The organism is Dorea sp. OM07-5 (assembly GCF_003481355.1).
GTDB lineage: Bacteria > Bacillota > Clostridia > Lachnospirales > Lachnospiraceae > Dorea_D > Dorea_D hominis.
Genome location: NZ_QUKZ01000011.1, coordinates 1 through 57,252 on the forward strand (window position 1 = coordinate 1; position 57,252 = coordinate 57,252).

Consider the following 57,252-nt stretch of genomic DNA (forward strand, 5'->3'; position numbering starts at 1 on the left):
CCTGCCATATCTCCGATGATGCATACCGGGATAAGACACCGGAAGAGGTGAACCGGATTGTCCGGAGCTTTTCGGATTTCATCGTTGGAAAATTAAAAGACTTAAAAGAGAAAACCGCTTAGGCGGTTACAAGGCAGGACAAGCCTTAAACAAGGTGATACAAGGTAAAACAAGCTTTTAAACAAGATCTACACAAGATCGGAAAGGGGATAGAGCATGAGGAAGAAGAGAAAAATGAGCGAAGCAACACAGAGCGCACTGCTGATCTGTCTGTCCTGTTACGCGGCGGCAGTTTTGATGTTTCTCCACTGGCTCTTTATTGGGTACTGATGAAAACAATGAGAGAGCAGGGAATTAAAAGATACAAAAGAAGAAAGCAGATGGCGTACAAAGTATTCTGCTGGATTCTCGGAATCCTGGTGGCGCTGATCGGCGTGTCAGTAGTTGGATTCTGGGTGGCGATTTTTATGACATTTTGCTAGAAAGGGGTGAAAAAGTGCAGAACATGAAAGAAAAATGGCTTGGATTTGCTACAGATGAAAATGTAGTCCGGGCGCTGAAAGATATCCGGAGAGTGGCTGCAAAGCATGGCATCCGGCATGTGTCGGTGCAGATTCTGGACGGTGATGTGTATGGATATACCAATGATGCAGCAGCCGGTCCGTACAATCTGGAGATCGGAACTTCCGGATTAAGAGTCGAAGCCGGACAGGCACAGTATTTTAAAAGCATATAAAAAGAGTGCCAGAAAGGGAAGAACCCGAATCCGGCACAAAAGAAATTAGTCAATTGTATTTTAAACGAAGAAAGGAAATTAGTCAAATGGAGAATATTCCAGGATATGATTCGTGGAAGACAACACCGCCAGATGATCCTGATCCGGTTGCATTTTGCGATAATTGTGACGCGCCTTTGTATAAAGGAGATTCAATTTATATGCATATCAATGAAGAAAATCTGTGTGAAGTGTGTATGAATGATATGTACAGGAGGATATTGTAATGTGGAATATAGAAGTTGTAAGGACGTATAAGACTGTTGGTGTGTATGAGTGTGAAGATAAAGTGATCTTCGAAGTGAACAGTTTAGATGAAGCAAGTGAGATTGTTTCTATGTTTGATAAATATAGTATTGGAGAATACAGATATTCGATTAATCGGAAAAAAGAAAGTGAGGAAGAATAGATGGCACTTAAAAGCTATGAAGAGCTGATAAAGATTGATGTAAGCCAATACTGCGAAGATAGAGATGGATTTACATATCTAAACTGGGCAAAATGCATTGAGTTATTGAGGAAGAATGGTGCAACTGAAGTGTACTGGGAACCTATTCCTGATCCACAGACTGGGAGTAGCTTAAGAAAGACCGATATTGAGTTTAAAGATAAAAATGGAAATACAAACCGTTGTTATGAAACCAGAATCAAAGTTGTAATCGATGATAAAGAATACGAGATGCAGACACCGGTAATGAATGGTGCGAATCCAGTAAAAGATAATTCGATGAGTCAGCAGAGAGTATGGAATAGCATGTGCAGAGCATTTGTGAAGTGTGTGGCTATTCATACCGGCCTTGGATTTAATTTGTGGCTGAAAGAAGAATACAACAAACTGGAAGCAAAAATTCCGGGAACGGGGGAAAATCTTGCATCAGAAGCTAAAAAGAAAACACTGAAAACACAGTGCACGGCACACGGTATTGATCTGGCAGCCTGGGTGTGTAGAAACGAAAAGACAATGGACACGCTTACGGAGACAGAGTGTGCAAAGATGCTGAATGCGATTAAGAAAAAGTATGGTGATGATTAATGAACTTTACAGGAAAGCTCGAAGGTTTAAAGATGGACTATGTTACAAGAAAACAGAGTCTTTCATTGGAAGTAAATGAGGATGCAAGAGATGCATTCCAAGAGCTGAAAGATTGTGAGAAACTTGTTATTCAAATCAAGAAATATCGTAAAAAAAGAAGCCTGGATGCGAATGCATATTATTGGGTGCTGATTACAAAACTTGCCAGAAGATTGGAATTGAGCAATCCGGAAATGCACAATATGTGTCTGGAAAGATATGGACAGTTGGAAATAATGGAGAATAAAGCTGTATTCGTTACAATTCCAGATACAGAAGAGGCAGAAAATAAAGTGCGGAATGCTCTGGATTATCACCTGCAGTCAACATCGCAGGTACGGCAAGGAGTAGATGGGCTTCTGTATCGGACTTATCGACTGCTTCGAGGTAGTCACACATATAATTCAGAAGAAATGGCGCGACTGATATCAGGTCTGATCATTATGTGTAAGGATGCACAGATTCCGGATAGCGAAATTGCAACACCGGAAGAAAAGAGACTTCTGAAAGAAAGGTATGGTGTGGATGTCTAAAAAACTTTGGAGCGTGTTCACGGACGATATGGATCACTGCTATTTTACTGGTACACCGTACGTGCACAGACATCATATTTTTTATGGCTCCAGAAGAGAATTATCGGAGAAATATGGGTACGTCATTCCGATAGCAAGTTATTTACATGAATTTGGAATTAACTCCGTTCATGATAATCCGAATCGCGGAATGGATTTGCAATTAAAACAGATGGCACAAGAACATTTTGAAAGCCATCATGGGACAAGAGAAGACTTCATAAAGATTTTTGGAAGAAGTTGGATGTAACAAGTTAACTATAGATTCACCTGGCATTGTAACTAAGAAATGTAACGTATAAGACATGAAGTTCTTGCGCAATATGTTGTATCACAGCCAGAGAGCCAGGCTCTGGCAGAAAGGAGAAGTATGACGACTCGAGAAAAAGCAGAAAGCTATTTTAATAGAATTGCGGATGGTCATAAGCATGCAATTGCCAGACCTTATGATAGAAATGTTGATAGGTCTTTAAGATCCATGATCAACAAAGCAAACAACAATGGAGATTGTATTATTAATGTAGGTGAAGGGATTTTCAGACCGATTCCCGGTGATCCGGTGGATGAAGCTGCATTTCATAAATATACAGCTCAGGATTTACATAGAGCCAGAGAAATACAATTAAAAAGACTCTGTATGATACAGACGTTTGAAGGGTGGAGAAAGTGTGCAGCATCTGTTGACCATTAATGGAAGATTAGACAACATGAATGATTATACAAGGGCGTGCCGGACGAATCAGTATAAAGGTGCCAAGATGAAACAAAAGAACGAGGCGGTTGTGATCCGGGCTATTTTAGAACAGTTAGGAAGATTGCGGATTACAAAACCAGTCGTAATCAGATATCGATGGTATGAGCCAAATAAGAGAAGAGATTTGGACAATATCAGTTCTTTTGGCAGAAAGGTGATTCAGGATGCACTTGTGCAGACAAAAGTACTTCGGGACGATGGATGGAGCTATATCACAGGGTTTCAGGATGCGTTCTTTGTGGACAAAGAGCGCCCGCGTATAGAAGTAGAAATAGAAGAGGTGTAAACGTGCCAAACAGAATATTAAAAGAGTCGATCAGGACGAGCGACAGCATTAATGAGCTCAGTTGGTTCGAAGAAGTTCTGTTTTACCGGTTAATAGTAAGCTGTGATGATTATGGAAGATTTGATGGAAGGGTAGCGATTATAAAAGGGACCTGTTTTCCGCTCAAGAATGTAACGAATAAGAATATAGAAGATGCTCTCAATAAGTTGGTGTCGGTTGGCTTGGCGCGACACTACGAGGTAGAAGAAAAACCGTACCTTCAGTTACCAGCTTGGCAGTCGCATCAGAACATTCGTGCAAAGAAGAGTAGATATCCAAGTCCGGAAGAAGGGAACGATATTACATCTGACAACAGTTGCAAACATATGTATGCAGATGTAAACACAAGTAATCAAATGCAAGCAAATGTTCCCGTAATCCAATCCAATCCGAATACGAATCCGAATACAGAATCCGAATCATATACGGGCGACTCGCGCCTTGATGTGGCTTTCGAGGAGTATATCCGTTTTCGGAAGCAGATCAAGAAGCCGATGACTGACCGTGCAATACAGCTTGCAGTAGGGAAATTACAGAAAATGTCCGATGATGTGGAGGAACAGATAGCGATTATCAACCAGTCGATTATGAATGGCTGGAGTGGTCTGTTTCCGCTAAATCAGGACAAGGGTAACAAGAAAACAGGAAAGAAGAGTACCAGATTCAGCAATGCACATGAACGTAGTTATGACATGGATCAGCTGGAAAAGGATTTACTGGGAGTTTAGGAGGATGATAAGGTGTTCGAACAAAGCAAATATTCCAACACATCCGGAAATCAGAGAGTCCGGATTCAACAGAAGAAACCAGGCAACATGTATGCATTTACGCTTGGTGGGAGTAAGAAAAGACATAGAGTGATCAAAAGAGGCAAGTAAATGAATTATATAGAGTTTTTAAAAACAAAAATCGAACTGGCAGTAGATAGCGGGTTCGAGGTCGATAAGTCAAAAATCAACAAAGCATTAAAACCGCATCAGGCGGATTCTGTTGCGTGGGCGTTAAAAGGTGGCAGGCGAGCACTATTCGAGTCCTTCGGACTGGGAAAGACGGTCCAGGAGTTAGAATTTTGCCATCTGGCAGCAGAGCACGAGAATGGTAAAGCATTAATTGTATTGCCATTAGGGGTAAAGCAGGAGTTTACGCAGGATGCGGCCAACGTATTAGGGTATGGAAGACCGCGATACGTCCGGACAATGGCAGAAGTGAAAGAATCAAAAGAGCAGATCTTATTGACCAATTATGAAAGAGTCAGGGACGGAGATATAGAGCCGTCATATTTCGCAGCAACTTCACTGGATGAGGCGAGTGTATTAAGGTCATTCGGATCAAAAACATATCAGACGTTCTTGGATAAGTTTAAGAACGTGAAGTACAAGTTGGTGGCGACAGCCACACCAAGTCCGAACCGGTACAAAGAATTGATTCACTATGCCGGATATCTGGAAGTGATGGATACGGGACAGGCATTAACCAGATTCTTCCAGAGAGACTCCACGAAAGCAAATAACCTGACACTTTATCCAAACATGGAAGATGAGTTCTGGTTGTGGGTGAGTTCCTGGGCGTTATTTGTCACAAAACCATCGGATATAAATCTGACATACTCAGATGAAGGCTACGAACTGCCACCGCTAAAGGTAAACTGGCACGAGATTCCGATCAAATACGGAGATGCCGTTGACAAGAACGGACAGATGTCATTGTTTAACGAGGCGGCAGCAGGACTTAAAGAGGCGGCGCAGGTCAAGCGAGAATCGATTGACCAGAGAGTAAAGGCGATGAAAGAAATCGTAGATGCATCACCGGAAGATCATTTTGTATTATGGCACGATTTAGAATCCGAGCGCCATGCGATCAAGAAAGCACTTCCGGAAACAGTAGACATCTATGGTTCTATGGATTACGACACCAGAGAACAGAGGGTGATTGATTTCTCACAAGGGCGAACAAAACTATTTGCTACGAAGAAATCACTATCTGGATCCGGCTGTAACTTTCAGAGATATTGCCACAGAGAGATTTTTCTGGGTATCGATTATGAATTTAACGATTTTATCCAGGCAATTCACAGGTGCTATAGATTTTTACAGACAGAACCGGTAGTAATCGACATCATTTACATGGAAAATGAGCGAGAGATCAAGGATGTGCTGATAGAGAAGTGGAAAAACCACAACCACATGGTAGAAAAGATGATAGAGATTGTAAAAAAATACGGGCTATCTTCTGCAACTATGGAGAAGAGATTAGAGCGAAAGATGGGAGTAAAGACAGTAAGAGTAGAAGGTAAGAACTTTATAGCGGTACATGATGATTGTGTAGAAGAGACAAGAAGAATGGAATCAAATAGCGTGGATTTGATTCATACATCAATTCCGTTCGGGAATCATTATGAATATTCCGCAAATTATAACGATTTTGGACATAACCAGAATACCGAACGCTTTTTCGAACAGATGGATTTCTTAACACCGGAGCTTTTGAGAGTCTTAAGACCGGGAAGAGTGGCAGCGATCCACGTCAAAGACCGTGTGCTGTTTGGAAATGTTACAGGCACCGGAATGCCAACGATAGAGCCATTTCACGCACTGTGCATCGAACACTACATGAAACACGGCTTTCAGTATTTTGGAATGATCACAGTCGTTACGGATGTGGTAAGAGAAAATAACCAGACCTATCGCCTGGGATGGTCTGAACAGTGCAAAGACGGCTCCAAGATGGGAGTTGGATGCCCGGAATATATATTGCTTTTCCGAAAACTTCCGACAGACCGGTCAAATGCTTATGCAGATGAACCGGTAAAGAAAAGCAAAGAAGAATATACGAGAGCCCAGTGGCAGATAGACGCACACGCCTACTGGAGATCATCCGGGGACCGGCTGATCAGCAAGGAAGAATTGAAAGAACTTCCGGTAGAAAGTTTACAGCAGGTATACCGTCAGTACAGCAGAGAAACGGTATATAGCTATGCGGATCATGTAAAACTTGCAGAAGATCTAGATAAAAATGATAAGCTTCCAGCTATTTTCATGGTAGTAGCTCCGGGAGCATGGAACCAGATGGAAGTCTGGGACGATATCAACCGTATGCGGACATTAAACACAAATCAAAGCCGAAGAAGAGCACAGATGCATGTGTGTCCGTTGCAGTTAGACATTGTAGAAAGAATCATAAACCGCTACAGCAATGAAGGTGACCTAGTCTATGATCCGTTTGGTGGGCTTATGACGGTGCCGATGACAGCGGTCAAGATGCACCGGAAAGGCTATGGCTGTGAATTAAATCCGGATTATTTCCGTGATGGAGTGGGATATTTGCAAGAGGCGGAGAATGAAGTAGACACACCGACATTATTTGATTTTATGGGAGAGGAAACAAATGGCAGTAATACGTAATGTCCGAGGTGGTACTGCCGGACTGAATGAAGAAGACAGACTGGCGCTTGCCGGATTATTAATAAAAGCCGGGTATGCAGTAAGAATTGGACATCGGGAGATCCCCGGAAATGCAAAAGGCAAGAAAGAATATATAGTTGAATACTGGGAGGAGAAAGAAAAGAAGATAGAAATGTAGAATAGTGTTGAACCTTGACAATTGAATATTGATGGTTGGAATGGTATAATTCCCGTATCAAATGTACGGGAGGAAATGCCAATGAGCAAAAAGGAAAAGTACAGATTTTGTATTGGAGACAAGAATAAACATTCAAGTTTAACGACAATTATACCAGAAAAGAATGATGTTTATATTGTTTCAAAATCAAATGAAAATCAAACAAAATTATCAATTCATGAATCTGGAAAGTGCCAATACTCTTTTACATCGGAATATGTTAAGAAGAATAGAATTGTAGAAAGAAATCGAGACAGACATTTAATGGAATTTGAACTATTACCTTTATCTGATAGATATGAAATAGTTATGAGTTATATATACCTGTTTGATGAAATTTGTCTTGATGATGAGATATTAAAGCAAGATGTAACATGGATTCCAGCGCCAAAGAAAAACTGGTGTGTGGAAGTTGTTTTCTGTAAAGGGGCAACTTTTAATCCTGCTGCTATAAGCGATGAGTATAAGTATATACGAACAATTGTATTGGATAATAGAGCAGTTTTTATTGCACTATATCGTTATATTCCTATTAATGATGAATTAAGAGAGAATGTTGTGGATACAAGAAAAATCGTAAAGGAAGATAAGACGAAAAAGAATTGTGAAGAAAAAATATGTGCAAGTTTTGGATATATAGGAAAAAACGAACATAGATACAACGTAGAAATATATGTGTAGTAAATTTCATCTACCAACCATCGGTATTTGGTGGTTGGTATTTTTTTACCCATTTTTATGAAGAAAGGGCATGAGTAAAATGAGATCAAACTTTGATATTAAAGAAAGCGGTAGAATATGGGATTTTGAAAGTATTGGTCCGTTAAATGGTGCTTTAATCAAACTTCCGGATTGCGGGACGTGTTCTGTCGTGTGGTGTGAGAATGAAAATGGTTATGAGCATGTAAGTGTGTCACCGAAACACAAATTCAGAATTCCATCATGGGAAGATATGTGCACACTGAAAGAGATCTTCTTTGAAGATGAAGAGGAAGTATATCAGATTCATCCGAAGAAATCAGAATATGTGAATTTATCAAAAAATTGTCTGCATTTATGGAAACCGATAGGGCATGAACTTGGCGAGCTGGTAGATAACTCAGGGATGTATGAGGACTGTGAGGATGTTTCCGACACAAATGTCGGGAACAAATGGATACCGGTAGAATGGCGTGAACTTACAGAAGAGGAAAAGAAACAGTATCGCAACACAGATGCAGTAGAATATATGCTTGATTGCAAATTGCCGGAAGATAGCGAAGAGATCATAGTGACAGATGGAAAAAGGACATGGACAGACATTAATGGCATTGATGAGTTCTATTATCTGGAAAGCGGAAATGATTGGAAGGATATGAAAGCCTGGATGCCATTGCCGGAACCATACAAACAAAACGACGAAGGAGCTGAGAAATGATTGAACAGAGGAAGTACAAAGAAACAAAGACTAGAAGGTCAACAACATTATGATGAGCTGGAATCGGATATTGATAAAAAGGCAAGCGAGAGATTCCATACACCACCAGCTTATCGGAACTATACGGTGGATGATTATCTAAAGAAGATGGGAGTAGACGTAACGAAGGGAGTAGATGCCGATGGACAAGAACATTCTGATTGAGTATGCGGATGTGAAAGAAGAGATAAAGGATCTGCGGCGAAGAATTGAGCAGAATAAAAAGGAATTATCCAGATTGAATGGACAAATCGTTATGGATTCGGTATCATGCGGGAAGAAGGGAAAGAAACCACTGGGAACGGTTAAGATCGCCGGCAGACCGGTCACGGCTATTTCCCGGAAAGAATCATTGCTGGATAAACGGATCCGAAGACTGGAGGAGCTGGAAGAGGAACTCCTGGAGCTGACGATACAGGTGGACGAATACATAGAGGCGATAGAAAAGAGTGAGCTGCGGATTATCTTTCGGTTGTATTATATCGATGATCTGACATGGTATCAGGTTGCATTACGCATGAATCAGAATTTTCCAAAGAGAAAAGTTAAGTATACGGAAGATAATTGCCGGATGCGGCATAATAGATTTTTAGAAAAATTAGAATAATGTTCGGCAATGTTCGCTTAAAAAGTGATAGAGTATAAACTGGAATTGATGAACAGATATTAAATCATTCGATTAGTTTCCCACAACCTAATAAAACCGAGAGAAGACACCTGGCAACGCGGGTGTCTTTTTCGTTGCGTAATGTCGAGAAATGGGATATTATGGGAGTAGGTTTTAGATTGTGAGGAAAGATATATGAATGAAGAAAATACAAATAATGAAAAAGAAAAATGTTTTGTCATTATGCCAATTAGCGATCAAGGCGATTATCCAAAAGGACATTTTCAGAAAGTATATGAACAAATTTTGGCTCCGGCTATCGAAGAAGCTGGTTATGAAGCGTTTAGAGTTGATGAAGACAATATGTGCACACCGATTGTTGAAAAAATATTTACAGCAATTCAAGAATGTCCAATGGCATTATGCGATTTGAGTAATAGGAATCCTAATGTTTTATATGAGCTAGGAATACGACAAGCTTACGATAAACCAGTAGTCTTAGTTCAAGATGATAAAACTGACAGAATATTTGATGTGTCTGGAATTAACACAATATCATATAGTAGTAGCAGACTATTTGAAGAAGTTTTAGAGGCGAGAAGAAGGATAACTGCTGCAATAATATCTTCAAAAGAAGGAAAACAAAATTCAATAATTAAGGTCATAAATGCACAGAGTGCCAAAATTTCTTCAGATGCGATGTCAAAAGAAGATAAAGTTGAGGTAATGCTAGCAGGATTGTTAGAAGATGTGAATGATTTAAAAATGCAGATTAGGAAAAATAATGTAACGTTTGGAGAAAGTAGATGGGAGAAAGATTATGCAGATAGAAAAAATGGTGTATCTAATAGCAGAAAGATAATGATAGAACTCAGAAATGGCGTAACAAACGAACAGATACAAAGAGCAATTTCGAAGATATCACATCGAGTTGGAACAAAAATTGATTACTGTAGAATGGGAAACAGAATAGTAGTTACATATGAATACGAAGATTTAGATATAGATATGGATATAAGTCGTGAAATATTTAAGGAAATAAATGCAATAGTTGGGAAGATATAGTGTACCAGAGCACCCTTCGGGGTGCTTTTCTAATGCAATAAAACAGGAGGTGAGGTTATGGCAAAACGATGGGAAAACATTGAAAGAGCAGATTTTTTAGGCGTGGGGGAATATGACATACCTACAATCGAGCCGGTTGAATTTTCTGGAAATACAAAGTTTATCCCATTTAACTATGCTGCCTCCTGCAAGAAGAGAGAAGATAAAAGCATTCATTTCTTCGTGGATGATTATCAATTTACCAGATTGCGGAATGATCCAGACAGGTATATGCCTATGCTTAGAGAATATCAGTATGTACTGACGCCAGATTTCAGCGTCTACACTGATTTTCCAAAGGCATTACAGATTTACAACCATTATCGGAAACACTGGATTGGAGCATATATGCAGATGCATGGAATTAATGTCATCCCGACAATCGCATGGAGTACACCGGATTCGTATGAATGGTGCTTTGACGGAGAGCCGACGCATGGGACAGTTGCGATATCCAGCGTTGGAACACAGAAAGATAAAATTGCAAAAGAGTTATTCCTGAAAGGATACAAGGAGATGATCAGGCGGTTAGAGCCGGAAAGCATTATCTTTTACGGCAACGTACCGGAAGAGTGCAAAGGAAACATTATCAGAGTCAAAGCATTTCAGGAAAAATTCAGTGAGGCGAAGTGCGATGGGTGGTAGAGGATCGGCAAGCGGGAAGAGCGTAAAAGGGAAAGCATATGGAACAGAATATACAACACTGTATGAGTCCGGAAATATTAAATTTGTTAGGTATAATGATGGCTCAGCAACAGCTCCGATGGAAACAATGACAAAGAATAGAGTATATGCAACTATTGATTATAAAAGCAATGTAAAGCATATATCATTTTACGATAAAAACAATAAGCGATATAAGCAGATTGATTTAGACCATTATCATAAGGTGAATGGCGTCAAAGAAAAGCCACATACGCATCAAGGATATATTCATGATGAATTAGGAACCAGAACTCCTAACACCGGCGAAAATAAAATAATTGCAAAAGTATTAAGTGAATGGCATAATAGAAAGAGAAAGTGAATCGTCTAAGAGGGAGGACACATGTCCTATAGTATCAGCCAGGAGCTGAAGATGGATATACATGTATATTTTAGCTTAAGTGCTTGTATGCCACTGTATAAAAGTTCTGTGGGGTAGCATGGGTGTCGGTTCAAATCCGACCGCTTTCAAAAGAGACTCAGCAATGGGTCTCTTTTTGTATGCAGAAAGGAAGGTAGAATGGGCGGAAGAGGCGGAAGCAGTAGAAAAGGGAGTGGAGGCGTTGAAACCCGAGAAAGTGAATCTCCAGTTTCCCCGCTTATGTCAAAAGTGTACTATAATGCTGCAACTAAAGGAAATCGTTCAGCCTATGCATGGGAAGGTGCGAGAGATTCGAGCATAGAAAAAGCTATAAGCACAGGAAATACAGATTATATTAATTCGATTAAAACAGAAAAAGATGCACGAAGGGTATCGGAATATTTAACGGCGCGAAGTAGCGAAAACAATTATAAGATTAAAAAACTCGGAAGCAAAGAAGCTGTGTATAAAAATCAGAAGGTAGCACAAGAAAGACGAAGGCTAAATTCTATGAATGATGCAATGAGAAATAAAATGCATGAATTTTCAAAGAAGCCAGAATCGGGAAGTACAAATATTCACGATACAAGCCGCACGACAACGACTTACGATAGAGCAAGAAAACGCCGAATGAGTAATTTTGATGCATGGTATTACGGAGGGGGAAAATAATGGGCGGACGTGGAGCCAGAAGCGGTGGAGGCGGTTCAGCAGGAGAAGTTGTAATACGCAAACAGCCGGAACCGAATAAATAAGGATATTCGTATTATATGACAGGCACGAGGAACATATTGAGCAATTGGGATGACAATGGTAATTATCATGAAAAGCCAAGGAAAATAAAAGAGAATGTCAGACAGCGTTTTAATACATTGGAAGAAGCGATTAAATACGCAAAAAATGAAAAATATAAGTATCTAAACTTGTAAATTAGGAGGTGGTCAGATGGCTACAAGAAAGGCAGTCGGAAGACCGCCAAAGTATGAAAGTAAAGAAGAAATCGAAGAGAAAATTGAAGCATATTTCAAGAAATGCGAAGGGGAAGTGCTGAAATATGATAACGGAGAGCCTTTTTTCAACAAGTATGGAAATCCGGTAATTATCAATCAACATCCTCCGACAGTGACAGGACTTGCTTTGGCGCTGGGGTTTTCATCGAGGATGTCGCTGTTGAATTATCAGGGCAAGAAAGAATTTATGGACACGATTACGCGCGCGAAAGCGAGAGTAGAAGCATATGCAGAAGAGCGTTTGTTTGACCGGGATGGTTCGAACGGCGCTCAATTTAGTTTGCGGAATAATTTCCGTGGATGGAATGAAAAGCAGATCACAGAGCTGGATGAGGAAGAACAGAGAGCAAGGATTGAGCAGATCAGAGCTAATACGGAACGCATGAAGACAAATAATATCGATGACGGAGAGGATGGTGTGACAATTGTCAACGATGCGCCAGCAGGTGAAGATATCGGATATCGTGATACCGAAGTATCTTCCGGTGTTTAACGACAAGAAAATAAAACATATCATTCTGACATCTGGACGTGCCGGAACGAAATCCAGTTATGCAGCTATCCGAACTGATTACCAGATCGTATCAGATGCACATGGATCTGCGGTAGTTCTCCGGAAGCATCACAATAAATTGCGGAAGACCGTGTACAAGGAAATGCTCCGCGGGATTAACCGCTTGCAAATCCATAAGAATCGGTTTCTGATCACAAAATCACCGATGGAGATTACATACAGGAAATACGGAACGACAATTTACTTTTCCGGATCAGATGGCATTGATGATACAAAAGGTATTATCGATGAGGATAAGCCGATTAAATTGGTTGTACTGGATGAACTGACAGAGTTCTTTGATGATGGAGAAGGAGAAGATGAGCTGAGCAATATTGAAGCCACATTCGTCCGAGGCAACAGCAGCGGATTCCAGATGATTTACCTGTACAATCCTCCGAAGAATCCGAACGCAGCCATTAACCAGTGGTGCAAGAAGATGGAGCAGCGACCTGATTGTATTCATATTCACACCGATTACAGGGATGTGCCTGTGGAGTGGCTCGGAAGAGATCTGATCGCATCGGCGGAAGCGATGAAAGAAGCAGATCCGAAGATGTACCGTTGGGTGTGGCTCGGCGAAGCTGTTGGAGTGGATGAACTTATCTATTACATGTATGGGAACCGGCACAGACAGAAACCAGATCCAGACAGACGGTATGACAGGATCTATATCGGTGGTGACTATGGGCAGCAGAATGCGACAACGTTTCAGGCATTTGGACTGGATATGTACAGAAAGAAATTTCCGGGATTGGATGAGTATTATCATTCCGGAAGAGAATCAGGATATCAGAAAAGTCCGTCAGAATATGCCAACGATCTGGTAGAATTTCTGGAGAATTTGCATGAGCAGTACGATAACAGAGCCTTTTATATTTTTCTGGATCCATCAGCAAAAGGACTTGCCGAAGAGATTAAGAGAGCTACCCGGTCGCTGGAGTATTCAGTCTTTATGCGAGATGCGGAAAATGATGTAGCGCTTGGAATCAGCCGTGTACAGAAAACAATGACATTTGATATCCTGAGCATTTCTCCCAAACAGGAGAATGCAGACGGAGAATTTGGAACATATGAATACGACAAGAAATCAATAGAAAGAGGCAAGGAAGTGCCAGTGAAGATAGACGATCACTGCTGTGACGCCATCCGCTACGCAGTAATGGGGGCATGGGACAGGATCAAGCACTGGCTCCCGATAGAAGAACAGGAGGTGACGAAAAGTTGAATATATTTAGCTATTTCAAACGAAAAGGGATTGATACGGTAGACGCATCTTTTTATACACAGATTCGCAAATGGATCAGTTGGTACAATGCAAATGTCCGCAATTTTTCAACATACAAAGTATATACGGGACGCGGAACATCCCAGAAATGCGAACGCAAAAGCATGGGAATGGCAAAGAAGCTTTCGGAGGACATCGCAGACCTTCTCCTGAACGAGCGTGTGCAAATCACTCTGGATGACGAAGCAACCAATGAGTATGTGCAGGATGTTCTGAAACACAATCATTTTCTGGTGCTCGGAAATGATTATCAGGAACGAAAAGCCTATACTGGGACCGTAGCTTATGTGCCATATATGTACGATACCGTAGTAAATGAAGAGGGCGAGGTAGTATCCGGAAAGATTGGGATTAACTATGTGGATGCTCCTAACATCTATCCAGTCAGTTGGAATAATGGAGATGTGCGAGAGTGCATTTTCTTATTTCCGCATACGGTAAACCGAAAGAAATATGTGCAGGTGCAGTCACACCTGATCGGCAATGGTGAGTATGTGATTGAGAACACAGTGCTGGAGAGCATGAGTGGAAGCCAGGAAGGGAAAGAGCTGCGAGAGGAAGAGTGGCGGGTATTGAAACCTTTTCAGAATATGGCAAAGGAAATCCATACAGACAGCCTGGAACCGCAGTTTGTTATTGACAGGCTGAACATCACGAACAATGCGGATGCAGATAATCCGATGGGCGTTGCGATTTTTGCGAATGCACTGGATGTTCTTAAAAAACTGGACATTGAGTTTGATTCCTACTGCAATGAGTTCCTTCTTGGCAGGAAGCGTATTTTTGTTGCGCCGGAAATGTTGACAGATGATGAGGGGCACATGGTCTTTGATCCGGAAGAAGCTATATTCTACAGTCTTCCGGAAGATTACGACAAGAGTAAAGAAGGTTTGATCAAGGAAGTTGACATGCAACTGCGAGCAGAAGCGCATAGCAAGGCGATTAACGATGATCTGAACTATCTGTCGTTGAAATGCGGATTCGGAACCAGAAGATATCAGTTTGAAGCGGCAGGAGTAAAGACTGCCACAGAGATTATTTCCGAAAACTCGGATATGTACCGGATGATTAAGAAGCATGAGATTATCCTGGAAGATGTGCTGAATCGTTTGATCCGGATTATTATCCGTATGGGAATTGTTCTTGGACAGGCGCTCAATCCAGATGCGGATATCACGATTGATTTTGATGATTCTATCATCGAAGACAAGGAGACTGAGCGCAAACAGGATCTGCAGGATGTATCAATCGGAGTAATGTCACTGGAAGAATACCGTGCGAAATGGTACGGTGAGACCGTGGAGCAGGCGAGAGAGAACCTTCCTGAGCAGAATCAGGTGATGGAATAATATGCGGGACGATTACCAGAAGAAGATAGCAGATAAGATAGCAGCCAGATACAGAAATCTGGAACTTCGCATTATGGAAGATATTGTTCGGAGAATCAAGAAAACAGGTGAAATCACCAGTACAGCAGACTGGCAGATCAACCGCCTTAAGATCCTTGGCTATTCTTCCGAAGATATCGAAAATGCAATCAAGGACACGCTGAATGCATCCTATCCGGAAATGTTTGAGCTGTATGATAAGATCGTCGAGCTGGAATACGTCCGAGATAAGGATGTGTATGAGCAGGTAAACGCACAGTACATACCATACGAAGAAAATGAGCAGATGCAGCAAAATGTAGAAGCGATTATAAGACAGAGTAAAGGCGAGCTGGAAAATATAACTGGCTCGCTTGGTTTTTACCTAGACTACAATGGTAGGAAAGTGCTGACACCTTTAGCGGAAGTTTATACAAGATATCTGGATACGGCCTGTTATGAAATCGTATCCGGAGCTTTCGACTACGGAAGTGTATTACGCCGGACTGTAACACAGCTTACAAACAGTGGACTTCGGAAGATCGATTATGCTTCCGGAAGAGCTGACCGGGTAGATGTTGCAGCAAGAAGAGCAGTTCTAACAGGTGTTGCACAGATTTGCGGAAAGATGAGCAACTACAATGCCGAAAAGCTTGGTGCAGAGTTCTTCGAGGTAGACTGGCATTCCGGAGCAAGACCAACACATGCAGTGTGGCAGGGAAGAGTTTACAGCAGGGAACAGTTATATAGCGTTTGTGGACTCGGCACAGTGACTGGACTTCTTGGTGTGAATTGCTATCATATGTATTTCCCGTACTTTCCGGGAATTTCAACCAGAAATCATACAGATGAGTGGTTGGATGAGCAGAACCGGAAGGAGAGCATCCCGAAAGAGTTTGACGGAAAAGAGTACACGCTGTACGAAGCAAAGCAGAGACAGCGTCAGATGGAAGTCGCTATGAGGGCACAGCGCGAGAAAGTGCAGTTATTAGAAAAAGGTGGCGCTGATCCAGACGAAGTTATGCTGATGAAAGCTAAATATCAGGGACAGCTCAACGAGTATGCAAGATTCAGCCGAAAAATGGGACTAAATGAAGAAAGAGAAAGAATTTATATCGACGGGCGTGGTTGGATTGCAACAAATAACAAGCGTCAGAATTCCATGTTTCCGCCACAGATGATTCAGAACGTTTCGAAAGATATCGCGCAGTATAAACAGTATAAAGAAGTTTTAGGGGATTCCATTGGTTCGCTTGCAAAATTTGGGCGGATGAAATACAATGATAATGAGAAGTGGAAATTCTTTCAACTGGACTATGAGCGCCAGAAAGATTTAAAGGATCATCCAGAACTAAAACTGCCAAATATCGAAAATATCGTTATTTCAGACGCGAAGTTTACAAAATATCTTTTTGGTGGCGAAAACGAGAAAGGACTTGCCAAGGGGAAAGCCTTTTCGGATAGACTGGGATATGATCTTGGCAACTGGAAAGAATTGCAGAAAGAGATATCTGAACGGGCGGGAAAATATCCGGCATATTATCGGGACAACAATGGATACGGCAATCGTTATGAACAGAAAATTATCATATACGGAAAGAAAGGGACACCTGCAAACGTTATTGTTGGCTGGATGGTTCGGCAGGATAATACAACATCCATGAGCAGTACATACATAAAGGAGATCAAAAAGTGAGAAAAATAAAAGAATTTGACAGGGTATTACTGAAAGATGGAAGAGAAGCAGATGTTATGGAAGCTTTTGAAAACAAAGCCTTTATTGTGGATGTTGGAAGTTCTCCAGAAGATTGGGAAACAATCAGCGTGACAATTGAAGACATTGAAAAAGTGCTTACGAAATAAAGTTGCCACCAGCCGAGAGGCCGGTGGTATTTTTGTACAAAAAATGGAAGTGATAACATGATAGAAATCAAAATAACTGACCAAAGCATACACATGAACGGTCATGCCGGAAGAAAAGGTCCGGATGGTATCGACAGAGCCTGCGCTGCAGTATCAGCGCTGACCTGTAATTTGGCGAATTCTCTCGAAGATCTTGCCGGAGAGAAGATAAGTGCCGATCTGGAGTGCGGAATGGCAGTGATCGAATGGGAGGAACTTTCATGCAAAGGAAAACTTCTGGTGGATTCCTGGTATCTTGGAATGACAGAAATTAACCGGGAATACAATTGCATACAGTTTCAGTAAACAGACACCTGCAAAGGTGTTTTTATTGTGTCCAAAACATGAAGACAGGAAAAGCTCTGGAAAAACACTCATATATGGAGGTAGAACATGAAAAAAAGAATGTATTTACAGCTCTTTGAGGACGGCGGCGGAGCTGGCTCTGGTGGACAGGGTGGAAATGCCGGAGATAGTAACGGCGGCCAGAATAATGCCGGTGGAACAGGAAGTCAGGGAACATTCAGCTATGCGCAGGCAGAAGAGATTGCGAATGCAAGGGTAGAACGTGCAGAGCGTGCGCCACTGAAATCGTATTTTCAGCAGCAGGGCATGTCAGAAGAGCAGGTGACACAGGCAATCGCTGCTTACAAAGAACAGCAGAAAAAGAATCAGCCAAATGTCACACAGTTGCAGCAGGATCTTACCAATGCACAGAATGAAGTACGACAGATGAAAAATGAGAAATTTTTATCTGGCAAAGGTGTAAAAGCAGAGGATCTCGATTATGTGTCCTTTAAGATTTCCAAAATGGTAGACGATAAAACAACATTCGAAAAAGCAGCAGAGAAGTATTTGAAAGAAAATCCGAGATTTGTGAACGGATCAAATTATCGGATTTCGACATCGGCCGGAAATAAAAACGAAGGCTCTGGTGGAAGCGCCAATGCTTCCATTAACGATGCAATTCGTGCTGCTATGAGAAGATAACGGAGGTATAACATGAAAAGAAAGAAAATGAATTTAAGGCTTTTCGATACGGATGCGAACATCATCGATCGTACCGGTGCAGAGTCTTTAATTCCGACACAGGAAGCAAATGAGATTATTCAGGGAACAGTAACGCAGTCTGCGGTTCTCTCCAGAGGACGCAGGCTTGCAAACATGACAAGCAGACAGTATAAGATGCCAGTTCTAGATATGTTGCCACTTGCTTATTTTGTCAATGGTGATGCCGGCCAGAAAAAGACAACAAAGCAGGCATGGGATAAGAAATTTATTACAGCAGAAGAAATTGCGGTTATCGTTCCGATCCCAGAAGCGGTACTGGATGATTCTGAATATGACATCTGGGCAGAGGTAAAACCGAGAATTGTAGAAGCATTTGGCAAAGTTATCGATGCAGCGATTCTGTTTGGAGAGCAGAAGCCATCGAGCTGGAGAGAAGGAATTGTAAAAACTGCAACAACAGCAGGATCTGTAGTAACACTCGGGGCAAATGATAATCTGTATGACAAGATTATGACAGAGGATGGTGTGATTGCCAAAGTTGAGGATTGTGGATATTTTGTGAATGGACATATGGCAGATATCTCCATGCGTGCAAAGCTTAGAGGTTTAAAAGACTCTAATGGCAATCCGATCTTCAAAAGTGATCTGCAGGGAACAACGCAGTATGCATTAGATGGATCGCCAATGACCTTCCCAAACAATGGAGCATTCGATAAGTCAAAAGCATTGATGATTTCCGGAGATTTCAGCCAGTTAGCTTATGCAATCCGTCAGGACATTACATTTAAGCTCTTTACAGAGGGCGTGGTACAGAATACGGACGGAACAATTGCATATAACCTGATGCAGAACGATATGGTGGCTCTTCGTGCAGTGATGAGACTTGGCTGGGAGATCCCGAACCCGATCAACGCTCTTAAATCTGACAAAGCAAAGAGATGCCCATTCGCAGTACTTAAAGCTGGCGAGTAGGAGGTGTTATTATGCAGACAGCAGAAGCGTTAAAAAATCTGTATAAGAAGATCACGAAGGAAGACAGTGCACCAGACACAGATCAGATTGCGGAGCTGATCCAGGCAATTGCTGATAAGTGGCCAGAAGATACGCAGGTGCCACAGCAGTAAGAGGAGGGACAGCAGATGTATGTGGACTATTCTTATTACTCGGAAGAGTATGGAGGCAGTCTGGAAGCAAAGAAATTCCCAAGAGCGGAGAGGTGGTCAGAAGCCTGCATCCGCTCTCTTACTTATGTGCGCGGAGATATCTTTTCTGTGGAGAATAATATGGTTAAAGATGCTGTATGTGCGGCAGTGGACGTATATGCAGCATTTCATAAATCACAGGAAAACGGCTCCGGAAAGATACGATCAGAGAACAACGATGGTTACATTGTATCTTATGTGGTTGAGCAGACAGACGGCCAGACCGATGAGGAGTTGCTGCGGAAGAAAGTTTATCGCGCAGTGTACAATTATTTACTTCCGACTGGATGGCTGTCCAGGGGAGTGAGGTGTGCACATGAATGTAAATGCCAATCTGACCATCTTTAACTTCCGCGGTGTGAGCAAGGCTACAGCACGCCCGACTTATTTCCGGACGGTAATCCGCGGCGTTAATTTTTATACCGACCAGAAGACCAGAGTAACGGACTCTGGAGGTCTGGTAAGTGCTGATATGTATAAAGTCCGGATCCCGGAAGATGCAGACACGGAAGGAAAGCAGTATATCGATGCAGTCACGTATAAGAAGCTATCTGATGAAGAAGCTAAGAATTACTGGACTGTCGATAACGGAGATCTGTTCGGGCGTGGAATTATGGAAGAATTTGACAAGGAAGCGAGCTTTTTGAAACAGCAGTACACCGGCAAGGTGATGTCTTTTTCTGATAATCGGAGAGGCTGCACGCCACATTGGAGAATCGGAGGCGCATAGATAGATGGGAAATAAAGTCAGACTGAAATTAGATCCGACACAGAAGATTCTTCTGAAAAGAGGACTGAATAAGAACGGAGCAGCGCAGAGATTCTTCTCGAATGAGCTGCGGAGAAAGATGGACCCGTATGTGCCGATGCGAAGTGGTGTATTGAAGAATACAGCAGTAGTGCATGATAGCAGTGTGGAATATGTCACGCCATATGCCAGACGCCAGTATTACGAGAATAAGGGCACAGGCATGCGTGGCAAACAGTGGGATAAACGGTGCTGGGCTGAGAATGGAGATCAGATCGTGGAATCTGTAGCGAAGTTCGCAGGAGGAGAAGTGAAGTAATGAGCAGTGTGATAGAAAGTGTAAGAGCGTTTATCAACACCTGTCCGTATCTGGACGAGTGGGATGCGCTCGTAGGAGTAACGTATCTGCCGGAAGACACCAAGACTTATGCAGTCGAGGCATCGATCACAGATAAACCGGTAGTTAAGAGATATCTGGACGGAAGTGCGGTGAAGCGGTTCAATTTTACATTTGTTTCCAGAGAGTATTTTGGAGCAGACAATGTAGAAAATATGGATGTCGCAGAGTTCTACGAACATTTTTCGGAATGGCTGGAAGAATGTGACAGAAAAGGACTTTTACCGGATCTTCTGGAAGGAAAGGAAGCAAGACACATAGAAGCACTAACAAATGGCTATGTGTTTGATCAGACAGAAACAAAGGCACAGTACCAGATACAGTGCCGGTTAACTTATTATCAAAAAGCAGGAGGTAGTAACTAATGGCAGAAACAAATGCAGTTAAGCAGAGATACCAGGAGGCTTCTTATCTTGAGGTTGGAGATGCGTACGAATTAATGGGAGCAGGCTTTACGGAACTGAATGAGGACCCGGGAGCACAGACCAAAAGCAAGAAGTATATTAATGACAAGTCAAGCACTTCGTCTATCACAAGCTACGAGGGCGAGCACGGCTTTACAGCTGACCAGATTGCTTCCGAGGTAGCGATCAAGGACATCATCAGCATTGGAAAAGAGAGAAAAACCGGTGTGGATGCAGAGCGTAACCTTGTACGTGTTGACCTTGATGAGAAAGTCGGAGATACTGGCACATCATTCGTAGCACGTAAATTCAGAGTTGCTGTTGAAGTTTCTTCATTCTCTGACAACGATGGAGAATGGCAGGTTGAGGGATCCTTCCACGATAAGGGCGACCCAGTGATCGGAACCTTCGACACGGCTACAAAGAAATTCACGGAAAAAACAGTATCAGCGTAAACCGTATTAAATACGCTGATAAAGAGCGAGAAGGAGTAGAAGCAGATGTTTGAGTGGAATAAGGAAAAATTCGCATTTAATGTATTAGATGCAGAGATGAACGAGAAGGTATTGAAAGAAGAAAAAAAGCTGTGGAATGATATTTCAGACTTCGAGGAAAAGGCAGGCAATGCAGAGGGCAAGCTTGACGCTGATGGAATCAAAGCAGAGTGCGGCATCATAGACAGCTTTTTTGCTGCATTGTTTGGGAAAGAAGCACCGAACAAGATGTTCGAATCAAAGTATGATCTTGCTGAAAGAACGAAGGCATTGAAAAAGCTTTATACAGTACAGCGTGGCCAGTTTGAGGCACACGAGAGAAGAGTCGGCGAACTGAACGCTCTTGTGATGGGAGTCGGCGAACTGAATGAGTAGGAGGCAGCTGCCGGTGTCGGTCGATATCGGCGGTGAAACCTACATGATAAATACGGACTTTCGAACGATCATGGACATTGAAGAGGTTCTTTTTTCTCCTGATCTGACAGAAAAGCAACGGGCTTTCGCAGAAGAGATGGAACAATATAGTGATGTCAGCCATGAGGATGCCTGCCAGAACGCAAGGTATTACGATGCTATGGAAATGTTCTACAAAGGCAACATACCGGAAGATCTGACGGAGGCAATGGAACAGATGCTTTGGTTCTATTCCTGTGGGAAAGAAGAAAAAGGCAAAGCTCCAAAAAAGCCCGTATTATCATTTAAGTATGACTTTGATTACATCAACGCAGGATTCTTACAAGATTACAAGATAGATTTGTTCGAGGTTGATCAACTGCATTGGTGGAAATTTATGTCCCTTTTTTCTGCGCTCCACGATGATTGTAAAATATGTGAGATCATCGGATGGCGAGCGGCAGAGCCGAAAGATTACAAGGATAAAGAACAAAAGAAACGCATCCGAGAGATGCAAAAAGTATACGCTCTACCAAACGAAAGAGCGGCAGAAGAAGAGAAGAAACGAGAAGCGCTTATCGCCGCTTTAATGGGCGATGGTGATATAAGCGGTTTAGTATAAGGGTAAGAGCGTAAGAGCGACGAGGCGTTGGATTCAGAGGGTCGGCGAGGCACTGAATGCGTCAAGATAGCTAGCTGAAAAGATTAACTACTATTTTGACGTGAGGTGAAAAGAATGAGCGATGGAAGAATCGTAATCGATACCGATATAGACAGCTCGGGGTTGGAGTCAGGTCTTGGCAAGCTAAAGGGTATCGTCACAAAAGGGGCGGCAACTCTCGGCATCGCAAAGATGGCTAAGGATGTAGTAGGAGTCGGCAAGTCATTCGAGGCAGGAATGAGCGAGGTGCAGGCTATCTCCGGGGCATCCGGCAAGGATTTGAAAGCACTGAGTGACAAAGCCAAAGAGATGGGCGCAACAACGAAGTTTAGCGCTACGCAGTCAGCTGAGGCTATGAAGTATATGGCTATGGCAGGATGGAAGACGAAGGACATGGTAAGCGGTCTTGGCGGAGTGATGAACTTAGCAGCTGCATCAGGGGAGAATCTCGGTACAGTGTCCGACATTGTGACGGATGCATTGACAGCTTTCGGTCTAAAGGCACAGGATTCCGGGCATTTTGCGGACGTACTGGCAAAAGCATCGTCTAACTCCAATACGAACGTCTCTATGATGGGCGAGACGTTCAAGTACGTGGCTCCACTTGCCGGAGCCATGAAGTACAGAGTGGAAGATACAGCCACAGCAATCGGATTACTTGCCAATGCCGGAATTAAGGGAAGCCAGGCGGGTACGTCACTTCGTTCCATGATGACAAGAATGGTTAAGCCGTCCAAAGAGACAGCAAAAGCCATGAAAGAGTTAGGCTTGGAAGTAGTCAATTCAGATGGATCCATGAAGCCACTCCGTCAGACTATGACAGAGCTCCGACAAAAATTCAGCGGTCTATCAGAAAGTCAGAAGTCCTCAAAGGCTGCATCGATCGCAGGACAGGAAGCTATGTCGGGCTTGCTTGCTATCGTCAACGCATCAGATGAGGACTTTAACAAGCTGACGAAGGCAATCGACAATTCCACAGGTGCCGCAAAGAAGCAGGCTGATACGATGAATCAGAACTTGCAAGGAGCATTGTATGAGCTTGGTTCAGCTGCAGAAGCTGTAGGCATTGAGCTGTACAGCCATATTAAGAAGCCACTGACTAAGGTGGTCATGGCAGGAGCGACACAGGTCCGAGGGCTTGCGTCGGTCGTAAAAAAGAATAAGATTAAGGACTTGGTAGACCCGAGCACGGTCGAGACAGTCAAGGCACTTGGGAATGTGGCAAAGACTGTAGGTGGTGCCGGTCTGAAAGTACTTGGAGCAACAGCCAAGGTTGCAGGCGGCGGAGTGAAAATCTTAGCTGACAACTTAGATAAAGCCATCCCGTTGGCTGCTGGATTAGCCGCGGCAGTCGGTGGGTATAAAGCATATCAACAGGCTACGGTTGCGGTGCAGGCATTATCCGGGGCTTACAAGACATTGACAGCTATGGAAAAAGCAAATGTGATCACATTAGTTGCATCGCAGGGCGGGCTGACAGGTTTACAGACCGTGGTTGGAATATTTACCGGCAAGGTATCGCTTGCAACTGCTGCCACTGGTGCATTTAATACGGTATGCGCGGCGCTTGGTGGACCGGTAGGGCTTGCCGTGCTTGGAGTTACTGCTTTAGGTGGCGCAATGCTTGCACATTCCATCCTAACCGTCAACGCAAGCAAAAAAGAAGATGCTATGGTGGAGAAGATAAAAGCATCCACCAAAGCAAGAAAAGAATACACGAAGTCGTTGCAGGATAGCAAAAAGCAGAGGGCGGAAGATATTCAAGATGCGAACTGGCAGGGGGCGCAGGCTGACGGCTTAGCTTCCAAGCTTCGTGCATTGATGGCAGTTGAAAAGAAAAGTGCAGGACAGAAAGCACAGATCAAGACCATTGTCCAACAGCTAAATGAGATCTACCCAGATCTCAATCTTAAGTATGATCAGGAAAAGGATAAGCTGAATAAATCAACCGCTGCCATTGAGAAAAATATCGAAGCGCAGAAGCAACTCGCACTTGCAAAGGCATACGGGGCGCAGATGGCTGACGTGGCCAAAGAGCAGGTGCAGACAGAGAGCAAGTTGGCAAAAGCCACGGATGAGAGGGCGGAAGCCAAGAAAAGGCTTTCAGAAGCTGACAAGCTGGTAGCCGATGCGGAGAAGCACGGGAAGATCGACCCGACCACTGGGCAGAATACAGATCTTCTTAAAGCGCTTTCCGAACAGAATAAAGCAAGCCAGGCGTTCACGGCTGCAGATGAGAATGTAAGGAAGTACAAGCAGAGCTTAAGCGAGCTCGGACAGGAATTTGACCTACTCGGTCAGAAGCAGGTCAGCGAAACGAACTACGCTACATTCCTGCAGAACATCGACAAGATCTGTGCAGAAGCGAAGATTAAAGCGAAGGATGTTCCAGAAAGCGTAAAAGCCGGAATCAAGGAAGGCGCGTACACAAATCCGGCATCCGGCGATGAGTTGAAGAGCCTGATCAAGCTGGACGGTCTGATGCAGGAAGCAAAGTCGCAGGGTGTGAAAGTTCCGGCGGCAGTCAGCCAAGGAATTCAGGCAGGCAAGTATGCACTGCCGAAGAGCGTGGCGCAGATGAAAGCGCTTGTGAAGTTCAATGACCTGTCGAATAAATCTTTTAAATCCGGCGTAAAGATTCCACAGAGCTTGCAGAGAGGTATTGCTTCTGGAAAAACAAAGCCATCTGCTGCCGTTAAGCAGATGAACGCTCTTATCAAGTTTGACGAGCTTGTGAATAAGTCCGGGAAAGCCGGGAATAAGTCTGTGCAGGCGATTGTGAAGGCAGTTAATTCCGGAAAAATGAAGCCAGCGCAGGCAATCAAGCAGATGAACGCAATGCTCGAAAAAGAAGCTGGAAATGGTGGGAAAAAGAGCGGAAGCAAGAGCGGCAACGAAATGGCGAAGTCCATTCAGAGTAAGAGCGGAAAGGTCAAAAGTGCTTCGACTAAGGTAGTGAAAGAGGCAGCATCTTCTGCAAAAGGTTCGGCAAGTTCATCTTTTCGTCCCGTCGGTACAAATATTGCGTCCGGAATCGCATCCGGAATCATCTCTAATTCTTCAGTAGTCAGCGAGGCGGCAAGAAGAGCGGTTAAAAAAGGAAAGGATGCAGCAAAAGACGAAGCGGATATCGGCAGTCCGTCAAAGGTATTTGCTGACGAGGTTGGCCATTGGCTTCCTGCAGGTATCGCTGTCGGGATTGACAAGAATACTAAATCAGCGACGGATGCGTCGAGACGAATGTCTGCAGCATGCCTTACAGCTTCACAGAAAGAGTTGGATATTTGTTCTCCATCCAAGAAGTTCCGTGATGCAGTTGGAAAGAACATTCCGAGGGGCGTCGCTTCCGGAGTAAAGACAGCTAAAATAGAGCTGATTGGCGAGATGCAGACCGCCATGAAAGAAACACTCAAGACGGCAGAGGCAATGGCGAAGAGCGGTAAATATTCCGAGGTCGGTTCTAATCTGATGTCGAATCTGTCTGATTCACTCAGCACAGCAAAGACTCGTGCATCCGACAAAGTACAGTCTGCGATTGATGCGCAGGTAAATGCAGTACAGTCGGCGAATGATAAGAAGGAAGAAGCACTCCAGAAGAAGATTGATAAGACAAAGAATAAGGGTACGAAAAAGAGACTCAAGAAGCAGTTAGCTGCTATGAAGAAAGCGCACACTAAGGAAGAGAATAAACTTTCCAAAGCCGGCGAAAAGGTTGCGAATGCATTTAACAGTGCTTTCGAGAAAGAGTCGAACCGGCTTACAGATATTGCGCAGAAGAAGCTACAGGAGCTGTCGGAGACCTACCAGAAGAAATACGATGAGATCATCAGCCTGCGTGATAGTCTTACGGATAAGCAGCAGTCTTACGGAAATGTGTACGACCTTGCACAGAATATTGCGGATATCGAAAGATATCAGGCTGATCTGAAAGCACTGGAGAATAATATTCCGGATTCCATGATGGAGCGTATTCTGGGAATGAATGTGGACGAAGCGACTGCTTACATGGACTGGTTCCGTGGTATGACGAAAGAACAGCAGGGCGCATACGTGAAGAACTGGAAGAAACAGCAGTCCATGTCCGAAATCTTTTCCAAGTCATTCTTTGCGGATGATCTGGAGAAAATCCAGACGGAATATACCACGAAGATCAAAGCAGCAACCAAGGATTTTGAAAAGCAGATGAACAATGTCGGCAAGAATATTGCCAAAGGATTATCTGCGGGTATTACATCCGAAACCAGATCGGCGGAAAAGGCTATGAAAAAGCTGTGCTACAGCATGATCAAGACGGCAAAAAAATCGCTCGGTATTCACAGCCCATCCAGAGAGTTCAGCAAGATCGGAGTCCGCGATATTGAAGGTCTGGAAGTTGGACATGAGAAGAAAGCAAAATCTCTATACCGGCAGATGGACAGCCTGTCAGGTACGATGGCGCAGCGGTTTGCCAATGCAAAATTAAATGTACCGGACATTACAGCCAGACTGCAGTCTGCGGTTGACAGGCAGGTGCAGCAAATCACGGCACGGATGCAGCCGGTAGTACAGCAGCAAATCGCACAGAGCCAGCAAACTCCGGCAAATAATTTTCCGAAAAATATTACGATATCCATTCCGATGAACGGAAGAGAAGTTGCGAAAGAGACATTTCCTTTTATGGATTTACTGCTTGGCGAGGCTGCAGCGAGAAAAATGAGAGGCGGTGTGTAAGATGGGGAAAGTGTTAGGTGCGCAGATTGGAGATAAGCACACGTTGAAAGATTGGAACCTTGGCTGGACGTCGATCAACCTTGGTTTCCCGGAAGCAAAGACATATGAACAGGAGATTCCCGGAGCAGACGGCTCTCTTGATCTGACAGATGCGATCTGCGCCGGTGATGTAAAATACAAAAACAGATCCTTGTCCCTGGAGTTTGAAGCTCCGGACAGGGATTTCTTTGAATGGGCGAGCCTTACGTCGGAGATTGCCAACTATCTTGTAGGCAAGAGGCTCAAGATTATCCTTGATACGGATCCAGACTACTACTACATCGGCAGGCTCAAGCTTGATACTGAAAAAACCGACAGGGAATTAAGTGTGATCACACTTTCAGGCGATGTTGACCCGTACAAGATGGAACTTCACTCCGGGGCAGAAGATTGGCTTTGGGATAGTTTCAGCTTCGAGACTGGCATCGTTAGGGAATACAAAGACATCAAGGTCAATGGCGAGTATGAGCTGAACATCATCGGCAGAAGGAAGCGAGTTATTCCGACGTTTATTTGCTCCGAACCGACAGAGGTCGAGTATCTTGGCAAGACTTACAGTCTTTCGACAGGTAAGAGCAAGGTGTTTGATATTTGGACGACCGAGGGCGACAATATTTTGAAGCTCAGAGGGAATGGCATAGTGACGATTGACTACAGAGGAGGAAGCTTATAGATGTACAGAGTATATTGCGACGGGAAAGTCTTGCATGACATCAGAGACCCTAGTTATACGTTGCGAAGCCTGAAGCTCACACTTGAGCTGAATAAGACAGGCTCGTTTTCGTTTGAGATTCTGCCAACGCATCCACACGCCAACGGCATCAAAAGGCTGTCGAGCATCATTACGGTAGAGCAGGATGACGAAGTGCTGTATATCGGCAGACCGACCACAGACGAACAGGATTTTCAGCTTACTGGGCAGGTCACTTGTGAGGGTGAACTTGCGTATCTGTTAGATACGGTGCAGGAAAAGCATACGTATGGCTCACAGAGTGCTGAGAATGGCGAGGCTGACACGAACAGGAAGATACTGGCTAAGATGGTCGAAATGCATAATATTCAAGTCGGTGCGGAAAAGCGGTTTACGTGTGGAATCATTGACGTAGACGAAGAGCCGGTTAAAATGCTGACTACAAACTTTGAAAGTACGTGGAACAGTATCGATACGAATTTCCTGCAGAAATATGATGGGTATCTGCGCATCAGGCATGACCGAGGCATCAACTACCTTGATTATGTCAAGAGATACGGGCGAGTGAATAATCAAGCCATCCGGCTGGGTGAGAATCTGTTGGATATTCAAAAATCCGTCAAGACAGAGGACGTCAGAACGGCAATCATCCCGATGGGTGCGAACAATATCACGGTAGCAAATGCTACTGGGCATGATGGAAGCATCTATGTTCGGGATAGTGAAGCTATCAAGGAATACGGTTGGATTGTGGAAAAAGTAGATTTTTCCGATATCAACAATCCAGACGATTTACTGGTAGAGGCAAAGAAGTATCTTGCTAAGCGAGTGAAGCCGACGGTAAGCATTGAACTGACGGCTGTAGACCTCAGCCTGTTAGATGCAGACATTCAAGCGTTCCGCTTGGGTGATTTAGTGCCACTCACTTCTGACATTCACGGAGTAAGTAGCACGATTGGGGATGTAAACACGTACTACCCGATTAGTAAGATAGTGTTAGATTTAGAAAATCCGACTAATTCAAAAATCACGCTCGGAGCAACGAGGCCAACATTGTCATCAAGCTTAATGTTTGGCTTTAACTCTGACAGGAAAGAGAGCGTTGATATCCAAGAATTAACAAAAGAGGATATCGATGAAATATGTGTTTAGGAGGTATCACACATGAAATTTAAAGGACTTGGAAAAGAAAGTGCCAAAATGCTTTGGAATAAGATTAAGGCAGAGCTGTTCAATAAATCCGTGACAGATGTTGAGGTATCGGGGAGAACGATGACCATCACAAAAGGAGATGGCTCGACATCAACGCAGACCACGCAGGATACGACTTACGGAGTAGTAAGCAAGTCGGCCAGTGGTCTTGCACCGAAATTACCGGACGAAACGACAACGACAAAATACTTGCGGCAGGATGGTACATGGGCAGTGCCGCCGGATAACAATACGACGTACAGCGATGCGACTCAGGAAAATCATGGTCTGATGTCAGCGGCTGACAAGAAAAAACTGGACGGTGTAGAAGAAGGCGCAAATAAGTATGTGCATCCGACTACATCTGGCAATAAGCATATTCCTTCCGGTGGTTCACCTGGACAGATTCTCAGAAGGTCTGAGGACGGAACAGCAGCATGGGGTGCAGATAATGATACTACATACGATGTATTTGAAGGTGCAACTGGTACACATAAGGGTAAAGAGGGACTTGTCCCTGCGCCTGGAAATTATAATGATGCGAGTGTCCTGACAAGCGGAGGAACATGGGCAATGTTAGGCGGGAACATGTTTTATGATTCAGATGAAGTTGGAAGCGTTCTTAATTTAAAAGTAGGAGATAAGTCAAGCGGAAGCATTACACTAGAAAGAGCCACAGATAACCAAGACGGGCTAATGCCGAGAATGATGTATAGTAAGCTAAGTACGCTGCCGTCAGCAACAGAAATGTCAAATATGTACGCCAAGAAGTCAGATATCACCGGAGTTTACAGACCGAAAGGCTCCGTAGCAGATGCGTCCAAACTCCCTACATCCGATCAACAGAGCGGAGATGTTTGGTCTATTGAGGCGGACAGCGCTTTCGGACCTGCAGGAACGAACGTAGTGTGGACTTCTGACGGCAAGTGGGACAACTTAGGCGGTATCGTTACGATGGAAGAGCTTACACAGGCAGATATTGATGAGATTTGCGTATAGGTGGTGAGATCATGAAATTAAAATGGCTCGGAAGGAAGAGCACAGAGATGTTATGGGCGAAAATGAAAGCATACGTTGATGATCATAGCTCTGGTGGACTGACACTTAACAAAGTATATCCGATAGGTAGTGTTTACATTTCAGCAAACGGTGCAAATCCGAATGCCATAATTGGTGGCACATGGGAAGAATTTGCAACTGGTAGAACATTGATAGGTTATGATCCAGCTGACGATGATTTAACGGAAACAGGAATGACAGGTGGCGAAAAAAAACACACACTTACAATTGAAGAAATGCCATCACACAAACATGACGTAACGGTAAACAGCAAAGAACTCACTGGTAGTGTATGGAATTTCGTTGGACAGAACGCAAATTACGGTCCGGGTAATTCTACATCCGGCGTATTCTCAAAAGGTGGGGATGAAACATGCTTTTATCCATCGTCTACAAGAAAAGCAACCGGTATCAATGATGGCTTTATGTTAGATGCAACACACGATCATACAGCCATATCCGGTAATACAGGTTCTGGAACAGCACACAATAACATGATGCCGTATATCACGGTGAGAATGTGGAAGAGGACAGCATAGAAAGGAGTTTAAAATGGGATTAACTGAAATTTTACACAACTTATTACACGCCACTTACGGACGAGATGTCCGTCAAAGCTTGCACGATGGCGTAAAAATGGCAGTTGAAACTGCCGACGAAACAGAAAAAGCGCAAGTTAAACTTAACGGAAAGTTTGAAGCGCAAATTAAGAATATGACTCTTGACAGTCCGTCAGATGCCGAGATTGTGGCGGCCAGGACGGACGCAAGTGGGAAGGTATATGATACGCTTGGTAAAAGGTTGGATGCAAGCGACGCAAATGTGAATGAAGTTCAAACCTTACTTATGTCAGGAGTTGCACGAGTTGCATCGTTTTCTGGCACGTTTAAGAAAAATGCAACTAAGCAGGGTACTATGAATATTCAGAAAAGCAAGGATGTAGAAATCGAAGGTCGGACGTATAAATTCGTGCCGATAGGAGTGGTTGGCTGCAGAGAAACTCAGGCGTTGCTGCAAGTGGCGCATACACAGTACAGAGTACTTTTGTATGCTACGAAGCGGAGATCGATCAAGCTTATGTGACTGTTAGACTGAACGAAGTGCCGAATATGGACGTAACGGTTGAACTCGACGTACTGTATGTGCTTTCGCTACAGGATATGGATCAGTTGTTAGTCTAATTTGAACCAACTTGGACTAACTTCGAATTAGCTTCGAGTTAGAGCGAGACAAATCAGAGGATTCACCACGAACCCCTCTATATTAAAAGAAAGGATGATTAGAATGATGGAAAGAATCATGTATCTTTTGGCAAGCAATTCGTTTTTTAAAATTCTCTTGCTTGCCGTGACGTTAGACACCATGCTCGGAGTGCTTCGAGCCATGAAAGAGCACAAATTTAACAGTTGCGTTGGCATTGACGGAGCAATCCGAAAGGCGGCAATGCTCTTGTCAGTATGCCTGTTTATGGCGGTCGACATTATCGTCAATATTAATATGCTAAGCTTCGTAGCTGATAAATACGTGCAGATGCTCGGAATACATAAATTAGGCATCTGCGAATTTTTCTGCCTGCTATACATTTTATACGAAGCAGTCAGTGTATTGAAGAATATGACATTATGCGGACTTCCGGTACCGCCAAAGCTTAAGAGATGGGTTCAGAAATTCCTAGAAGATATGACGGAGGAGCTACCAGAAGAAGCTATTGATCATACGGAAGAGATTAGAGAGTCGTAAGGCTCTCTTTTTTATATACAAATTAGGAGGTAGACACATGGCAAAATACAACATACACGCAGGACACTGCCCACAAGGCAAAGGTGCTTCCGGGGCAGTAGGGTATTTGAAGGAATCCGTAGAGGATAGAAAAGTGAAAGGCGAAGTGATTCGGCTCCTGCGGGCAGCAGGACACACGGCATACGACTGCACCTGCGATAAGAAGACGGACCAGAACGGTTGTCTTAGATATATCGTAGCAAAATGCAATGCGCACACAGTAGCGCGGGATGTCAGCATCCACTTAAATTCCGGTGGCGGTACCGGAGTGGAAGTTTTGGTTGTATCAAAAAATTCCAAAGCATATAAAGAAGCAACGCGGATTTCGGCGAAGATTGCCAGAGCATTAGGGATCCGCGACCGTGGTGTGAAGATCCGTCCGGAGCTTTATGTTCTCCGGCACACGAACGCGCCGGCATTTCTGGTGGAGTGCAGCTTCGTTGACAATAAAACCGATTATCACGCATGGAATTATAAGAAATGCGCCAGAGCGATCGCAGAAGGCCTGATCGGAAAGAAGATAGAAGAGAAGCCGGCAGCGAAGAAAGCTGCGGATAAATTTTTCAAAGTAAAGACCAAACAGGCACTTAATATTTACAAGAGTCCCGGCAAAGATTACACTGGAAAGAAAGCACCGGAATCGGTCTATACGATCACGGAAACGAAGACCGTGGAGAAGATGCCGTATGGCAGATTAAAGTCCGGCGAGGGCTGGATTAAGATATCCAGTAAATACGCAGAAACGCTGTAAAAACGCATTATAATAAGGAAGAAAAATAAGCGAGAACGTTTTTGGGCGTGTTCTTCCGTACCGATATCCGTAAGGATACCGGTGACCTCGTTGTAAGGCATTGTGTATCGCTGGGAGAGATACCGCATGGATGCACCCAGTTCACCATCAGGACCACCGAACTGGGATATGATCACCTGAGCTATCTTTGGATTTGTCTGGGTGATTTTTACCGGATGTTGCAGACGCTTTTCATAATTCCACATAGATTAACAGCCTCCTTCCTGCCATGGCCAGCTCTGTGTGCTCCACTGCCAGCGTTCACATGGAGTGGCAGTTGCAGTATCGATCGTGAGCGGCCCATAATTTCTGGAATATTCCTGAAGTGCGCGTGTGCGCTGCGTACGAAATTCCTCAAAATACTCTAATGCTTCTGCGTCATCAGGGTGTGTGTCGAGAAATAAAGTCACATCATTGATTGCAAAGCTGACGGCATTGATCCATTGTAAGAGTTCTTGACGGGATAATCTTTTATCATTATTCATCGAAGAACACCTCCTGTTCCAAGAAATGGTTTATCGAGTTCGGCAAAAATAGTACCTGCATGCAGCCCTTTCGGCGGATCGTATAGGCACTGGAATTTCTGGATGGGAACATATGCCATAGCAAGAACCTGCATGGAAATATTGGAAGTGTTATCGGAGCAGGCATGCTCATGACAGCCGGAGCCTGAAGGAACACCAAGGGAAACGTTCCGCATGGAGTTTCCGCAGCAATTAGAAGCTTGATAGCGATAATTAGGCATTTTTAGAAACCTTCCTTTTCAATTATTTGCATTATTATAATATGAAAGAAGTCAAAAAGAGGTGCAAAGACCGGAATTTTTAGTTGTTTTTAGAATCATATCTGAGTATAATGAATACGATTGGAGTGTAAATAAAATGACAAGGACAGTGAAAAGAGAAATTACAGAACAAAGGAAAAAAACAATCCCATATTTTGATTATAGTCTGGTTGCAATTCTTATATGCCTTGTATGTTTCGGGCTGGTAATGTTATACAGCACCAGTGCATACAGTTCCATGAAGATCACCGGACAGAAAAGCAGTATATTTTATTTGAAGAAACAGATAATTTTCTGTCTGGCTGGTTTTTTTGTGATGTGGTTTATCTGCCGCTTTATTGATTACCACTGGTACATTAAGCGTGCAAAACCGCTATATTGGGTATCCATAATACTGATGGCACTTGTACAAAGCCCAATCGGAAAAGGAGCCAAGGGAGCCAAGAGATGGATCATGGTACCTGGAATCGGACAGTTTCAGCCATCGGAGGTTGCAAAGATTGCGGTGATACTATTTATCCCGGTAGTGATCTGCAAGCTTGGAAAGAAGATTAATACAAAAGAAGGATTTATCCATGTAATGGTCTGGGGACTGTTATCCGCAGCATGTGTATATTTTTTGACAGATAATTTAAGTACAGCGATTATCGTAATGGGCATCAGCATTATTATGATTTTTATTGTTCACCGGAAGACAAAGATCTTCTTTGCAGCTGCAGGTGGCGGTCTTGCAGCGATACTGGTGGGCGTGAAGATCTTGGGTATGGTACTTACGACAAGTAAGAGTTTCCGGATGCGACGGGTTCTTGTATGGCTGAATCCGGAAAATTATGCATCAGAAGGCGGATACCAGATTATGCAGGCGTTATATGCGATTGGTTCCGGAGGCTTTTTTGGAAAAGGTCTTGGAAACAGCGCACAGAAGACAATCATTCCGGAAGTGCAGAATGATATGATCCTTTCTATTATATGTGAAGAACTTGGCGTGTTTGGAGCAATTCTCGTTCTGACACTGTTTGGCTTATTATTATACCGTCTGCTGTTTATTGCACAGAATGCGCCGGATTTGTATGGTTCACTGATTGTGACGGGAATATTTGCTCACATGGCTTTACAGGTATTTTTAAATGTGGGAGTTGTGACAAATCTGATTCCGACAACAGGTATTACATTACCATTTATCAGTTATGGGGGAACAGCAATTCTGTTCCTTTCTATAGAAATGGGAATTGCGCTAAGTGTTTCAAAACAAATAAAAATAGAACAATAACGGAATAAAAGACTTTCTTTTCCGATGTGAATGTGCTATGATATTAAACGTAGTATTAAAAACTACATTTAATGGAAATAAAAAGTTTACCGGGAGGAAGACATGAGTTATAAAATAGTTGTAGATAGTTGTGGTGAATTAACGGAAGAGATGAAACAGTCAGAGCATTTCGTGACCGCATCACTGGAGATAGAAGTAGATGGTTATCATATCATTGACGATGCAACATTTGATCAGAAGGATTTTTTGAGAAGAGTTGCAGCGGCTCCGGAGTGTCCGAAGTCCTCCTGCCCATCACCGGAACGTTATATGGAGATGTATCACTGTGATGCTGAGCATGTATATGCAGTTACATTATCGGCTGAGCTGAGTGGTTCTTACAATAGTGCAGAGTTGGGGAAGAACCTTTATAAAGAAGAATATGGAGAGAAACAGATCCATGTATTTAATTCTAAGTCTGCTTCAGTTGGAGAGACTCTAATCGCACTGAAGATTGCAGAGTGTGAAGAAAAGCAGATGAGCTTTGAAGAGATTATTAAGACAGTGGATGCTTATATAGAAGAGCAGCACACGTATTTTGTACTGGAGACATTGGAGACATTGAAAAAGAACGGAAGACTGACTGGTATTAAAGCGATGATGGCAACTGCGCTTAATATCAAGCCGGTAATGGGTTCTACACCGATTGGAAGTATCTGTCAGCTGGGTCAGGGAAGAGGCATGAAGAAAGCAATCGAGAAGATGGTTGCGCAGGTGAAGAAAGATGCGATACGACCAGAAGAGAAGATTCTTGCGATTACACACTGCAATTGCCCGGAGCGTGCTGAAGACATGAAGAAAATGGTTCAGGAACAGATGAAGGTAAAAGACATCATCGTCCTGGATACGGCGGGGATCAGCAGTATGTATGCAGCAGACGGTGGAGTGATTCTGGTTGTCTAATCCGGAAAGGTGTGATAGAATAACGGTAGTTATTCGATAAGAAGGAGACAGATACCTGATGAGTCAGACCAAAGTTGACAATTATAAAGAAGAAAAAGCAAACCGGCGAAGATTACGCCGGAAGCACAGATTATATAATCTGATGCGCAAGTGTCTGGTAGTATTTGTAGGAGTGATCTTACTTGGCTGGATTACTTATTCGGCGTATCATACTTATGAAGCGAAGCAGTCAAGACCGGAAGTAGAGATTGATTACAGTGCTTTGCAGAATTTTCAGAGCAATCTGGATAAAGCAGAAGAATAAAATAAATAATAAGAATCAAAGAGAGTTGATGTTCAAAAGCGTAGGCTTGCGAGTGTCAACTCTCTTTATATGTATATAATGAGTCAAGTCACATTCTATGTTGATTTCACAAAAAACACACAAAAAAGGCTTGAAATCACTGAAAAAGTGTTTTACAATTAGTTCAAGTGGTAGAAAGTGGTGAGAAGTGGAGAAAAGTGGTGCGAAAGTGGTGGACCACTTTGAAAGAAGGTGAGTTCATTATGCTAAGGGGATTAAAAGGAGAATACAGTCATAACATAGACGCCAAAGGGCGACTGATCATTCCGGCTAAGTTCCGTGACGATTTAGGGGAGCATTTCGTCATAACAAAAGGAATGGAAAACTGCCTGTATGTATACCCGGAAGCAGAATGGATCGCTTTTGAAGAGAAACTGAACAACTTACCGACGACCACAGACAAAAAAGCCCGCGCATTTGCATATTTCTTCCAGGGAAGTGCAATTGATGGCGACCTTGACAAACAAGGCAGAACTCTTATTTCAGCCCCACTCAGAGACTTCGCCGGACTAGGAAAAGAAGTTGTATTTGTCGGCATGGGGAAGCGTGCCGAGATCTGGGATAAGGCAAAATGGGAAGCTAAGAATGCTGAGGTGGAAATGAATATTGAGGATATTGCATCCGATATGGAAGCAAGCGGGTTCAGTATCTAGAGGGAGAAGATATGGAATTCGTACACAAATCAGTATTATTAAAAGAAACAATTGATGGATTAAAGATTAAACCGGACGGCATCTATGTAGATGGAACGCTCGGTGGAGGCGGACATGCCAGTGAAGTGGCAAGACGTCTCAGTGACAAGGGGAGTATTATAGGAATAGACCAGGATGCCGCTGCAATTGAAGCAGCCGGGATTCGCTTAAAAGACTTCGGAGAGAAAGTCATAATAGTAAGAAGTAACTATTGTGATATGAAGTCACAGCTAGGTAAGTTAGGCATTGACAAGGTCGATGGGATCGTGCTCGATCTGGGCGTATCATCTTATCAGTTAGATACGGCAGAGCGGGGATTCTCTTATCGCGAAGATGCACCTCTCGATATGCGGATGGACAGACGTCAGAAGATGACAGCGAGAGACATCGTCAATGACTATGAAGAACGGGAACTTTATCGTGTGATCCGTGATTATGGCGAAGATAAGTTTGCCAAGAACATTGCAAAGCATATTGTGGCTGCGCGTCAGAAAGCACCGATTGAGACAACGGGACAACTGACAGAGATCATACGTGCATCAATCCCGATGAAGTTTCAGAAGAAGTCCGGACATCCGGCAAAAAGAACCTTCCAGGCAATTCGTATTGAATTGAACCAGGAGCTGGAAGTGCTAAAAAATTCATTGGACGCTATGATTGATTTGTTGAATCCAGGGGGCAGACTGTGCATCATTACATTCCACTCACTGGAAGACCGGATCGTGAAAAGTGCATTTCGTAAGAATGAAAATCCATGCACATGTCCAAGCGATTTTCCTGTATGTGTATGCGGGAAAATATCAAAAGGGAGTATTATCACTAGAAAACCAATCCTTCCGAGCAAGGAAGAGATGGAAGAAAACAGTCGTGCAAAGAGCGCAAAGCTTCGTATTTTTGAGCGGAGCTGACACATGAGTATGTAATAATTAAAAGTGGGAAAGGGGTGAGCGCGCATGGCATACAGACAGATGACAACAAGAAGAAGACAGAATGTACAAAGAGCGTCTTATGTTTACGGTAATGTTGTAAGACAACCGGCATACGAACCGGAAAGACGCGCGCAGGAACCCAAAAAGAAAAGGACAAGCAGACAGGTAAAGAAAAACCGCAGACAGGCTCTGCGAATGAACAGAGGATATGTTGTATTCATGGCGGTTGCAGCAATCGCCATGCTGCTTGTATGTATCAAGTATGTTAATTTGCAGTCAGCAAATATGAGCCACGCAAAAAAGATTTCAGCGATGGAAGAAGAACTGGCAACTCTGAAAGAAGAGAATACGACCAGATACAATGCAATCGTGGATTCTGTGAATCTGGACGAAGTGCGTAAAAAGGCTAAGAAAGACCTTGGCATGGTAGATGCTTCCGATTCTCAGGTCGTGGAATATAAAAAACCTTCTCTGGATTATGTAAAGCAATATGAAAGCATTCCAAAGGAAGGTGCACTTACAAAAGTACAGACGAAAAAAAGTAAATAACAGGTGAAGAAATAAATGGCAAGAAGAAAGAGAAATCCTTTTAAAAGGAAATTTAATAAGGCCATGCAAAAAAAGCTAGTCATGCTCTTTATGGGATTTGTACTGGCTTTTGTTTTTCTTGCAGGCCGGATTACTTATATTAATGCATCAAATGGTGACAAATATACAAAAGTGGTGCTGGACCAGCAACAGTATGACAGCCGTACAATCCCGTTTAAACGAGGAGATATCGTAGACCGTAATGGAACCAAGATGGCGACAAGTGAACGTATTTATAATGTTATTCTGGACATGAAGGCAATGCTCAGTAAGGACGATTATATAGAACCGACCATTGAAGCGTTGAAGAAATATTTTGATATTAAGGAAGAAGATATCCGAAAACTGATGAAGACCAACCCGTCCGGGCGTTATAACGTTCTGAAAAAAGGAATCGGCTATAAAGAAGCGAAAAAATTCAACATAATGAAGAACAGTGAGAAGTATTCGAATGTACAGGGAATCTGGCTTGAGGAAGATTATGAACGGAAATATCCGTATAACTCACTGGCAAGCGATACACTTGGGTTTACCGTAGATGGAAACATAGGAAGCAATGGAATTGAAGCATCTTATAACGAAGTCCTGAATGGTACAGATGGAAGAGAATATGGCTATCAGGATACAACCTCTACTTTTGAACAGACCGTAAAAGAGCCGGTCAATGGAAAGACAGTTGTCTCTACAATTGATTTGCAGGTACAGAGTATAGCGGAGAAGCATATTCTGGCGTTTAATAAAAAACATCAGAATGAAGCAAGAAAAGGAACCGGAAGTAAGGATACGGCAGTCATTGTAATGAATCCAAATAACGGAGAGATTCTTGCGGAAGCATCTTATCCGAATTACAATCTGAATAAGCCGAGAGATCTGTCAGCATATTATACAAAAAATGAACTTGCAAAGATGACGGATAAAGAGAAGATCGAGACACTTAACGCGCTGTGGAAGAATTTTTGTGTGACAGATACTTATGAACCAGGATCAACGATCAAACCATTTACGGTTGCAACGGGATTGGAACTGGGTGTATTGACAGGAAATGAAAGTTATAACTGTACCGGTGTACTCAGAGTAGGCGGACACGATATCCACTGCAGTCACCGTAATGGACATGGAATGCAGACACTTAAGCAGACACTTGAAAATTCCTGTAACGTTGCAATGATGCGGATCGGCGCGCAGATCGGAAAAGACGAATTCAGCCGTTATCAAAAGCTGTTTGGATTTGGCACATCGACGGGCATAGATCTTCCGGGTGAGGCAAGTACAGAAGGCCTTTTGTATTCACCGGAGAAAATGGATTCTGCCAGTCTTGCAACTAATGCTTTTGGACAGAATTTCAACGTAACAATGACTCAGCTTGCAGCTTCATTCAGTTCTCTGATCAATGGCGGCAGTTATTACAGACCGCATGTTGTAAGACAGATCAAAGATGAAAATGGAAATGTGACAGAGAGCAAGGACCCGGTGCTTGTACGGAAAACGATTTCTCAGGAGACCTGCGATGTAGTGAAAGATTACATGCGCGGGGTAGTTACAAACGGAACCGGAAAGACGGCAGCCGTTAAGGGATACGATGTGGGCGGAAAGACTGGTACAGCGGAGAAACTCCCAAGAAGGAATGGAAAATATCTTGTATCTTTTATCGGATATGCACCGCAGAAAAATCCGCAGGTTGTTGTCTATATTGTGATCAATGAACCAAACGTCAGTGACCAGGCGAATAGCGGACTGGCAACCCAGCTCTCAGCAGATATTATGAAAGAGATTCTTCCGTATCTGGGAGTGGAAAAAATCTCAGACAGCAAGAATTAACAGAATAACCTTACATAAGCAGTAATAGATTATTACAAAGCTTGTGTGAGGTTTTTTTGTTTGAAGAACAGAACATATAATAAGAAGAAAATATTTTTTGTATTCTCCTGCGCGCTCATCCTGCTTATTCTGTTGTTCGGAAGACTTGCGTGGCTGATGATCTTCCGCGCAGAAGAATATCAGAAGAAAGCACAGCAGTTACATGAAAGAGAGCGCGATATTAAAGCTGCAAGAGGAGAAATCGTTGACCGGAATGGAAAAATCCTTGCAACAAACCGGACAGTCTGCACAATTTCTGTAATACACAGTCAGCTGAAAGATTCGGAAAAGGTAATTAAAATATTGACAAAAGCACTTCACATGGAAGAAGCGCAGGTGAGAAAAAAAGTGAAAAAAATATCATCTATGGAGAGGATTGCGTCAAATGTAGAGAAAAAGACGGGAGATAAGATTCGAAATCTTGGGCTGGATGGTGTTAAGGTAGACGAAGATTTTAAACGATATTATCCTTATGGAGAACTTGCATCAAAAGTTCTTGGATTTACAGGAGGGGATAATCAGGGAATCATTGGCCTGGAAGTGCAGTATGAAGATTATTTAAAAGGAATAAATGGGCAGATTTTGACAATCACAGATGCGAGAGGAATAGAACTGGACGAAGAAGCAGAAGGACGAAAAGAACCGGTAAAAGGCGACACACTGAAAATCAGTCTGGATGCAAATCTTCAAAAATATGCAGAGCAGATGGCAGAAAAAGTCATGGAAGAAAAACAGGCGGAAAAAGTTGCAATACTGCTTATGAATCCGCAGAATGGAGAAATATTTGCAATGGTTAATGTACCGGAATTTGATCTGAATGATCCTTTTTCGCTTCCAGGTGAAGAAAAGAAAAATCTGACGCCGGAAGAAGAACAGGATGCACTTAACAGGATGTGGCGTAATGAATGTATCAGTGATACATATGAGCCGGGTTCTACATTTAAGATCATTACGGCATCGGCGTGCCTGGAAGAAGGAGTGGTAAAGCTTTCGGATCATTTTCATTGCCCGGGTTATAAAGTTGTGGAAGACCGGAAAATCCGCTGCCATAAAGTGGGAGGACACGGTGCGGAAAATTTTGTGGAAGGGATTCAGAATTCCTGTAATCCGGTATTTATTGACATCGGACTCAGACTTGGAGTAAATGATTTCTATAAATATTTCCAGAAGTTTGGACTGCTTTCACCAACCGGTGTGGATCTGCCGGGAGAAGCTGGAACAATCCTGCATAAGAAAAATCGTGTAGGACAGGTAGAACTTGCAACTATGAGTTTTGGACAGTCTTTTCAGGTTACACCGATGCAGATGGCAGCAACGGTCAGTTCTCTTATAAATGGAGGAAAGAGAATTACACCTCATTTTGGAGTAGAAGTTACAGATTCAGAGAAAAAGAAGACGGAAGTCTTTTCTTATGGAAGAAAGAAGAGAATTCTCTCAGCGAAGACTTCAGAGATCATGCAGGAACTGCTGGAAGGAGTAGTGGCAAAAGGCTCTGGGAAAAAGGCATATGTAAAAGGATATCATATTGGGGGCAAAACAGCGACTTCCCAGACTTTGCCAAGAAGTGCCGGAAAATACATTTCTTCCTTTATAGGATTAGCTCCGGCAGAAAATCCACAGATTCTGGGCATGTGTGTGATCTATAATCCGAAAGGGATCTATTACGGGGGAACGATTGCAGCTCCGGTGATCGGAAACATTTTTCGGGAGACATTCCCGTATCTTGGCATTGAAAAAGAGTAGGAAATGAAGTATACTAGGTTCGTCGAGGACTTAACAGTCTGACAAAAAGATAAAAGAGGTGGATTATGAATTATACAGTATTTATGCCGGTATTGATTGCCTTTGCATTCAGTGCGATTCTGGGACCGATCATTATTCCGGTACTGCGAAAATTGAAGATGAATCAGACAGAGAGGGAAGATGGTGTGAAGTCCCATCTGAAGAAGGCAGGAACCCCGTCCATGGGTGGAGTGATCATCCTTTTGAGTGTGGTACTTACTTCAATCTTTTATATCAAAGATTATCCGAAGATCATCCCAATCCTGTTTGTGACAGTTGGCTTTGGTCTGATCGGTTTTCTGGATGATTATCTGAAAGTTGTGATGAAGCGTTCCGATGGTCTATATCCAAAACAGAAGATGGCATTACAGATCGTAGTTACTGCAATCTTCGCATTTTATGTGGTAAAATTCACGGATGTATCTCTGAAAATGCTCATTCCGTTCTCCGGAGGAAAATATCTGGATATCGGATGGCTGGCAATTGTCCTGATGTTTTTCGCTGTGATCGGCACAGTAAACGGTGTCAATTTCACTGACGGTCTGGATGGACTGGCATCCAGCGTAACCGTTCTTGTTGCAACATTTTTTACGGTTGTTGCGATCGGAACGAAAAGTGGAATCGAACCTGTAACATGTGCAGTTGTTGGTGCGCTGCTTGGATTTTTATTATTTAATGTATATCCGGCAAGTGTATTTATGGGAGATACAGGATCTCTTGCCCTTGGCGGTTTTGTGGCTTCAACAGCTTATATGCTTCAGATGCCGATCTTCATCCTGATCGTAGGACTGATCTATCTGGTAGAAGTATTATCGGTTATGATCCAAGTCACATATTTTAAGAAAACCGGAGGAAAACGTATTTTTAAAATGGCGCCGATCCATCATCATTTTGAGCTGTGTGGATGGTCAGAAACGCGTGTGGTCGCAGTATTTTCAATTATTACGGCTCTGTTGTGTCTCGTAGCGCTTATGGCAATGTAGGAGGAGAAAATGGAAGTAACAGGAAAGAAAGTACTGGTATTCGGTTCCGGTATCAGCGGAATCGGAGCTGTAAAATTATTGGAAGATCATGGAGCAGAGGTTATTCTTTACGATGGAAATGACAAGTTGGATAAAGTTGCTATGAAAGAACAGCTTGGGGATGGAGTAAAAGCAGAGATTATCCTTGGTGAATTTCCGGAGAAACTGATTGATACATTAGATATTGCAGTGTTGAGCCCAGGAGTACCAACAGACCTTCCGGTTGTAAATGCAATGCGTGATAAGAAGGTTGCTGTGATCGGTGAAGTAGAGCTTGCGTATGCATTTGGAAAAGGTGATGTGCTAGCAATTACCGGTACGAACGGTAAGACGACAACAACAACGCTTCTCGGTGAGATCATGAAAGCATACAAAGAGCATACATATGTTGTAGGTAATATCGGTAATCCGTATACTGTGGCAGCAAGACAGATGGAAGAAGATGCAGTTGCAGTTGCAGAGATGAGCAGTTTCCAGCTTGAGAGCATCGTAACATTCCGTCCGAAGGTCAGCGCGATCCTTAACTTTACACCGGATCATCTGAATCGTCATCACACGATGGAAGCATATGTGAATGCAAAGAAGAATATTGCAAAGAACCAGACAGCAGAAGATTACTGTATTCTGAACTACGAGGACGAGAGAACGAGAGAGTTCGGAGAACACATAGATGCACAGGTGATCTATTTCAGCAGCAGACAGAAGCTGGAAAAAGGAATATATCTGGATAACGGGAATATGATTTATAAGAACCCGGAAGAAGTGCTTGTATGCAATGTAGATGAATTACAGCTTCTCGGTATGCACAATTATGAGAATTATATGGCGGCTGTTGCGATGGCAGCAGTATATGGTGTGCCGATGGATATTATCCGCAAAGTGATCCGTGCATTTAAAGGTGTAGAACATCGTATCGAATATGTAACAGAAAAGAACGGTGTTGTTTATTATAATGATTCCAAAGGAACCAATCCAGATGCTGCGATCAAAGGAATCCAGGCAATGAACCGCAGAACGGTGCTGCTTGGCGGAGGATATGACAAAGGCTCCGAGTTTACAGAGTGGATCAATGCATTTGATGGAAAGGTTAAGAAACTGATCCTGATTGGCGCAACAAAGGAAAAGATTGCTGCAGATGCAGAAAAATGTGGTTTCCATGATTATGTGTTTGCAGATACTTTTGAAGAGGCAGTCCTTCTTGCAGCAAAGACAGCCGAGAGTGGAGATGCAGTGCTTCTGTCACCGGCATGTGCAAGTTGGGGAATGTTCCCGAATTATGAAGTACGTGGAGATGAATTTAAAAGAATTGTAAATTCCTTATAAGGAGTGCAAAATAGTTTGACCACGTTCAAGGTAAGAGTGAAAAAATATGATCTGACACTGCTGGTTGTGCTGATGCTTTTAATTCTGGCGGGACTTGTGATCCTGTACAGTACAAGTGTCTATAATGGCGAAGTGAAGTTTCACGATGCCATGTACTATCTGAAAAAGCAATTATTTGCAACAGCACTGGGACTGGCGGTGATGTATCTGGTAGCAGGTATTGATTATCATATCTGGAAATATGCTGCTGTAGCTGGCTATGTGGGAGCGGTGGCTCTTTCCGTTTTAGTCCTTTTAGCAGGAGAAGAATACAATGGGTCCAAAAGATGGTTGTCTTTGGGCCCTTTTTCGTTTCAGCCTTCTGAATATGCCAAGGTCGCACTGATTTTATTTCTTGCATGGATGGTAAATAAAAATGCTAAGAAAATAGAGAAGATTACGATATTATTCAAGGTACTGTTCTGTATCCTGCCAATTGTAGGGCTGGTCGGAGCAAGTAATCTGAGTACAGCGATCATCATTCTTGGAATCGGAGTGATTCTTGTATTTGTGGCAAGTCCGAAATATGTACAGTTCATCTGGATGGGAGTGATCGGGACAGGATTTATGACGGTATTTCTCATGCTTGAGAGCTATCGCCTGGAGCGCCTTCTAATCTGGCGTAATCCAGAGCAGTTTGCCAAAGGATATCAGACAGTGCAGGGACTGTATGCAATCGGTTCCGGAGGACTGTTCGGCAGAGGGCTTGGCAGAGGAATCCAGAAACTTGGGTTTGTTCCGGAGGCGCAGAATGACATGATTTTTTCTATCATTTGTGAGGAATTTGGGCTGGCAGGCGCCGGCTTTTTGATTTTTTTATTTTTACTGTTATTGTGGCGCTTTTTTGTGATTGCGGTGCATGCGAAGGATCTGTTTGGCGCGCTGATCGTGTCGGGTGCGATGGCACATCTGATGATTCAGGTCATACTGAATATCGCTGTTGTCACCAATGCGATTCCAAATACAGGGATTACATTGCCGTTTGTCAGCTATGGGGGAACGTCGATCGTGTTTCTTCTTGCAGAAATGGGACTTGTGCTGAATGTGTCAACAATGGTAAGATAAAAAAAGCGAAAAGAGCTTTTAGGAGGCAGACAGATGGAAAGAGAAAGAAATGCAAGGCGCAGAAAGAACGCAAAGAAAAAGAAACAGGCGCAGAGAATCTATGCACTGGTTGTTCTGATAAGCGGACTTGCGATTATTATAATGACGGTCCTGCTTTTGTTTCATATACAGAGGATTGAAGTAAAAGGAAATGAATACTGTTCGGACAGGGAAGTGGCAGAGAGCATAAAAAGTGGCAGGCTTTCTACAAATTCCCTGTATCTGGTATTACAGTATGGGATGGGAAAAGGAAACGTGCTCCCGTGTTTTGAAAGTATGCAGGTATCTATGAAAAATCCATGGACCGTGCAGATCCGTGTAAAGGAAAAGACAATTGTTGCCGGTATGAAAGAGGGAGAACAGTATGTTTATTTTGATTCAGAAGGACTTGTTGTAGATAAAAGTGCCGTAAAAAAAATGGTGCCTCTTGTAGAAGGCATCACGTTGACTTCCAGTGGTGAGTACAAGGTATTGGAATGTGCAGATACAAAACTTTTTTCGGAAGTACTGGATGCGTGCCGGGAATTACAGAATTATAATCTGTCAGTGGACAAGATTACCTGCAGGAATGACAGGATCTATTTGCGGATTGCAAATGTAAAAGTAAATCTTGGAGAGAGCATTTCCGCAGAGAAGATTGCACAGATCCCGCCAATTATCGAAAAACTGGGCGGGCAGGAAGGAACTCTGCATTTGGAAAATTACGCTGACGGGCAGGAAACGATCACATTTGAAAAAGCAAAAAAATCAAAATAAAAATAAGAAAAATTCCGCAATTCTATTGATATTTTATACAAAAGCCTATATTATATAATATATATGGCAAGCTGTACTTTTGTATGTGTTGCTTTATGTATAACGCATCGTGCCGCAGTGCCGCAGGATCGGGGAAGATGGCACGGCGGGATACTCGAAGAGTATGGGATGTATAATATATATAATAAGGATAACAAAGGAGGAGAAACCCTTGCTAGAAATTAAGACAAATGAATCAGAAGCAGCGGCAAAGATAATTGTTGTTGGAGTAGGTGGCGGAGGAAATAACGCCGTGAACCGTATGATCGATGAACAGATTGCCGGTGTGGAATTTATAGCTATTAATACAGATAAACAGGCTTTACAGTTATGTAAGGCACCGACACTTATGCAGATTGGTGACAAGATTACAAAAGGACTTGGCGCCGGAGCAAGACCTGAAGTAGGTGAGAAAGCTGCCGAAGAGAGTGCAGAAGAGATTTCCGCAGCACTGAAAGGTGCAGACATGGTATTCGTTACTTGCGGTATGGGCGGCGGAACCGGAACAGGAGCAACTCCTGTTGTGGCAAGAATTGCAAAAGAGCAGGGTGCATTAACTGTCGGAGTTGTAACAAAGCCATTCCGTTTTGAGTCCAAGACACGTATGAGCAATGCCCTTGGCGGAATTGAAAAGTTAAAAGAGAGCGTAGATACTCTGATTGTTATCCCGAATGACAAGTTATTAGAGATCGTTGACAGACGCACAACTATGCCGGAAGCTCTGAAGAAAGCTGACGAAGTATTGCAGCAGGGTATTCAGGGTATTACCGACCTGATCAATGTTCCTTCACTGATCAACCTGGACTTCGCAGATGTTCAGACTGTTATGACAGACAAGGGTATCGCACATATCGGTATCGGTCAGGGTCGTGGTGATGACAAAGCACTGGAAGCTGTGAAACAGGCAGTTGCCAGTCCTCTTCTTGAGACAACGATTGCAGGTGCATCTCATGTTATCATTAATGTATCTGGTGATATTACGTTGATGGATGCTTCTGATGCGGCAGAATTTGTGCAGGATCTTGCAGGAGAAGAAGCCAATATTATCTTCGGTGCTATGTATGATGATTCCAGAGCTGATGAAGCAACGATTACAGTTATCGCTACCGGTCTTCACAATGTAGAAGGAAGCGCTTCTAAGTTAAAATCAAGACTGGAGAACAGAACTGCGCCGGCAGGAACCGTACATCACAGAGAATATGAAAGAGAGAGAGTTGCGCAGCCGATGAGAACACAGTCTCATATTCAGCAGCACGCTCAGTCATCCCAGAAACTGGATGCTGGCATGGCATCTGCAAAGAGCAGTGCATCCGCTTCCGGACAGCAGGTTAGAAGAGCGATGGGAGGAACAGCACCGACTCTTGAGACACCGAGAACACCTACGAGCAAGGTGAAGGAACAGTCCATCAAGATTCCGGATTTCTTTAAGAAATAAGTGTTTTTGTAAACAAAATAAAGACATAAGCAACAAAGAAGCCTACATTTTTATCGACAGATGAAGATGCAGGCTTCTTTGTTTGTTTTATTGCTGTCAGTTTCCGTCGAAAGAAACTGACAAAATCACGCCAGATTCTGACAAAATTCTAAAGGGCATATCTTTATAATAATAATTGCACATGGACCAAATCGATTTAGTTTCCAAAGGAAAAAGAAGGTGGAAAATGCAGTACGAACTGTACATAGATGTATTTTTCCTGATCAATGCCATTATGGATTGGATGCTCCTTAAGATAACAGGGAAAATCCTTTCGTGTAAAGTAGGAAAAATGCGTATCCTGTGGGGAGCATTTCTTGGAGCATTTTTGACATGTATTGTCTGGAGTATTCCTGGTATTCCAGGAATTTTGAAACTGCTTTTTTTCTACACTTTTGTAAATGTTGTTATGATTCAGGCAGGACTGGGAATCAGAAGAAGCAGAGAGCTTGTGAGAGCGTTCATCGTTCTCGGAATCAGCGCAGTGCTTATGGCAGGTATTCTGTCCCTGTTTCGGCAATATATCCGTTATGGCAGCCTTTTCTTTGGATGTGTGATTGCGGGGGACTACCTGGCAGGTGGAATTCTCTGGATGTTACAGCAGTTGTTCAGAAAGAAATTCGGAACATGCAGAATCCGTCTGGAGCATGCGGGGCAGAACTATGATGGAAAAGCACTGATTGATACGGGAAACCGTCTGCGTGATCCGGTCAGTGGAGAACCGGTAAATATACTGGATCCGGAAATAGCGGAATGTCTGCTGAAAGAAGAAATTCCACAGATGCGTGAGATCGCATATCACAGTATTGGGAAAGAAAATGGTGTTATGAAAGCTTTCCGGATAGAAAGAATGATATTTCCAGAGAAGGAAAATATGGTCATAAAGAACGGATTAGTTGCGGTCAGTGAGGAAAAGATCCTATGCGAAGATTGTCGGATGATTCTGAATCCTGATATATTTTAGGAGGAAATCATATGGTAATTAAAGTTGCAGTACCGAATCAGTTCAAATTAAAAATCATTCCGGGTATCCGTACATTTTTATTTCCGGATCATCGGGAAATCCATTATATAGGAGGATCGGAGATTCTTCCGGCACCACTTTCACCGGAGAAGGAAGAAGCGACGATCAGAAGTCTTAAGAATGGAGATGCGAATGAAGCAAGAAAGCTTCTGATCGAACATAATCTTCGTCTGGTTGTGTATATAGCAAAGAAATTTGATAATACGGGAGTTGGTGTGGAAGATCTGATTTCCATCGGAACGATCGGACTGATCAAAGCGATCAATACGTTCAATCCGGAGAAAAAAATCAAGCTTGCTACATATGCATCCAGATGCATTGAAAATGAGATTTTAATGTATCTGCGCAGAAATAATAAAACAAAGATGGAAGTATCGATTGATGAGCCGTTAAATGTGGATTGGGATGGAAATGAGCTGCTGCTTTCAGATATACTTGGCACGGATGAAGATACCATTTACCGGGATATGGAGCAGGAAGCAGAAAAGAAAGTGTTGTTTGGGGCAATCAACCGGCTGAGCGCAAGGGAGCAGACGATCATACGAATGCGATTCGGATTGAATGATGCGAAAGGTGAAGAAAAAACACAGAAAGAAGTGGCGGATATTCTTGGCATATCCCAGTCTTATATTTCGAGGCTGGAAAAGAAGATCATGCAGAGACTGAAAAAAGAAATGTTGAAGTATTCTTGATGATCATTAATGCATGTGAAAAATGCCGAAAAATGACTAATATTCAGAAAATATAGAAAAAGAAATGGAAAAGTGGTACAATAAAGAAAAAAGGGGCTGATGATATGAAACTTATATTTATCGGTGCAGACCATGAAGTTACAGGAAGCTGCCACTTGATTGAGGCATGCGGAAAACATATTCTCGTAGACTGTGGAATGGAACAGGGACCGGATCTGTATGAGAATCAGGAGATCCCGGTAAAGGCAGGAGACATCGATTATGTGCTTCTGACACATGCACATATTGATCATTCTGGAAAGATTCCGCTGTTGTGCAAGGAAGGTTTCAGAGGAGAGATCATATCTACATTTGCAACAGCAGACCTCTGCGATATCATGCTTCGTGACAGTGCACATATCCAGGAGTTTGAAGCACAGTGGAGAAACAGGAAGGCAATGCGAAGTGGCGAACCATTATATGAGCCGTTATATACGATGGAGCATGCAATGGCAGCAATCAAACTTCTGCATCCGTGTGATTATGAACAGCGGATCACACTCTGTGACGGTATTGATATCCGTTTTACAGATGTGGGGCATCTGCTTGGATCAGCAGCGATTGAAATCTGGATCACAGAAGAAGGCGAGACGAGAAAACTCGTATTTTCCGGTGACGTGGGGAATGTGAACCAGCCGATCATCAAAGACCCAAAAACAGTAAAAGAAGCAGATTATGTTGTGATCGAATCGACGTACGGTAATCGTACACACGGAGAAGATATTCCGGATTATGTAGGAGAATTTACAAGAATCCTGCGAGAAACATTTGCGAAAGGAGGAAATGTTGTAATTCCGTCTTTTGCTGTTGGGAGAACACAGGAAATCCTGTATTTTATCCGTGAGATCAAAGAGAAGAATCTGCTTCCGGAATATCCGGGATTTGAAGTATATGTAGACAGCCCTCTTGCGATAGAAGCAACGAACGTATTTCAAAAAAATGTACAGTCTTGCTTTGATGAAGATGCAATGAAACTGATACAGCAGGGAATCAACCCGCTTGTATTTCCGGGCTTACGCACAACGATTACAAGTGATGAGTCAAAACTGATCAATTTTGATGAAAAACCAAAAGTTATACTGTCAGCATCTGGTATGTGTGAAGCTGGCCGTATCAGACATCATCTGAAACACAATCTGTGGAGAAAAGAATGTACGATCTGCTTTGTAGGCTATCAGGCAGTGGGAACATTGGGAAGAAAGTTGATCGAGGGAGCACAGGTTGTAAAACTGTTCGGTGAAAATGTGGAAGTCAATGCGAAAATCGAAGTGCTGAAAGGTATCAGTGGCCATGCAGATATGAACGGACTGCTATACTGGATGAGTGGGTTTACTTCTGATATCCGGCATGTCTTTGTCGTACACGGAGAAGATCAGGTAACAGATGAATTTGCTGCTCTTATTGAGGAAAAATTTGGCTATCCGGCGTTTGCACCTTATTCCGGCGGAAGCGTAAATCTGCTGACCGGAGAGATTATAAGTGAAGGTATACGGATGCCGAAGAAAGCATCTGAGAAACCGGAGAAAATCCGGAAACATACCGCATTTGAACGTGTGGTTGCGGCTGCGAAGAGACTGCTGGAGGTCGTTTATAAGAATGAGGGACTCGCCAATAAAGAGCTTGCAAAATTAGAATCCCAGATCCAGAATCTTGCAGATAAATGGGACAGATAGAAAAGAATGTCAAGGGATAAAAGTTTTTTTATTTTATCTTAAGACCGCATAACGTGTGTAGATATGGAGATGATTTCTACTAGAAAAGAAAGTACATCTGGTAGAGGAGGATCTCGATATGACACAGGGAAAAGTAGAAATATGTGGAGTGAATACAGCAAAGCTTCCAATCCTGAGTGAAAAGGAGAAGGAAGCTTTGTTTGCGCGTATAAAAGAAGGAGATGAAGAGGCGAAAGATGCTTATATCAAAGGAAATCTAAGGCTGGTGCTGAGTGTGATCCGGCGCTTTTCTGCGAGCAGTGAAAACTCGGATGATTTATTTCAGATCGGCTGTATCGGTCTTATTAAAGCAATCAATAATTTTAATACAGAATTGGACGTAAAGTTTTCTACTTATGCAGTTCCGATGATCGTTGGAGAAATCCGTCGTTATATGCGGGATAACAATTCCATCCGTGTTAGCAGATCCCTGCGAGATACAGCGTACAAAGCGATTTACGCAAGGGAAAATTATATGAAACAGTATCAGAAAGAGCCGACCGTGCAGGAAATTGCAAAAGAAGTAGGCATATCGAAAGAAGATATTGTCTTTGCGATGGACGCAATCCAGACACCGGTAAGTCTGCAGGAGCCGGTGTATAACGATGGCGGAGATGCACTTTATGTGATGGATCAGATCAGTGACCATAAAAATAAAGAAGACAGATGGATTGAGAATCTGTCACTGGAAGCGGCAATGAACCGTTTAAATGAAAGAGAGAGGTATATCATTGATCTGCGCTTTTTTGAAGGAAAAACACAGATGGAAGTGTCGGATGAAATTGGAATTTCACAGGCACAGGTCAGCAGACTGGAAAAAAATGCGCTGCGTATTATGCGGCGCTATCTTGGGGACGGAAAATGATTCCGTTCCTTTTTGATTGCAGATTGAAAGGAATTTTTAGTTGCATTTTAGAACAGGTCATACTATTATATTAATTGCATGGAGGACATAAGAAAATGAAAGCTTGTATTTTTGATTTAGATGGAACACTTACAGATACTCTGGAATCGCTTGTATATTCCGTACGCGCCACATTGAGAGAGATGGGATTGCCGGAGATTACGAAAGAGCAGTGCAGAACTTTTGTTGGAAATGGTGCCAGACGTCTGATGGAAGAATCGCTGGCAGCTGTCGGTGATGAGAATGCAGAACGGCTGGAAGAAGGAATGCAGGTTTATGGAAGAATATTTGATGAGAACTGTACATATCATGTAACACCTTACGAAGGAATTGTTAAGATGCTTGAAGCATTGAAAGACAGAGGAATCAAACTCGCCGTATTATCCAACAAACCACATGCACAGGCGGTAAAGGTTGTGCGTAAGATCTTTGGTGACGGAGTGTTTGATTACGTGTCCGGGCAGCAGGAAGGAATCAGGAGAAAACCCGCGCCGGATGGTGTATGGCATATTCTGGAGGTACTGGGTGCAGAGGCATCGGAATGTCTGTATGTGGGAGATTCTGAAGTGGATATAGAAACGGGAAAGAATGCAGGTCTTAAGACGATTAGTGTAACTTGGGGCTTCCGTTCCGAACAGGAATTAAGAGAAGCAGATCCGGAGCATATGATCGCGAAGCCGGCAGATCTTCTTGCATATGTTTAAAAGTCTATGAGAGGAAGGAGGAAAAGAGCATGTATGAGTATGATGAGGAATGTCTGAAAACATTTCTGGAGAATCAGTCACAGCTTTTTGACGAGCCGGTGGCAGAGACGCTGGAAGGAGCAGAAGCTTTTCTGGAGGAATGCATGGCAACGATCGTAGAGAATATTGATGAAGTCCGTGAATTTCTTGAAGAAGAGGGACTTGACGTTGAAGGAATGTCTTCTGAAGAACTGGAAGACGCATCTGAAGTATTCGTACTTCCGGGGGGACGTTATTTGATCGTAGAAGGATAGGAAAAGCCGCAGCTATTTGGATGCTGCGGCTTTTTCTAACGCTTCTTGTATTGCATTTATAATGATCTGGGAAGTGTAAGGATTGTCTTTGGAGTAGGAGATATTTTCTAAAGACTGTTTTTCGTAGACCTGGTCGGCAATCTCTTCGAGAGTGGGCTGTATCAGTGGGTACATGGCAGTAACAGATTCGCTTAAGTTTGTGAATCGGATTGAACTAATTTTGGAACTGTCAACGGTTACTTCCACTTCCAGATCTGTATTATTTAAAGTGAGGGAAGAAGAATAAGTTCCCGGCGTATATGTCTGGCCGGAAGTCTTTTTTTCTTCCTTTTTTGGTCCGAACATAAAGAAAAGAAGTAAAATCAGTATAAGTGCAAGAACAGCAAATACGACTGTATATATAATTTCTCTCATATGCAGTACAATTATTTTAGTTTTGGAACTCATCAGCGACCTCCTGTATATTATAGATTCTATTTGCTTTCTATAATGTATGAAAAAAAACGGAAAAATATACATGTATTTTTTCCGTGACAAATGAGTAGAGTTCCTGTAGAATGTTAAAAGAGAAAATGGAAGGTGAGAAACATATGTATATAATTGCAGGACTTGGTAATCCTACCATGCAGTATGAAGGAACCAGACATAATGCCGGGTTCGATGTCATAGATGCACTGGCAGACAAATATAATATATCCGTAGACGGGCGTAAGAACAGAGCCTATATCGGTAAAGGAATCATAGAAGGACAGAAAGTACTCCTTGTAAAACCGCAGACTTACATGAATCTGAGCGGTGAGAGCATTGGGGGGCTGGTTGATTATTTTAAAATAGATGAAGAACAGGATCTGATCGTCATTTATGATGACATCAGTCTGTCGCCGGGACAGATCCGTATCCGTAAGAAAGGAAGTGCCGGAGGACATAACGGGATCAAAAATATTATTGCCCATCTGGGAACCCAGGTATTTCCAAGGATTAAGGTCGGAGTGGGAGAGAAACCGAAAAAATATGACCTTGCCGATTATGTGCTGAGTCATTTTACAAAGGCGGAGAGGAAAGAGATGGAAGAAGGCTACCAGAAAGCAATTCAGGCTGTGGAGAAGATCCTTGCCGGTGAGATGGAAGCGGCTATGAATGAATTTAACCGTAAGGTGAAGCCTAAGGAGGCATAAAAGTATGAAGGCGCTGACAGAACCGTTACGAGAGCTGGCGGAATTTGAAGATATTTATAAAAAAAGAAAAGAAAACCCCGGGATGATACGCATTTCGGGGTGTGTTACTTCTCAGAAAACACATTTTATGTACGCACTTGGCGATGGCTCCGCTTACAGAGTCATCGCCTGTTCCAGTGAGTCAAAAGCGAGAGCTTTATATGAAGAGTATAAGATGCTTTCGGAAGATGTGTATCTGTATCCGTCAAAGGATTTTCTGTTTTATCAGGCAGATATAAGAAGTAAAGAGCTGGTGAAGCAGCGAATGGAGGTGCTGGAGGCGGTTATTCAGAAGGAGCAGGTGACGGTTGTTACGAGTTTTGATGCATTTATGGATGTGCTGCTTCCGAAAGAGACGATCCGTGAACGTGTGATTCATATAAAGAATACGGATACACTGGATCTGAAGGAACTGGAAGACCGACTGGTGAAGATTGGATATGACAGAGAAGTACAGATTGAAGGTCCCGGTCAGTTTGCCGTTCGGGGAGGGATTATTGATATTTATCCACTTACAGAGAATCTGCCTGTACGGATCGAACTGTGGGGGGATGAAGTGGATTCTGTCCGCAGTTTCGATGTGGAGACACAGCGTTCAATCGAAAATCTGACGGAAGTGTTCATTTATCCGGCAGTAGAGTATCCGACTGACGAAGAAAAAGGCGTATCGTTTCTTGATTATTTTGAAAAAGAAAAGACAATCCTGTTTCTGGATGAGCCAGTAAGACTTCTGGAAAAAGGCGAAGGCGTGGAAGAAGAGTTCGTAGAAGCGCAGAAGCGTCGTGTAGAGAATGGCTGCAAAGTTTCGGATGAAGAGATGCGGATGTATACCGTTGAAGAGTTGAAAAAAAAGATGAATGGATATGCATCTGTCGGATTTATGGCATTGGAAATGCGCGCACCGGGGCTGGAACTCCGGGAATCCTACCAGTTACAGACAAAGAGCGTTAATCCATATAACCGGAGCTTTGAACTTCTGACGCAGGATCTTAAAAGATTGAAAAGAGGAAAATACCGCGTTGTATTATTGTCCGGTTCAAGAACGCGTGCCAAACGTCTTGCCGAAGACTTAAGAGATTATGATCTGAGTAGTTATTACAGTGATGATTCGGACAGGCTTGTGAAACCGGGAGAGATTATGACAGCATACGGACATATTGCAGAAGGATATGAGTATCCGATGCTGAAATTTACAGTCATTGCAGAGAGTGATATTTTCGGAAAGGCGAAGAAAAAGAAAAAAAGAAAAATTTATGAAGGACGGAAGATCCAGAACTTTTCTGAGCTGAAGCCGGGAGATTACGTTGTACATGAGAATCACGGCCTTGGGATCTATCAGGGAATCGAAAAGATTGAGGTTGATAAGATTACCAAAGATTACATGAAAATTGCCTATGCCAAGGGCGGCAATCTTTATATTCCGGCAACACAGCTTGATCTGATCCAGAAATATGCCAGCGCGGATGCAAAGAAGCCGAAACTTAACCGTCTCGGCTCCCAGGAATGGGTGAAGACGAAGAAAAGAGTCCGCGGTGCGGTAAAGGTTATCGCCAAAGATCTGGTAGAACTGTATGCAGTAAGACAGAACCAGGAAGGTTATGTGTACGGACCGGATACGGTATGGCAGCAGGAATTTGAAGAGATGTTCCCGTTTGAAGAGACGGAAGATCAGATGCATGCGATCGAAGCAGTGAAGAAAGACATGGAGAGCAAGAAGATCATGGATCGTCTGATCTGCGGGGATGTTGGCTATGGAAAAACGGAAGTTGCCATCCGTGCGGCATTTAAAGCAGTACAGGAAGATAAGCAGGTTGTCTATCTCGTCCCGACAACTATTCTTGCACAGCAGCATTACAATACATTTGTTCAGCGTATGAAAGAATTTCCGGTGCGTGTGGATCTGATGTGCCGATTCCGTACACCGTCGCAGCAGAAAAAGACGATACAGGATCTGAAAAAAGGGCTTGTTGATATTGTCATCGGTACACACCGTGTGCTGAGCAAAGATGTGGAATTTAAAAATCTCGGATTGCTCATTATTGATGAGGAACAGCGCTTTGGTGTGCAGCATAAAGAAAAGATCAAGAAAATGAAAGAAAATGTCGATGTGCTGACGCTTACGGCGACACCGATACCAAGAACTCTGCACATGAGTCTCATCGGTATCCGTGATATGAGTGTACTGGAAGAAGCTCCGGAAGAGCGTATGCCAATCCAGACTTATGTCATGGAATATAATGATGAAATGGTACGTGAGGCGATTGAGCGTGAATGTGCCAGACAGGGACAGGTTTATTATGTATATAATCGGGTGGAAGATATTGCAGATGTGGCAGGTAGGATTCAGAAACTTGTACCGGATGTAAATGTGGCATATGCACATGGACAGATGCGGGAGCATGAACTGGAAAAGATCATGTATGATTTCATTAACGGGGAAATCGATGTGCTTGTATCTACGACAATTATTGAAACAGGACTGGATATTTCCAATGTCAATACAATGATCATCCATGATGCGGATAGACTGGGACTTTCTCAGCTCTACCAGCTTCGTGGACGTGTCGGAAGGTCGAACCGCATGGCATACGCATTTTTACTGTACAGAAGAAATAAACTTTTAAAAGAAGTAGCAGAAAAACGACTGGCGGCGATCCGGGAATTTACAGATCTGGGTTCCGGTTTTAA

70 protein-coding genes and 1 pseudogene (1 of these 71 only partly in view) are annotated in these 57,252 nt (G+C 43.0%); 67 read left to right on the forward strand and 4 right to left on the reverse strand.

Annotation, left to right across the window (positions count from 1 at the left end):
• The first annotated feature begins 329 nt into the window (after positions 1-329).
• The 46 genes from DXC04_RS15720 (at position 330) to DXC04_RS10980 (ending at position 32,999) form a co-directional block, all read left to right on the forward strand.
• Positions 330-482, forward strand: a complete 153-nt coding sequence (locus tag DXC04_RS15720; protein ID WP_199692543.1) for a hypothetical protein — start codon at positions 330-332, stop codon at positions 480-482.
• Between the two features lie 14 nt (positions 483-496).
• Complete coding sequence (locus DXC04_RS10775; protein ID WP_117538165.1) at positions 497-736, forward strand: hypothetical protein; 240 nt, start codon at positions 497-499, stop codon at positions 734-736.
• Positions 737-822: 86 nt separating this feature from the next.
• The gene (locus DXC04_RS10780) at positions 823-1,002 is read left to right on the forward strand and encodes a hypothetical protein (RefSeq protein ID WP_117538166.1); all 180 of its coding nucleotides are present in this window, start codon (positions 823-825) and stop codon (positions 1,000-1,002) included.
• Positions 1,002-1,184 (forward strand): hypothetical protein, encoded by a 183-nt coding sequence (locus tag DXC04_RS10785; RefSeq protein WP_118287789.1) that lies wholly within the window; start codon positions 1,002-1,004, stop codon positions 1,182-1,184. Before DXC04_RS10780 ends, DXC04_RS10785 begins: the two co-directional genes overlap by 1 nt.
• Positions 1,185-1,808, forward strand: a complete 624-nt coding sequence (locus tag DXC04_RS10790) for a Sak single strand annealing protein (protein WP_118660991.1) — start codon at positions 1,185-1,187, stop codon at positions 1,806-1,808.
• Complete coding sequence (locus tag DXC04_RS10795; protein ID WP_118660992.1) at positions 1,808-2,380, forward strand: hypothetical protein; 573 nt, start codon at positions 1,808-1,810, stop codon at positions 2,378-2,380. The genes DXC04_RS10790 and DXC04_RS10795 overlap by 1 nt, the downstream gene beginning before the upstream one ends.
• On the forward strand, positions 2,373-2,669 hold the full coding sequence (locus tag DXC04_RS10800; protein WP_118660993.1) for a phosphoenolpyruvate carboxykinase: 297 nt from the start codon (positions 2,373-2,375) through the stop codon (positions 2,667-2,669). Before DXC04_RS10795 ends, DXC04_RS10800 begins: the two co-directional genes overlap by 8 nt.
• A 120-nt stretch (positions 2,670-2,789) precedes the next feature.
• Complete coding sequence (locus DXC04_RS10805) at positions 2,790-3,110, forward strand: hypothetical protein (protein WP_117538171.1); 321 nt, start codon at positions 2,790-2,792, stop codon at positions 3,108-3,110.
• Between the two features lie 16 nt (positions 3,111-3,126).
• Entirely contained in the window at positions 3,127-3,459 is a 333-nt protein-coding gene (locus DXC04_RS10810; RefSeq protein WP_118660994.1) for a RusA family crossover junction endodeoxyribonuclease, read from the forward strand.
• 2 nt (positions 3,460-3,461) lie between these two features.
• A complete protein-coding gene (locus tag DXC04_RS10815; RefSeq protein ID WP_118660995.1) occupies positions 3,462-4,226 on the forward strand; it encodes a transcriptional regulator in 765 nt (254 codons plus the stop codon).
• Between the two features lie 12 nt (positions 4,227-4,238).
• A complete protein-coding gene (locus DXC04_RS15555; RefSeq protein ID WP_158580475.1) occupies positions 4,239-4,376 on the forward strand; it encodes a hypothetical protein in 138 nt (45 codons plus the stop codon).
• Positions 4,377-6,899 (forward strand): DNA methyltransferase, encoded by a 2,523-nt coding sequence (locus DXC04_RS10820; protein WP_118660996.1) that lies wholly within the window; start codon positions 4,377-4,379, stop codon positions 6,897-6,899.
• On the forward strand, positions 6,883-7,077 hold the full coding sequence (locus DXC04_RS10825; protein WP_118660997.1) for a hypothetical protein: 195 nt from the start codon (positions 6,883-6,885) through the stop codon (positions 7,075-7,077). Before DXC04_RS10820 ends, DXC04_RS10825 begins: the two co-directional genes overlap by 17 nt.
• An 81-nt stretch (positions 7,078-7,158) precedes the next feature.
• Positions 7,159-7,797, forward strand: a complete 639-nt coding sequence (locus DXC04_RS10830) for a hypothetical protein (RefSeq protein ID WP_118660998.1) — start codon at positions 7,159-7,161, stop codon at positions 7,795-7,797.
• A 70-nt stretch (positions 7,798-7,867) separates the two neighbouring features.
• A complete protein-coding gene (locus DXC04_RS10835; protein ID WP_118660999.1) occupies positions 7,868-8,533 on the forward strand; it encodes a DUF7694 domain-containing protein in 666 nt (221 codons plus the stop codon).
• Entirely contained in the window at positions 8,534-8,737 is a 204-nt protein-coding gene (locus DXC04_RS10840; protein WP_118661000.1) for a hypothetical protein, read from the forward strand. It begins immediately after the preceding gene.
• Positions 8,715-9,179, forward strand: coding sequence for a hypothetical protein (locus DXC04_RS10845; RefSeq protein WP_330426458.1), 465 nt, complete (start codon positions 8,715-8,717; stop codon positions 9,177-9,179). Before DXC04_RS10840 ends, DXC04_RS10845 begins: the two co-directional genes overlap by 23 nt.
• A gap of 195 nt (positions 9,180-9,374) precedes the next feature.
• Complete coding sequence (locus tag DXC04_RS10850) at positions 9,375-10,244, forward strand: hypothetical protein (RefSeq protein WP_118661001.1); 870 nt, start codon at positions 9,375-9,377, stop codon at positions 10,242-10,244.
• Between the two features lie 57 nt (positions 10,245-10,301).
• Positions 10,302-10,928 carry a DUF4417 domain-containing protein gene (locus tag DXC04_RS10855; protein WP_118661002.1) on the forward strand — a complete coding sequence of 209 codons (627 nt, stop codon included), beginning with the start codon at positions 10,302-10,304 and terminating at the stop codon, positions 10,926-10,928.
• The gene (locus DXC04_RS10860; protein ID WP_118661003.1) at positions 10,918-11,310 is read left to right on the forward strand and encodes a hypothetical protein; all 393 of its coding nucleotides are present in this window, start codon (positions 10,918-10,920) and stop codon (positions 11,308-11,310) included. Before DXC04_RS10855 ends, DXC04_RS10860 begins: the two co-directional genes overlap by 11 nt.
• A gap of 198 nt (positions 11,311-11,508) precedes the next feature.
• A complete protein-coding gene (locus DXC04_RS10865; RefSeq protein WP_118661004.1) occupies positions 11,509-12,021 on the forward strand; it encodes a hypothetical protein in 513 nt (170 codons plus the stop codon).
• A gap of 119 nt (positions 12,022-12,140) precedes the next feature.
• Positions 12,141-12,278 (forward strand): hypothetical protein, encoded by a 138-nt coding sequence (locus DXC04_RS15915; RefSeq protein WP_243112143.1) that lies wholly within the window; start codon positions 12,141-12,143, stop codon positions 12,276-12,278.
• Between the two features lie 16 nt (positions 12,279-12,294).
• Entirely contained in the window at positions 12,295-12,852 is a 558-nt protein-coding gene (locus DXC04_RS10875; protein ID WP_118661005.1) for a terminase small subunit, read from the forward strand.
• Positions 12,794-14,140: a PBSX family phage terminase large subunit gene (locus DXC04_RS10880; protein WP_243112146.1), complete on the forward strand. Its 1,347-nt coding sequence runs from the start codon at positions 12,794-12,796 to the stop codon at positions 14,138-14,140. The genes DXC04_RS10875 and DXC04_RS10880 overlap by 59 nt, the downstream gene beginning before the upstream one ends.
• Positions 14,137-15,549 (forward strand): phage portal protein, encoded by a 1,413-nt coding sequence (locus DXC04_RS10885; RefSeq protein ID WP_118661007.1) that lies wholly within the window; start codon positions 14,137-14,139, stop codon positions 15,547-15,549. The genes DXC04_RS10880 and DXC04_RS10885 overlap by 4 nt, the downstream gene beginning before the upstream one ends.
• Position 15,550: 1 nt before the next feature.
• Entirely contained in the window at positions 15,551-17,263 is a 1,713-nt protein-coding gene (locus DXC04_RS10890; protein ID WP_118661008.1) for a phage minor capsid protein, read from the forward strand.
• Positions 17,260-17,430, forward strand: coding sequence for a hypothetical protein (locus tag DXC04_RS15725; protein ID WP_199692545.1), 171 nt, complete (start codon positions 17,260-17,262; stop codon positions 17,428-17,430). Before DXC04_RS10890 ends, DXC04_RS15725 begins: the two co-directional genes overlap by 4 nt.
• A 57-nt stretch (positions 17,431-17,487) precedes the next feature.
• Positions 17,488-17,775, forward strand: a complete 288-nt coding sequence (locus tag DXC04_RS10895) for a ribosomal-processing cysteine protease Prp (protein ID WP_118661009.1) — start codon at positions 17,488-17,490, stop codon at positions 17,773-17,775.
• An 87-nt stretch (positions 17,776-17,862) separates the two neighbouring features.
• Positions 17,863-18,459 (forward strand): hypothetical protein, encoded by a 597-nt coding sequence (locus DXC04_RS10900; protein ID WP_118661010.1) that lies wholly within the window; start codon positions 17,863-17,865, stop codon positions 18,457-18,459.
• Positions 18,460-18,471: 12 nt separating this feature from the next.
• A complete protein-coding gene (locus tag DXC04_RS10905) occupies positions 18,472-19,452 on the forward strand; it encodes a phage major capsid protein (RefSeq protein WP_118661011.1) in 981 nt (326 codons plus the stop codon).
• Between the two features lie 11 nt (positions 19,453-19,463).
• Positions 19,464-19,604, forward strand: coding sequence for a hypothetical protein (locus DXC04_RS15560; RefSeq protein WP_158580477.1), 141 nt, complete (start codon positions 19,464-19,466; stop codon positions 19,602-19,604).
• Positions 19,605-19,619: 15 nt separating this feature from the next.
• Complete coding sequence (locus DXC04_RS10910) at positions 19,620-20,030, forward strand: hypothetical protein (protein ID WP_118661012.1); 411 nt, start codon at positions 19,620-19,622, stop codon at positions 20,028-20,030.
• The gene (locus DXC04_RS10915; protein ID WP_118661013.1) at positions 19,999-20,412 is read left to right on the forward strand and encodes a DUF6751 family protein; all 414 of its coding nucleotides are present in this window, start codon (positions 19,999-20,001) and stop codon (positions 20,410-20,412) included. The genes DXC04_RS10910 and DXC04_RS10915 overlap by 32 nt, the downstream gene beginning before the upstream one ends.
• Positions 20,413-20,416: 4 nt before the next feature.
• Complete coding sequence (locus tag DXC04_RS10920; protein ID WP_118661014.1) at positions 20,417-20,749, forward strand: minor capsid protein; 333 nt, start codon at positions 20,417-20,419, stop codon at positions 20,747-20,749.
• A complete protein-coding gene (locus DXC04_RS10925) occupies positions 20,749-21,192 on the forward strand; it encodes a chloramphenicol resistance protein (protein ID WP_118661015.1) in 444 nt (147 codons plus the stop codon). The genes DXC04_RS10920 and DXC04_RS10925 overlap by 1 nt, the downstream gene beginning before the upstream one ends.
• On the forward strand, positions 21,192-21,686 hold the full coding sequence (locus DXC04_RS10930) for a hypothetical protein (protein ID WP_118661016.1): 495 nt from the start codon (positions 21,192-21,194) through the stop codon (positions 21,684-21,686). Before DXC04_RS10925 ends, DXC04_RS10930 begins: the two co-directional genes overlap by 1 nt.
• A gap of 45 nt (positions 21,687-21,731) precedes the next feature.
• The gene (locus tag DXC04_RS10935; RefSeq protein WP_118661017.1) at positions 21,732-22,100 is read left to right on the forward strand and encodes a DUF6673 family protein; all 369 of its coding nucleotides are present in this window, start codon (positions 21,732-21,734) and stop codon (positions 22,098-22,100) included.
• Between the two features lie 13 nt (positions 22,101-22,113).
• On the forward strand, positions 22,114-22,740 hold the full coding sequence (locus DXC04_RS10940) for a bacteriophage Gp15 family protein (RefSeq protein WP_158580481.1): 627 nt from the start codon (positions 22,114-22,116) through the stop codon (positions 22,738-22,740).
• A 114-nt stretch (positions 22,741-22,854) separates the two neighbouring features.
• Entirely contained in the window at positions 22,855-27,489 is a 4,635-nt protein-coding gene (locus DXC04_RS10945; protein WP_118661019.1) for a phage tail tape measure protein, read from the forward strand.
• A gap of 1 nt (position 27,490) precedes the next feature.
• On the forward strand, positions 27,491-28,201 hold the full coding sequence (locus DXC04_RS10950; protein ID WP_118661020.1) for a mtfA protein: 711 nt from the start codon (positions 27,491-27,493) through the stop codon (positions 28,199-28,201).
• Complete coding sequence (locus tag DXC04_RS10955) at positions 28,202-29,371, forward strand: phage tail protein (RefSeq protein ID WP_118661021.1); 1,170 nt, start codon at positions 28,202-28,204, stop codon at positions 29,369-29,371.
• Positions 29,372-29,383: 12 nt separating this feature from the next.
• On the forward strand, positions 29,384-30,409 hold the full coding sequence (locus DXC04_RS10960; protein ID WP_118661022.1) for a hypothetical protein: 1,026 nt from the start codon (positions 29,384-29,386) through the stop codon (positions 30,407-30,409).
• Between the two features lie 11 nt (positions 30,410-30,420).
• The gene (locus tag DXC04_RS10965; RefSeq protein ID WP_118661023.1) at positions 30,421-31,008 is read left to right on the forward strand and encodes a phage baseplate protein; all 588 of its coding nucleotides are present in this window, start codon (positions 30,421-30,423) and stop codon (positions 31,006-31,008) included.
• 13 nt (positions 31,009-31,021) lie between these two features.
• The gene (locus tag DXC04_RS10970; protein ID WP_118661024.1) at positions 31,022-31,552 is read left to right on the forward strand and encodes a hypothetical protein; all 531 of its coding nucleotides are present in this window, start codon (positions 31,022-31,024) and stop codon (positions 31,550-31,552) included.
• Between the two features lie 201 nt (positions 31,553-31,753).
• Positions 31,754-32,209 carry a phage holin family protein gene (locus tag DXC04_RS10975; protein ID WP_243112144.1) on the forward strand — a complete coding sequence of 152 codons (456 nt, stop codon included), beginning with the start codon at positions 31,754-31,756 and terminating at the stop codon, positions 32,207-32,209.
• Between the two features lie 37 nt (positions 32,210-32,246).
• Positions 32,247-32,999, forward strand: a complete 753-nt coding sequence (locus tag DXC04_RS10980; protein WP_118661025.1) for an N-acetylmuramoyl-L-alanine amidase — start codon at positions 32,247-32,249, stop codon at positions 32,997-32,999.
• A gap of 44 nt (positions 33,000-33,043) precedes the next feature.
• Here the strand turns inward: DXC04_RS10980 and DXC04_RS16205 are convergent.
• The 3 genes and pseudogenes from DXC04_RS16205 to DXC04_RS10995 all read right to left on the reverse strand — a co-directional run.
• Positions 33,044-33,244 (reverse strand): annotated as a pseudogene (locus DXC04_RS16205) (manganese catalase family protein); the annotation flags it as partial.
• A 3-nt stretch (positions 33,245-33,247) separates the two neighbouring features.
• Positions 33,248-33,523: a spore coat protein CotJB gene (locus DXC04_RS10990; protein WP_118661026.1), complete on the reverse strand. Its 276-nt coding sequence runs from the start codon at positions 33,521-33,523 to the stop codon at positions 33,248-33,250.
• Entirely contained in the window at positions 33,520-33,783 is a 264-nt protein-coding gene (locus DXC04_RS10995) for a spore coat associated protein CotJA (protein ID WP_021861581.1), read from the reverse strand. The genes DXC04_RS10990 and DXC04_RS10995 overlap by 4 nt, the downstream gene beginning before the upstream one ends.
• 136 nt (positions 33,784-33,919) lie before the next feature.
• Between DXC04_RS10995 and DXC04_RS11000 the strand changes: the two genes are divergently transcribed.
• The 19 genes from DXC04_RS11000 (at position 33,920) to DXC04_RS11090 (ending at position 53,350) form a co-directional block, all read left to right on the forward strand.
• Positions 33,920-35,092 carry an FtsW/RodA/SpoVE family cell cycle protein gene (locus DXC04_RS11000; RefSeq protein WP_118661027.1) on the forward strand — a complete coding sequence of 391 codons (1,173 nt, stop codon included), beginning with the start codon at positions 33,920-33,922 and terminating at the stop codon, positions 35,090-35,092.
• A 102-nt stretch (positions 35,093-35,194) separates the two neighbouring features.
• Complete coding sequence (locus tag DXC04_RS11005; RefSeq protein WP_021861579.1) at positions 35,195-36,034, forward strand: DegV family protein; 840 nt, start codon at positions 35,195-35,197, stop codon at positions 36,032-36,034.
• A 58-nt stretch (positions 36,035-36,092) separates the two neighbouring features.
• Entirely contained in the window at positions 36,093-36,338 is a 246-nt protein-coding gene (locus DXC04_RS11010; protein WP_021861578.1) for a hypothetical protein, read from the forward strand.
• 242 nt (positions 36,339-36,580) lie between these two features.
• Positions 36,581-37,030, forward strand: coding sequence for a division/cell wall cluster transcriptional repressor MraZ (gene mraZ / locus DXC04_RS11015; RefSeq protein ID WP_117538353.1), 450 nt, complete (start codon positions 36,581-36,583; stop codon positions 37,028-37,030).
• 11 nt (positions 37,031-37,041) lie between these two features.
• Positions 37,042-37,977, forward strand: coding sequence for a 16S rRNA (cytosine(1402)-N(4))-methyltransferase RsmH (gene rsmH / locus DXC04_RS11020; protein WP_021861576.1), 936 nt, complete (start codon positions 37,042-37,044; stop codon positions 37,975-37,977).
• Between the two features lie 45 nt (positions 37,978-38,022).
• Entirely contained in the window at positions 38,023-38,547 is a 525-nt protein-coding gene (locus DXC04_RS11025; protein ID WP_021861575.1) for a hypothetical protein, read from the forward strand.
• A gap of 15 nt (positions 38,548-38,562) precedes the next feature.
• Positions 38,563-40,404: a peptidoglycan D,D-transpeptidase FtsI family protein gene (locus tag DXC04_RS11030; RefSeq protein WP_118661028.1), complete on the forward strand. Its 1,842-nt coding sequence runs from the start codon at positions 38,563-38,565 to the stop codon at positions 40,402-40,404.
• Between the two features lie 60 nt (positions 40,405-40,464).
• Positions 40,465-42,186: a peptidoglycan D,D-transpeptidase FtsI family protein gene (locus DXC04_RS11035; RefSeq protein ID WP_118661029.1), complete on the forward strand. Its 1,722-nt coding sequence runs from the start codon at positions 40,465-40,467 to the stop codon at positions 42,184-42,186.
• Between the two features lie 65 nt (positions 42,187-42,251).
• The gene (mraY, locus tag DXC04_RS11040) at positions 42,252-43,208 is read left to right on the forward strand and encodes a phospho-N-acetylmuramoyl-pentapeptide-transferase (RefSeq protein ID WP_021861572.1); all 957 of its coding nucleotides are present in this window, start codon (positions 42,252-42,254) and stop codon (positions 43,206-43,208) included.
• A 9-nt stretch (positions 43,209-43,217) separates the two neighbouring features.
• Positions 43,218-44,570, forward strand: a complete 1,353-nt coding sequence (gene murD, locus DXC04_RS11045) for a UDP-N-acetylmuramoyl-L-alanine--D-glutamate ligase (protein ID WP_118287821.1) — start codon at positions 43,218-43,220, stop codon at positions 44,568-44,570.
• 15 nt (positions 44,571-44,585) lie between these two features.
• Positions 44,586-45,674, forward strand: coding sequence for an FtsW/RodA/SpoVE family cell cycle protein (locus DXC04_RS11050; RefSeq protein ID WP_021861570.1), 1,089 nt, complete (start codon positions 44,586-44,588; stop codon positions 45,672-45,674).
• Between the two features lie 33 nt (positions 45,675-45,707).
• Complete coding sequence (locus DXC04_RS11055; RefSeq protein WP_118661030.1) at positions 45,708-46,469, forward strand: cell division protein FtsQ/DivIB; 762 nt, start codon at positions 45,708-45,710, stop codon at positions 46,467-46,469.
• A 211-nt stretch (positions 46,470-46,680) separates the two neighbouring features.
• Complete coding sequence (gene ftsZ / locus DXC04_RS11060) at positions 46,681-47,943, forward strand: cell division protein FtsZ (protein WP_021861568.1); 1,263 nt, start codon at positions 46,681-46,683, stop codon at positions 47,941-47,943.
• Between the two features lie 226 nt (positions 47,944-48,169).
• Positions 48,170-48,946, forward strand: coding sequence for a sigma-E processing peptidase SpoIIGA (locus DXC04_RS11065; protein ID WP_158549926.1), 777 nt, complete (start codon positions 48,170-48,172; stop codon positions 48,944-48,946).
• Positions 48,947-48,957: 11 nt separating this feature from the next.
• Positions 48,958-49,698, forward strand: coding sequence for an RNA polymerase sporulation sigma factor SigE (gene sigE / locus DXC04_RS11070; protein WP_021861567.1), 741 nt, complete (start codon positions 48,958-48,960; stop codon positions 49,696-49,698).
• Positions 49,699-49,802: 104 nt separating this feature from the next.
• Positions 49,803-51,410, forward strand: a complete 1,608-nt coding sequence (locus DXC04_RS11075; protein WP_021861566.1) for an MBL fold metallo-hydrolase RNA specificity domain-containing protein — start codon at positions 49,803-49,805, stop codon at positions 51,408-51,410.
• 118 nt (positions 51,411-51,528) lie between these two features.
• On the forward strand, positions 51,529-52,314 hold the full coding sequence (gene sigG / locus DXC04_RS11080; RefSeq protein ID WP_021861565.1) for an RNA polymerase sporulation sigma factor SigG: 786 nt from the start codon (positions 51,529-51,531) through the stop codon (positions 52,312-52,314).
• Between the two features lie 95 nt (positions 52,315-52,409).
• On the forward strand, positions 52,410-53,057 hold the full coding sequence (locus DXC04_RS11085; protein ID WP_021861564.1) for an HAD family hydrolase: 648 nt from the start codon (positions 52,410-52,412) through the stop codon (positions 53,055-53,057).
• 29 nt (positions 53,058-53,086) lie between these two features.
• Positions 53,087-53,350 carry a hypothetical protein gene (locus tag DXC04_RS11090; RefSeq protein ID WP_021861563.1) on the forward strand — a complete coding sequence of 88 codons (264 nt, stop codon included), beginning with the start codon at positions 53,087-53,089 and terminating at the stop codon, positions 53,348-53,350.
• 12 nt (positions 53,351-53,362) lie between these two features.
• Here the strand turns inward: DXC04_RS11090 and DXC04_RS11095 are convergent, their stop codons facing one another.
• Positions 53,363-53,797, reverse strand: a complete 435-nt coding sequence (locus tag DXC04_RS11095) for an FMN-binding protein (protein WP_021861562.1) — start codon at positions 53,795-53,797, stop codon at positions 53,363-53,365.
• Positions 53,798-53,940: 143 nt separating this feature from the next.
• Between DXC04_RS11095 and pth the strand changes: the two genes are divergently transcribed.
• Both pth and mfd read left to right on the forward strand, forming a co-directional pair.
• Positions 53,941-54,525 (forward strand): aminoacyl-tRNA hydrolase, encoded by a 585-nt coding sequence (gene pth, locus DXC04_RS11100; RefSeq protein ID WP_117538377.1) that lies wholly within the window; start codon positions 53,941-53,943, stop codon positions 54,523-54,525.
• Positions 54,526-54,529: 4 nt separating this feature from the next.
• On the forward strand, positions 54,530-57,252 hold the 5' portion of the coding sequence (gene mfd, locus DXC04_RS11105) for a transcription-repair coupling factor (RefSeq protein ID WP_118661031.1). It continues 619 nt past the right edge of the window; 2,723 of the gene's 3,342 nt are visible here — the first part of the coding sequence; the start codon lies at positions 54,530-54,532; its stop codon lies beyond the right edge, outside the window.

Coding starts and splice junctions, on each gene's coding strand:
- DXC04_RS15720 (WP_199692543.1), top strand. CDS start 330: ATGAAAACAATGAGAGAGCAGGGAATTAAAAGATACAAAAGAAGAAAG.
- DXC04_RS10780 (WP_117538166.1), top strand. CDS start 823: ATGGAGAATATTCCAGGATATGATTCGTGGAAGACAACACCGCCAGAT.
- DXC04_RS10785 (WP_118287789.1), top strand. CDS start 1,002: ATGTGGAATATAGAAGTTGTAAGGACGTATAAGACTGTTGGTGTGTAT.
- DXC04_RS10790 (WP_118660991.1), top strand. CDS start 1,185: ATGGCACTTAAAAGCTATGAAGAGCTGATAAAGATTGATGTAAGCCAA.
- DXC04_RS10795 (WP_118660992.1), top strand. CDS start 1,808: ATGAACTTTACAGGAAAGCTCGAAGGTTTAAAGATGGACTATGTTACA.
- DXC04_RS10800 (WP_118660993.1), top strand. CDS start 2,373: ATGTCTAAAAAACTTTGGAGCGTGTTCACGGACGATATGGATCACTGC.
- DXC04_RS10805 (WP_117538171.1), top strand. CDS start 2,790: ATGACGACTCGAGAAAAAGCAGAAAGCTATTTTAATAGAATTGCGGAT.
- DXC04_RS10810 (WP_118660994.1), top strand. CDS start 3,127: ATGAATGATTATACAAGGGCGTGCCGGACGAATCAGTATAAAGGTGCC.
- DXC04_RS10820 (WP_118660996.1), top strand. CDS start 4,377: ATGAATTATATAGAGTTTTTAAAAACAAAAATCGAACTGGCAGTAGAT.
- DXC04_RS10825 (WP_118660997.1), top strand. CDS start 6,883: ATGGCAGTAATACGTAATGTCCGAGGTGGTACTGCCGGACTGAATGAA.
- DXC04_RS10830 (WP_118660998.1), top strand. CDS start 7,159: ATGAGCAAAAAGGAAAAGTACAGATTTTGTATTGGAGACAAGAATAAA.
- DXC04_RS10835 (WP_118660999.1), top strand. CDS start 7,868: ATGAGTAAAATGAGATCAAACTTTGATATTAAAGAAAGCGGTAGAATA.
- DXC04_RS10845 (WP_330426458.1), top strand. CDS start 8,715: ATGGACAAGAACATTCTGATTGAGTATGCGGATGTGAAAGAAGAGATA.
- DXC04_RS10850 (WP_118661001.1), top strand. CDS start 9,375: ATGAATGAAGAAAATACAAATAATGAAAAAGAAAAATGTTTTGTCATT.
- DXC04_RS10855 (WP_118661002.1), top strand. CDS start 10,302: ATGGCAAAACGATGGGAAAACATTGAAAGAGCAGATTTTTTAGGCGTG.
- DXC04_RS10860 (WP_118661003.1), top strand. CDS start 10,918: ATGGGTGGTAGAGGATCGGCAAGCGGGAAGAGCGTAAAAGGGAAAGCA.
- DXC04_RS10865 (WP_118661004.1), top strand. CDS start 11,509: ATGGGCGGAAGAGGCGGAAGCAGTAGAAAAGGGAGTGGAGGCGTTGAA.
- DXC04_RS10875 (WP_118661005.1), top strand. CDS start 12,295: ATGGCTACAAGAAAGGCAGTCGGAAGACCGCCAAAGTATGAAAGTAAA.
- DXC04_RS10880 (WP_243112146.1), top strand. CDS start 12,794: ATGCGCCAGCAGGTGAAGATATCGGATATCGTGATACCGAAGTATCTT.
- DXC04_RS10890 (WP_118661008.1), top strand. CDS start 15,551: ATGCGGGACGATTACCAGAAGAAGATAGCAGATAAGATAGCAGCCAGA.
- DXC04_RS10895 (WP_118661009.1), top strand. CDS start 17,488: ATGATAGAAATCAAAATAACTGACCAAAGCATACACATGAACGGTCAT.
- DXC04_RS10900 (WP_118661010.1), top strand. CDS start 17,863: ATGAAAAAAAGAATGTATTTACAGCTCTTTGAGGACGGCGGCGGAGCT.
- DXC04_RS10905 (WP_118661011.1), top strand. CDS start 18,472: ATGAAAAGAAAGAAAATGAATTTAAGGCTTTTCGATACGGATGCGAAC.
- DXC04_RS15560 (WP_158580477.1), top strand. CDS start 19,464: ATGCAGACAGCAGAAGCGTTAAAAAATCTGTATAAGAAGATCACGAAG.
- DXC04_RS10910 (WP_118661012.1), top strand. CDS start 19,620: ATGTATGTGGACTATTCTTATTACTCGGAAGAGTATGGAGGCAGTCTG.
- DXC04_RS10915 (WP_118661013.1), top strand. CDS start 19,999: ATGAATGTAAATGCCAATCTGACCATCTTTAACTTCCGCGGTGTGAGC.
- DXC04_RS10920 (WP_118661014.1), top strand. CDS start 20,417: ATGGGAAATAAAGTCAGACTGAAATTAGATCCGACACAGAAGATTCTT.
- DXC04_RS10925 (WP_118661015.1), top strand. CDS start 20,749: ATGAGCAGTGTGATAGAAAGTGTAAGAGCGTTTATCAACACCTGTCCG.
- DXC04_RS10930 (WP_118661016.1), top strand. CDS start 21,192: ATGGCAGAAACAAATGCAGTTAAGCAGAGATACCAGGAGGCTTCTTAT.
- DXC04_RS10935 (WP_118661017.1), top strand. CDS start 21,732: ATGTTTGAGTGGAATAAGGAAAAATTCGCATTTAATGTATTAGATGCA.
- DXC04_RS10945 (WP_118661019.1), top strand. CDS start 22,855: ATGAGCGATGGAAGAATCGTAATCGATACCGATATAGACAGCTCGGGG.
- DXC04_RS10950 (WP_118661020.1), top strand. CDS start 27,491: ATGGGGAAAGTGTTAGGTGCGCAGATTGGAGATAAGCACACGTTGAAA.
- DXC04_RS10955 (WP_118661021.1), top strand. CDS start 28,202: ATGTACAGAGTATATTGCGACGGGAAAGTCTTGCATGACATCAGAGAC.
- DXC04_RS10960 (WP_118661022.1), top strand. CDS start 29,384: ATGAAATTTAAAGGACTTGGAAAAGAAAGTGCCAAAATGCTTTGGAAT.
- DXC04_RS10965 (WP_118661023.1), top strand. CDS start 30,421: ATGAAATTAAAATGGCTCGGAAGGAAGAGCACAGAGATGTTATGGGCG.
- DXC04_RS10970 (WP_118661024.1), top strand. CDS start 31,022: ATGGGATTAACTGAAATTTTACACAACTTATTACACGCCACTTACGGA.
- DXC04_RS10975 (WP_243112144.1), top strand. CDS start 31,754: ATGATGGAAAGAATCATGTATCTTTTGGCAAGCAATTCGTTTTTTAAA.
- DXC04_RS10980 (WP_118661025.1), top strand. CDS start 32,247: ATGGCAAAATACAACATACACGCAGGACACTGCCCACAAGGCAAAGGT.
- DXC04_RS10990 (WP_118661026.1), bottom strand. CDS start 33,523: ATGAATAATGATAAAAGATTATCCCGTCAAGAACTCTTACAATGGATC.
- DXC04_RS10995 (WP_021861581.1), bottom strand. CDS start 33,783: ATGCCTAATTATCGCTATCAAGCTTCTAATTGCTGCGGAAACTCCATG.
- DXC04_RS11000 (WP_118661027.1), top strand. CDS start 33,920: ATGACAAGGACAGTGAAAAGAGAAATTACAGAACAAAGGAAAAAAACA.
- DXC04_RS11005 (WP_021861579.1), top strand. CDS start 35,195: ATGAGTTATAAAATAGTTGTAGATAGTTGTGGTGAATTAACGGAAGAG.
- DXC04_RS11010 (WP_021861578.1), top strand. CDS start 36,093: ATGAGTCAGACCAAAGTTGACAATTATAAAGAAGAAAAAGCAAACCGG.
- mraZ (WP_117538353.1), top strand. CDS start 36,581: ATGCTAAGGGGATTAAAAGGAGAATACAGTCATAACATAGACGCCAAA.
- rsmH (WP_021861576.1), top strand. CDS start 37,042: ATGGAATTCGTACACAAATCAGTATTATTAAAAGAAACAATTGATGGA.
- DXC04_RS11025 (WP_021861575.1), top strand. CDS start 38,023: ATGGCATACAGACAGATGACAACAAGAAGAAGACAGAATGTACAAAGA.
- DXC04_RS11030 (WP_118661028.1), top strand. CDS start 38,563: ATGGCAAGAAGAAAGAGAAATCCTTTTAAAAGGAAATTTAATAAGGCC.
- mraY (WP_021861572.1), top strand. CDS start 42,252: ATGAATTATACAGTATTTATGCCGGTATTGATTGCCTTTGCATTCAGT.
- murD (WP_118287821.1), top strand. CDS start 43,218: ATGGAAGTAACAGGAAAGAAAGTACTGGTATTCGGTTCCGGTATCAGC.
- DXC04_RS11055 (WP_118661030.1), top strand. CDS start 45,708: ATGGAAAGAGAAAGAAATGCAAGGCGCAGAAAGAACGCAAAGAAAAAG.
- DXC04_RS11065 (WP_158549926.1), top strand. CDS start 48,170: ATGCAGTACGAACTGTACATAGATGTATTTTTCCTGATCAATGCCATT.
- sigE (WP_021861567.1), top strand. CDS start 48,958: ATGGTAATTAAAGTTGCAGTACCGAATCAGTTCAAATTAAAAATCATT.
- DXC04_RS11075 (WP_021861566.1), top strand. CDS start 49,803: ATGAAACTTATATTTATCGGTGCAGACCATGAAGTTACAGGAAGCTGC.
- sigG (WP_021861565.1), top strand. CDS start 51,529: ATGACACAGGGAAAAGTAGAAATATGTGGAGTGAATACAGCAAAGCTT.
- DXC04_RS11085 (WP_021861564.1), top strand. CDS start 52,410: ATGAAAGCTTGTATTTTTGATTTAGATGGAACACTTACAGATACTCTG.
- DXC04_RS11090 (WP_021861563.1), top strand. CDS start 53,087: ATGTATGAGTATGATGAGGAATGTCTGAAAACATTTCTGGAGAATCAG.
- DXC04_RS11095 (WP_021861562.1), bottom strand. CDS start 53,797: ATGAGTTCCAAAACTAAAATAATTGTACTGCATATGAGAGAAATTATA.
- pth (WP_117538377.1), top strand. CDS start 53,941: ATGTATATAATTGCAGGACTTGGTAATCCTACCATGCAGTATGAAGGA.